43 protein-coding genes (1 of these 43 cut by a window edge) are annotated in these 45,236 nt (G+C 72.2%); 24 read left to right on the forward strand and 19 right to left on the reverse strand.

Annotation, left to right across the window (positions count from 1 at the left end; translation table 11 throughout):
* The 3 genes in view from ABFX51_RS24350 to ABFX51_RS24360 are tightly spaced (at most 23 nt apart) and all read right to left on the reverse strand, a layout consistent with a single transcriptional unit that may run on beyond the window.
* On the reverse strand, positions 1 to 763 hold the 5' portion of the coding sequence (locus ABFX51_RS24350; RefSeq protein WP_346055038.1) for a substrate-binding domain-containing protein. 227 nt of this gene lie to the left of the window's left edge; the window shows 763 of its 990 coding nt (coding positions 1–763); the start codon lies at positions 761 to 763; the stop codon falls past the left edge of the window.
* 23 nt (positions 764 to 786) lie between these two features.
* Positions 787 to 1,806, reverse strand: a complete 1,020-nt coding sequence (locus tag ABFX51_RS24355; RefSeq protein WP_091513161.1) for an ABC transporter permease — start codon at positions 1,804 to 1,806, stop codon at positions 787 to 789.
* Positions 1,803 to 3,365, reverse strand: a complete 1,563-nt coding sequence (locus tag ABFX51_RS24360) for a sugar ABC transporter ATP-binding protein (protein WP_346055039.1) — start codon at positions 3,363 to 3,365, stop codon at positions 1,803 to 1,805. The genes ABFX51_RS24355 and ABFX51_RS24360 overlap by 4 nt, the downstream gene beginning before the upstream one ends.
* A gap of 122 nt (positions 3,366 to 3,487) precedes the next feature.
* Here ABFX51_RS24360 and ABFX51_RS24365 point away from each other — a divergent pair, with 122 nt between their 5' ends.
* Complete coding sequence (locus tag ABFX51_RS24365; RefSeq protein ID WP_346055040.1) at positions 3,488 to 4,072, forward strand: DNA-binding protein; 585 nt, start codon at positions 3,488 to 3,490, stop codon at positions 4,070 to 4,072.
* A gap of 18 nt (positions 4,073 to 4,090) precedes the next feature.
* Positions 4,091 to 4,744, forward strand: coding sequence for an RES family NAD+ phosphorylase (locus ABFX51_RS24370; protein ID WP_346055041.1), 654 nt, complete (start codon positions 4,091 to 4,093; stop codon positions 4,742 to 4,744).
* Here ABFX51_RS24370 and ABFX51_RS24375 read toward each other — a convergent pair.
* The 3 genes from ABFX51_RS24375 to ABFX51_RS24385 are packed head-to-tail and all read right to left on the reverse strand — an operon-like array spanning position 4,726 to position 8,202.
* Complete coding sequence (locus tag ABFX51_RS24375) at positions 4,726 to 5,268, reverse strand: GNAT family N-acetyltransferase (protein ID WP_346055042.1); 543 nt, start codon at positions 5,266 to 5,268, stop codon at positions 4,726 to 4,728. The two genes, ABFX51_RS24370 and ABFX51_RS24375, sit on opposite strands and share 19 nt — an antisense overlap.
* An 11-nt stretch (positions 5,269 to 5,279) precedes the next feature.
* On the reverse strand, positions 5,280 to 7,205 hold the full coding sequence (locus ABFX51_RS24380) for a S9 family peptidase (RefSeq protein WP_091513150.1): 1,926 nt from the start codon (positions 7,203 to 7,205) through the stop codon (positions 5,280 to 5,282).
* 16 nt (positions 7,206 to 7,221) lie between these two features.
* The gene (locus ABFX51_RS24385; protein WP_091513147.1) at positions 7,222 to 8,202 is read right to left on the reverse strand and encodes a TerC family protein; all 981 of its coding nucleotides are present in this window, start codon (positions 8,200 to 8,202) and stop codon (positions 7,222 to 7,224) included.
* 256 nt (positions 8,203 to 8,458) lie between these two features.
* On the opposite strand from ABFX51_RS24385, the gene ABFX51_RS24390 reads away from it, so the two are divergent.
* The 4 genes from ABFX51_RS24390 to ABFX51_RS24405 are packed head-to-tail and all read left to right on the forward strand — an operon-like array spanning position 8,459 to position 13,133.
* Positions 8,459 to 11,284: an alpha/beta fold hydrolase gene (locus tag ABFX51_RS24390; protein WP_346055043.1), complete on the forward strand. Its 2,826-nt coding sequence runs from the start codon at positions 8,459 to 8,461 to the stop codon at positions 11,282 to 11,284.
* Positions 11,284 to 12,210, forward strand: coding sequence for an ABC transporter permease (locus ABFX51_RS24395; RefSeq protein WP_091513142.1), 927 nt, complete (start codon positions 11,284 to 11,286; stop codon positions 12,208 to 12,210). Before ABFX51_RS24390 ends, ABFX51_RS24395 begins: the two co-directional genes overlap by 1 nt.
* Positions 12,211 to 12,223: 13 nt before the next feature.
* Positions 12,224 to 12,694 carry a hypothetical protein gene (locus ABFX51_RS24400; protein WP_346055044.1) on the forward strand — a complete coding sequence of 157 codons (471 nt, stop codon included), beginning with the start codon at positions 12,224 to 12,226 and terminating at the stop codon, positions 12,692 to 12,694.
* A 58-nt stretch (positions 12,695 to 12,752) separates the two neighbouring features.
* Positions 12,753 to 13,133 (forward strand): VOC family protein, encoded by a 381-nt coding sequence (locus ABFX51_RS24405; RefSeq protein WP_091513138.1) that lies wholly within the window; start codon positions 12,753 to 12,755, stop codon positions 13,131 to 13,133.
* Between the two features lie 21 nt (positions 13,134 to 13,154).
* On the opposite strand, the gene ABFX51_RS24410 is transcribed toward ABFX51_RS24405, so the two are convergent.
* Complete coding sequence (locus ABFX51_RS24410; protein WP_346055045.1) at positions 13,155 to 13,748, reverse strand: TIGR03086 family metal-binding protein; 594 nt, start codon at positions 13,746 to 13,748, stop codon at positions 13,155 to 13,157.
* A 51-nt stretch (positions 13,749 to 13,799) separates the two neighbouring features.
* Here ABFX51_RS24410 and ABFX51_RS24415 point away from each other — a divergent pair, with 51 nt between their 5' ends.
* Positions 13,800 to 14,222: a MarR family winged helix-turn-helix transcriptional regulator gene (locus tag ABFX51_RS24415; protein WP_346055046.1), complete on the forward strand. Its 423-nt coding sequence runs from the start codon at positions 13,800 to 13,802 to the stop codon at positions 14,220 to 14,222.
* 613 nt (positions 14,223 to 14,835) lie between these two features.
* Here the strand turns inward: ABFX51_RS24415 and uvrB are convergent.
* The 3 genes from uvrB to ABFX51_RS24430 form a co-directional block, all read right to left on the reverse strand.
* A complete protein-coding gene (gene uvrB, locus ABFX51_RS24420) occupies positions 14,836 to 16,995 on the reverse strand; it encodes an excinuclease ABC subunit UvrB (RefSeq protein ID WP_346055047.1) in 2,160 nt (719 codons plus the stop codon).
* A gap of 56 nt (positions 16,996 to 17,051) precedes the next feature.
* Positions 17,052 to 17,309 (reverse strand): hypothetical protein, encoded by a 258-nt coding sequence (locus tag ABFX51_RS24425; protein WP_346055048.1) that lies wholly within the window; start codon positions 17,307 to 17,309, stop codon positions 17,052 to 17,054.
* Positions 17,310 to 17,440: 131 nt separating this feature from the next.
* Positions 17,441 to 18,703 (reverse strand): PucR family transcriptional regulator, encoded by a 1,263-nt coding sequence (locus ABFX51_RS24430; RefSeq protein ID WP_346055049.1) that lies wholly within the window; start codon positions 18,701 to 18,703, stop codon positions 17,441 to 17,443.
* 60 nt (positions 18,704 to 18,763) lie between these two features.
* On the opposite strand from ABFX51_RS24430, the gene ABFX51_RS24435 reads away from it, so the two are divergent.
* From ABFX51_RS24435 to ABFX51_RS24455, 5 genes are all read left to right on the forward strand, one after another.
* Positions 18,764 to 19,291 carry a ribonuclease FAU-1 family protein gene (locus tag ABFX51_RS24435; RefSeq protein ID WP_346055050.1) on the forward strand — a complete coding sequence of 176 codons (528 nt, stop codon included), beginning with the start codon at positions 18,764 to 18,766 and terminating at the stop codon, positions 19,289 to 19,291.
* A 114-nt stretch (positions 19,292 to 19,405) separates the two neighbouring features.
* Positions 19,406 to 20,314, forward strand: a complete 909-nt coding sequence (locus tag ABFX51_RS24440; RefSeq protein WP_346055051.1) for an ABC transporter ATP-binding protein — start codon at positions 19,406 to 19,408, stop codon at positions 20,312 to 20,314.
* A gap of 4 nt (positions 20,315 to 20,318) precedes the next feature.
* Complete coding sequence (locus ABFX51_RS24445; protein WP_346055052.1) at positions 20,319 to 21,056, forward strand: ABC transporter permease; 738 nt, start codon at positions 20,319 to 20,321, stop codon at positions 21,054 to 21,056.
* Between the two features lie 15 nt (positions 21,057 to 21,071).
* Entirely contained in the window at positions 21,072 to 22,283 is a 1,212-nt protein-coding gene (locus tag ABFX51_RS24450; RefSeq protein WP_346055053.1) for a sensor histidine kinase, read from the forward strand.
* Positions 22,280 to 22,903 (forward strand): response regulator, encoded by a 624-nt coding sequence (locus tag ABFX51_RS24455; protein ID WP_091513120.1) that lies wholly within the window; start codon positions 22,280 to 22,282, stop codon positions 22,901 to 22,903. The genes ABFX51_RS24450 and ABFX51_RS24455 overlap by 4 nt, the downstream gene beginning before the upstream one ends.
* Positions 22,904 to 22,910: 7 nt before the next feature.
* On the opposite strand, the gene coaE is transcribed toward ABFX51_RS24455, so the two are convergent.
* Complete coding sequence (coaE, locus tag ABFX51_RS24460; protein ID WP_091513117.1) at positions 22,911 to 24,098, reverse strand: dephospho-CoA kinase; 1,188 nt, start codon at positions 24,096 to 24,098, stop codon at positions 22,911 to 22,913.
* Between the two features lie 129 nt (positions 24,099 to 24,227).
* Between coaE and ABFX51_RS24465 the strand changes: the two genes are divergently transcribed.
* Entirely contained in the window at positions 24,228 to 24,410 is a 183-nt protein-coding gene (locus ABFX51_RS24465) for a hypothetical protein (protein ID WP_346055054.1), read from the forward strand.
* Between the two features lie 60 nt (positions 24,411 to 24,470).
* Here ABFX51_RS24465 and ABFX51_RS24470 read toward each other — a convergent pair whose 3' ends face one another.
* The 5 genes from ABFX51_RS24470 to ABFX51_RS24490 form a co-directional block, all read right to left on the reverse strand.
* Positions 24,471 to 25,586, reverse strand: a complete 1,116-nt coding sequence (locus tag ABFX51_RS24470; RefSeq protein WP_346055055.1) for a S1 family peptidase — start codon at positions 25,584 to 25,586, stop codon at positions 24,471 to 24,473.
* A gap of 123 nt (positions 25,587 to 25,709) precedes the next feature.
* Positions 25,710 to 26,897, reverse strand: coding sequence for an LCP family protein (locus ABFX51_RS24475; RefSeq protein ID WP_091513110.1), 1,188 nt, complete (start codon positions 26,895 to 26,897; stop codon positions 25,710 to 25,712).
* A gap of 262 nt (positions 26,898 to 27,159) precedes the next feature.
* Complete coding sequence (locus ABFX51_RS24480; RefSeq protein WP_346055056.1) at positions 27,160 to 29,358, reverse strand: ATP-binding protein; 2,199 nt, start codon at positions 29,356 to 29,358, stop codon at positions 27,160 to 27,162.
* 64 nt (positions 29,359 to 29,422) lie between these two features.
* Positions 29,423 to 30,265 carry an SMP-30/gluconolactonase/LRE family protein gene (locus ABFX51_RS24485; protein ID WP_428832499.1) on the reverse strand — a complete coding sequence of 281 codons (843 nt, stop codon included), beginning with the start codon at positions 30,263 to 30,265 and terminating at the stop codon, positions 29,423 to 29,425.
* Positions 30,265 to 30,993: a FadR/GntR family transcriptional regulator gene (locus ABFX51_RS24490; protein WP_245783273.1), complete on the reverse strand. Its 729-nt coding sequence runs from the start codon at positions 30,991 to 30,993 to the stop codon at positions 30,265 to 30,267. Before ABFX51_RS24490 ends, ABFX51_RS24485 begins: the two co-directional genes overlap by 1 nt.
* A 165-nt stretch (positions 30,994 to 31,158) precedes the next feature.
* Here ABFX51_RS24490 and ABFX51_RS24495 point away from each other — a divergent pair, with 165 nt between their 5' ends.
* The 4 genes from ABFX51_RS24495 to ABFX51_RS24510 all read left to right on the forward strand — a co-directional run bounded on the left by ABFX51_RS24495 (position 31,159) and on the right by ABFX51_RS24510 (position 35,236).
* Positions 31,159 to 32,256: a sugar ABC transporter substrate-binding protein gene (locus ABFX51_RS24495; RefSeq protein ID WP_091513105.1), complete on the forward strand. Its 1,098-nt coding sequence runs from the start codon at positions 31,159 to 31,161 to the stop codon at positions 32,254 to 32,256.
* A gap of 15 nt (positions 32,257 to 32,271) precedes the next feature.
* Entirely contained in the window at positions 32,272 to 33,303 is a 1,032-nt protein-coding gene (locus ABFX51_RS24500; RefSeq protein WP_091513103.1) for an ABC transporter permease, read from the forward strand.
* Positions 33,300 to 34,058 carry an ATP-binding cassette domain-containing protein gene (locus ABFX51_RS24505; protein ID WP_346055057.1) on the forward strand — a complete coding sequence of 253 codons (759 nt, stop codon included), beginning with the start codon at positions 33,300 to 33,302 and terminating at the stop codon, positions 34,056 to 34,058. The genes ABFX51_RS24500 and ABFX51_RS24505 overlap by 4 nt, the downstream gene beginning before the upstream one ends.
* A gap of 92 nt (positions 34,059 to 34,150) precedes the next feature.
* Entirely contained in the window at positions 34,151 to 35,236 is a 1,086-nt protein-coding gene (locus ABFX51_RS24510; protein WP_245783272.1) for an aldose epimerase family protein, read from the forward strand.
* Here ABFX51_RS24510 and ABFX51_RS24515 read toward each other — a convergent pair.
* Positions 35,233 to 35,652: an SAM-dependent methyltransferase gene (locus ABFX51_RS24515; protein WP_091513097.1), complete on the reverse strand. Its 420-nt coding sequence runs from the start codon at positions 35,650 to 35,652 to the stop codon at positions 35,233 to 35,235. The genes ABFX51_RS24510 and ABFX51_RS24515 overlap by 4 nt on opposite strands.
* A 65-nt stretch (positions 35,653 to 35,717) precedes the next feature.
* On the opposite strand from ABFX51_RS24515, the gene ABFX51_RS24520 reads away from it, so the two are divergent.
* Together ABFX51_RS24520 and ABFX51_RS24525 are read left to right on the forward strand one after the other, a co-directional pair.
* Positions 35,718 to 36,245 (forward strand): GNAT family N-acetyltransferase, encoded by a 528-nt coding sequence (locus tag ABFX51_RS24520; protein ID WP_346055058.1) that lies wholly within the window; start codon positions 35,718 to 35,720, stop codon positions 36,243 to 36,245.
* A complete protein-coding gene (locus tag ABFX51_RS24525; protein ID WP_346055059.1) occupies positions 36,242 to 36,613 on the forward strand; it encodes a nuclear transport factor 2 family protein in 372 nt (123 codons plus the stop codon). The genes ABFX51_RS24520 and ABFX51_RS24525 overlap by 4 nt, the downstream gene beginning before the upstream one ends.
* A 115-nt stretch (positions 36,614 to 36,728) precedes the next feature.
* On the opposite strand, the gene ABFX51_RS24530 is transcribed toward ABFX51_RS24525, so the two are convergent.
* Both ABFX51_RS24530 and ABFX51_RS24535 read right to left on the reverse strand, forming a co-directional pair.
* Complete coding sequence (locus ABFX51_RS24530) at positions 36,729 to 37,895, reverse strand: DUF6923 family protein (protein WP_346055060.1); 1,167 nt, start codon at positions 37,893 to 37,895, stop codon at positions 36,729 to 36,731.
* 3 nt (positions 37,896 to 37,898) lie between these two features.
* Positions 37,899 to 38,648 (reverse strand): bestrophin-like domain, encoded by a 750-nt coding sequence (locus tag ABFX51_RS24535; protein WP_346055061.1) that lies wholly within the window; start codon positions 38,646 to 38,648, stop codon positions 37,899 to 37,901.
* 625 nt (positions 38,649 to 39,273) lie between these two features.
* Here ABFX51_RS24535 and ABFX51_RS24540 point away from each other — a divergent pair.
* From ABFX51_RS24540 to ABFX51_RS24560, 5 genes are read left to right on the forward strand one after another with little or no spacing between them, the layout of a single operon-like run.
* Positions 39,274 to 40,683 carry a family 2B encapsulin nanocompartment shell protein gene (locus tag ABFX51_RS24540; protein WP_346055062.1) on the forward strand — a complete coding sequence of 470 codons (1,410 nt, stop codon included), beginning with the start codon at positions 39,274 to 39,276 and terminating at the stop codon, positions 40,681 to 40,683.
* A 6-nt stretch (positions 40,684 to 40,689) separates the two neighbouring features.
* Positions 40,690 to 42,084 carry a family 2B encapsulin nanocompartment shell protein gene (locus ABFX51_RS24545; protein ID WP_428832500.1) on the forward strand — a complete coding sequence of 465 codons (1,395 nt, stop codon included), beginning with the start codon at positions 40,690 to 40,692 and terminating at the stop codon, positions 42,082 to 42,084.
* Positions 42,081 to 43,094 carry a polyprenyl synthetase family protein gene (locus ABFX51_RS24550; protein WP_346055064.1) on the forward strand — a complete coding sequence of 338 codons (1,014 nt, stop codon included), beginning with the start codon at positions 42,081 to 42,083 and terminating at the stop codon, positions 43,092 to 43,094. Before ABFX51_RS24545 ends, ABFX51_RS24550 begins: the two co-directional genes overlap by 4 nt.
* A 7-nt stretch (positions 43,095 to 43,101) precedes the next feature.
* Complete coding sequence (gene ispH, locus ABFX51_RS24555; protein ID WP_346055065.1) at positions 43,102 to 44,370, forward strand: 4-hydroxy-3-methylbut-2-enyl diphosphate reductase; 1,269 nt, start codon at positions 43,102 to 43,104, stop codon at positions 44,368 to 44,370.
* 41 nt (positions 44,371 to 44,411) lie between these two features.
* Complete coding sequence (locus tag ABFX51_RS24560; protein WP_346055066.1) at positions 44,412 to 45,032, forward strand: pyridoxamine 5'-phosphate oxidase family protein; 621 nt, start codon at positions 44,412 to 44,414, stop codon at positions 45,030 to 45,032.
* Positions 45,033 to 45,236: the final 204 nt, after the last annotated feature.

The following is a 45,236-nucleotide window of genomic DNA, read 5'->3' on the forward strand; positions in this document are numbered from 1 at the left end:
TGATCGGCAGGTCCGCGCGGCCGGCGTTCTGCGCCGCGATCCGCGCGCCCTCGGCCATCGGGTCGTTCTGCGAGTAGATCGCCTGCACCTCGGGGTGCGCCTTGAGGATCGCGTCGGCCTGCTGCTGCCCCTTGTCGCGCAGCCAGTCGCCGTCCTGCGTGGCGACGATCTGGATGCCGCTGCCCTCGATGCCCTGCGCGAACCCGTCGCCGCGCTCCTTCGCCGGGGTCGAACCGGCGAGCCCGCGGATCTCGGCGATCTTGCCGCCGTTCGGCAGCAGCACCTTCGCGAAGTACTGCCCGGCCTGCCTGCCGATGTCCACGTTGTCCGCGCCGATGAACTCGGTGTACGCGTCGCCGTCGACCTTGCGGTCGAGGACCAGCACCGGGATCCCCTTGTCGTAGGCGCGTTTGACGGGCGCGGTCAGCGGGGTCGCCTCGTTCGGGCTGATGATGAGCAGGTCCACCTGCTGCGTCACGAAGTTGTCGACCTGCTCGACCTGTTTGGAGTTGTCCTGCGCGGCGTCGGCGAAGTTGACCTTGAACTGCGGCACCTGCGCCGCGGCGGCGCGGATGTCGTCGTCCATCCGCTGCCGGTAGGGCTCGGCGACGTTGGCCTGGCTCATGCCGATCGTGTAGCTGCCGGACGGGCCCCCGCACTTCCCCGGGGCGGACGGCCCGCCCGCCCCGGTGTTCTCGTGCGTCGTCCCGCAGGCCGCCAGCACGACGCACGCGCCGAGGACGAGGGCTGACTTCCTTGTCATACCAACCCCTTTTTGTAGTCTGTTCAGGACACCGAGGCGGGCCGCAGCCGCTGCAGGCCCGCCGCGAGGACGATCACCAGCCCGATGACCAGCAGCTGGACGTTGGAGTCCACGTTGTTGAGCGCGAGGATGTTGCGCAGCACCCCGACCAGCAGCGCCCCGGCCACGGTGCCGACGACGGAGCCGCGGCCGCCGGACAGGCTGGTCCCGCCGATCACCACCGCGGCGATGGCGTCCAGTTCGTACATCGCGCCGTCGTTCGGCCCGCCGAAGTTGAGCTGCCCCGCGTGCACGATGCCCGCGAGCGCCGCGAGCAGGCCGCAGATCCCGAACACCACGACCTTCACCCGGCGGACCGGCACCCCGGACAGCCGCGCGGCCTTCTCGTTGCCGCCGATCGCGTAGACGTGCCGGGAGAACGCGCTGACCCGCAGCAGCACCACCGCGAGCGCGGCGACCCCGACGAAGATCAGCGCGGGGATCGGCACCACGCCGTCGAACGTGCGCTCGCCGAGCAGCGAGAACGCCACCGGCGCCTGCCCCGGCGCGTCGCCGTAGGTGATCGTGACGCCCTGCCCGCCCGACCAGATCCGGGCCAGGCCGCGGGCGATCTGCATCCCCGCGAGCGTCACGATGAAGGCCTGGATCTTGAACTGCGAGACCGCGAACCCTTGCAGCAGACCGAAACCGAGCCCGATCGCCAGCACGGCGAGCACCACCGGTACGACGCCGAGGCCGTTGTCGACGAGCAGCACCGCCGAGCCGACGCTGGCCAGGCCGAGCACCGAGCCGACCGACAGGTCGATGCCGCCGATGAGGATCACCAGCGTCATCCCGACCGCGAGGATGCCGATCTCGGAGATCGAGCGCACGACGTTGAACAGGTTGCCGGAGTCCAGGAACAGCAGCTGCCCGTTCTTGCTCGGCGAGTACACGACCGCCGCGAGGAACACCACCACCAGCCCGAACAGGCTCTGGAACCGGAACACCGCCGCCAGCACGTCGTGCCGCCGCGCGGGGACCTCCGTCAGTTCCGCCGTCATCGCCTGCCTCCCACCAGGTCCTCCAGCTGCCCCTGCCCCATCGCGGCGGCGAGCAGGTCCGCCTCGGAGGTGTGCCCGGTGTCCAGCTCCCGCACCGTGCGCCCGCCCTGCAGCACGACGACCCGGTGGCAGACGCCGATCAGCTCCGCGGGCTCGGACGAGGCGAGCAGCACGCCCACCCCGCGCTCCGCGACCTCGCCGAGCAGCCGGTAGATCTCGGCCTTGGCACCGACGTCCACCCCTCGCGTCGGCTCGTCGAGCAGCAGCAGGCGGGGCTCGGTGAGCAGCCCGCGCCCGAGCACCACCTTCTGCTGGTTACCGCCGGACAACGCGCCCGCCGGGGCGCGCAGGGACGCGAGCTTCACCCCCAGTCGTTCCACGGAAGCCCGTGCCACCTGCTGCTCGCGCCTGCGCGGCACCCAGCCCAGCCGCGCGATCCTGTCCACAACGGACAGCACCGTGTTGGCGAGCACCGAGTGCTCCAGCGCGAGCCCGGAGATCCGCCGGTCCTCCGGCACGAACGCCAGCCCGAGCCGGAGCGCGTGCCGCGGGCTGCGCGGCCGGACCTCCTCGCCCGCCAACAGGACCTTCCCCTGCCAGGTCCCCTTGGTGCCGGCGCCGTACAGCGTCTCCAGCAGCTCCGTGCGCCCCGAGCCGAGCAGCCCGGCGAGCCCGACGATCTCCCCCTTCCCGACCCGCAGGTCGACCCCGGCCGGGTCCCTGCGCCCCGGCCGGGGCCGCCGCGTCCGCACCGCCAGACCCTCGACCCGCAGCAGCTCCTCCCCCGCCGCGGCGTTCCCGGTGGTGCGGAACACGAGGTGCACCGGGCGCCCGACCATCGCTTCGGACGCCTGTGCCGCCGTCATCGACCGCGCGTCGAACCCCGCCACCACCCGCCCGTTGCGCAGGACGGTCGCGCGGTCGGCGACGCGGCCGATCTCCTCCATCCGGTGCGAGATGTAGACGATCCCGGCGCCCGCGCGCCGCAGTTCAGCGATCACCTCCAGCAGGCGCTCCACCTCGGGCGCGGACAGCGCGGACGTCGGCTCGTCCATGACGAGGATGCGGGCGTCGAGCGAGAGCGCCTTCGCGATGACGACGAGCTGCTGCTCGCCGGTGCGCAGCTGCTCCACGGGCCGCCGCGGGCCGAAGCCGACGCCCGCCCGCTCCAGCAGCGCGGCGGTGTCGCGCACCATCCGCCGCCGGTCGACGGCGCCGAGCCGGGTGCGGGGCTCGCGGCCGAGGAACACGTTCTCCGCCACGGACAACGCGGGCACGAGGTCGAGTTCCTGGTGGATCATCGCGATGCCGGCGTGCTGCGCGTCGGCGGGTCCGGTGAGGCGGACGGACCTGCCGTCGATCCTGATCTCGCCGTGGTCCGGGGTGAGCTCGCCGGACAGCACCTTCATCAGCGTCGACTTCCCGGCGCCGTTCTCGCCCAGCAGCGCGTGCACCTCGCCGGCGTGGAGGGTGAAGTCGACCCCGCGGACGGCCTGGGTGCCGCCGAAGGACTTGCTGATCCCCGTCAGCTGGGCCAGCGGAGCGCCGTCGTGGTCCACGCGCACCTCCGCCGTCGCCCGGGAAATCGATTACCAGGCAAGCTAGAGTGACACAGGACACATGTCAAGCACATTCCCCGCGACCGCGCACGGAAGCGCACACCTGCGCTAGCCTGAGGGGCGTGACGGTCGCGCTGAAAGCCGTGCTCGCCAGGGCGGGCCTCCGGATCGACGCCGCGGACTTCCTCGCGCTGGTCGAGGACGCGGCCCGCCGCCTGGACGCACCGGACCCGGAACCGTCCCGGTTCTTCACGCCCGCGCAAGGGAAAGCGCTCGCCGAAGCGGGTCTCGACCTCTCGCCCTACCACGAGGACGAGCCCGACCCCCGCGCCCGCGCGGTCGCCGCTCACGCCGTGCTGGCCGAGTCCGCGCTCACCGTGCCCGCGGCGGCCGACCGGCTCGGCGTCGACGCCAGCCGCGTCCGGCACCGCCTCGCCGAGCGCAGGCTCACCGGCTGGAAGGACCAGGGCGGCTGGCGGCTGCCCGCGTGGCAGTTCACCGACGACGGCGTGCTGCCCGGCCTCGACACCGTGCTCGCCGCCCTGCCCGCCGGCCAGCCCGCGCTCGTGGTCGCCGCGTTCATGACCCACCCGCAGGACGACCTGGTGATCGCCGGTGAACCCGTCAGCCCGCGGCAGTGGCTGCTCGCCGGTGGCGATCCCCGTCCCGTGGCGGCGCTCGCCGCCACGCTCGGCACGGCCTTCTGAGGCGGGCCCCCGCACCTGATGGCCCGGCTCCCCCTGCCGCCCGGACGCGGCACGCTCATCGCCGCCCGGCGGAACGAGGACGTCGTCGCCGTGCACCCGGCCACCAGCCTGGTCCGGATCTTCAGCGCGGGCGGCTCGCACCCGCAGCGCTGGAACACCTTCCGCCGCTTCGGCCCGCTGCCCCACGGCCGGTTCGACCCGCAGCCGCCGGGGCACGGCGGCGCTCCCGCCGAGGACCCGGGCAACGGCGTGGCCTACTTCGGGCTCTCCGTGCGCACGAGCGTGGCCGAGGTGTACCAGACGACGTCCATTGTGGACCGCCACACGAACGCGCCCCAGCTGGTCGTCGTGCACCCCGCCCGGACGTTGCGGCTGCTCGACCTGTCCGGGCTGTGGCCGACGCGGGCCGGCGCTTCGCAGGAGATCTCCAGCGGCCCCAAGCAGGTCACGCAGGCGTGGGCGCGGGCGATCCGCGCGGCCTTCGACGACCTCGACGGCCTGTGGTACCGCTCGTCGATGGACGGCGGCGGGCCCTCGGTGTGCCTGTGGGACCCGCCGGCCGCCGGGGCGCTGCCCGCCGAACCGGACGTGCTGCTGCCGCTGGACCACCCGGGCCTGGACATCCCGCTGGCCAGGGTGTGCGAGCAGCTGAACTACGTCCTGCTCTCCTGAAGCGGCCGCGAGTACCGCACCTCCGGCACGGCCTCGCCGCCGACGTCCAGGTCCGCCGACACCTCGTCGCAGCTCCAGCCGCGCGCCTCGTAGAACCGCCGCGCGGGCAGGTTCCCCCGCAGCACCCACAGCACCGCGTGCCGGAACCCGTGCGCGGCCAGGTGCCCGAGCCCCGCCTGGTGCACGGCGAACCCGGCACCCGTGCCACGCCACCGGGGATCGGCGTAGATCGCGCACAGCTCCCCCGTCGGCAGCACCGGGTGCCGGTCGGACTCCTGCCGCGCGGCGCTGACGAACGCGTACGCGCACGGCACGGAGTCCTTGCCCACCGCGACGAACATCGCCGAGGGCTCGGCGTCACCGCGCAGGCGGGCCGCCCACCGCTCCCGCACGGTCTCCTGGCGCATGCCGTCGAGGTAGGCGTCCGGCAGCAGTCCCCGGTAGGCGGCGCGCCAGCCCGCGATGTTGATCTCGGCGATCCGCGCCGCGTCCGCGGGCACGGCGCGCCGCACCGTCCAGTTCACGGTCCGATTCCCTACAGGTACCGCGCCCACCAGTCGAGGATGGCGTCGAACCGCTGGATCCGGTGCCGTGGCTTGCCGGAGCGGCTCAGCTCGTGCCCCTCGCCGGGGAACAGCAGCATCTCCGCCTCCGTGCCGTTGCGCTTGAGCGCGACGTACAGCCGCTGCGCCTGCTCCAGCGGGCAACGCCAGTCGTGCTCGGAGTGCATGACCATGAACGGGATGCGGATGCGGTCGGCGTAGGTCAGCGGGCTGCGGTCGAGCTGCGTCTCCAGGTCGCCGCCGACGTACGCGTCGACGAAGGACCAGCCGATGTCGGAGCTGCCGACCATCGAGTCCCACGCGTTGACCGCGCGCTCGCTCCACGCGGCGCGGAAGCGTTCGCCGTGGTGCGCGGACAGCCACGTGGTCATGAACCCGCCGTAGGAACCGCCCATGACGCCGACGCGCGAGGAGTCGAGGTCCGGCTGCGCCAGCGCGGCGTCCAGCAGGGCCAGCAGGTCGTCGGCGTCCACGGTGCCGAAGGCCTTGACGATCGCGCGGCCGTGGCTCTGCCCGTAACCCGCCGACCCGCGCGGGTTGCCGAGCACGACCGCGTACCCGGCCGACGCGTACACCTGCGCCTCGTCGAACAGGCCCCAGTCGTACGCGGCGAAGGGGCCGCCGTGCACGACGAGCAGCACCGGGTGCGGGCCCTCGCCCTCGGGCCGGACCAGCCAGCCGTGCACGGGGTAGCCGTCGGGCGCGGTCGCGGTCAGTTCCTCCAGCGGCCGGGTCCCCTTCTCCCGCAACGGCTTCGACCAGTCGGTGAGCACCCGCTGCGTGTCCCCGTCGATGAGCACGACGTCACCGGCGCTGTCGGGACGGGCGATGACGGCGGCGATCCGGTTCCCGTCCGCGGTGAACGACCGCACCGCGGCCCGCTCCCCCGCGACGAGGGTGAGCTTGTCCAGCGGCGCTTCCTCCGCGTCCCGCGGCACCGCGCGCAGCTCGACCGCGCCGCGGTTGAGCACCGCCACGAGCACCTGGTCGCCGAACACCGCGGGCGCTCCGGCGCCGCCGAAGCAGTGCACGGTCTCGGCGTCGGTGACCCGGCGCGGGGTGGCGACGCCCTCGGACAGCTTCGCCGACCACAGCCCGGGGTTGCGGGCCTCGGCGAAGGGCCAGGTGAACTCGGCCCCGATGAACCACACCGTGCCGTCTTCGGTGACCGTCAGCTTCTCGACCCCACCGGCGCTGCGCACCACGAGCACCGGCTCGCCCCCGGCCGCGGGCACGGCGTAGAGGTCGGTCTCCTCCGTCTCCGCGTCGCCCCACTCGCGCTGCGCGACGACGAGAATCCTTTCGCCGTCAGGAGTCCACGTCGGCTCGGAGACATCGACCCGCTCGTCGGTCAGCGGCGAAAGTTCCTCGGCGGGTGCGTCGGTGTCGACGACGAACAGCCGCTGGGGCCGGTCCCGCAGGAAGCCGATGTTGTCGATCCGGTAGTCGTACCGCGTGATCCGCCGCGGTGCCTCCTCGGCGGGTTCGAGCTTCTCGCCGTCCTCGGTCGGCACGCCGTAACGGCCGGGCTCGGGCACGCGCGCGGTGAACGCGATCCGGCGCGAATCCGGTGCCCACACCGGCTGTCCCACCCCGAGCGGCAGGTCCGTCAGGCGCCGGGCGTCGCCGCCGTCGACGGGCATGACGTACAGCTGCGGGCTCGCCTTGGCCTCCGCGCGGAGGAAGGCGACCCGGCGCCCGTCGGGGGAGAGGACGGGCGCCGAGTCACGCTCGCCGTGGGTCCACTGGGTGGTTTCGCCGTCGAGGCCGATCCGCCACAGCGCGCCGCGGTAGGTGTTGCCTTCCGCGTGCGGGGCGGAGTCCCCCACGAGCAGCAGGTCCCCGTGGAGGGCCGGCGTGCCCGGGGTGCGGAGCAGTTCGATGTCGGTGGGACGCATACCCGGACAGTACAACTCAGCGTTCGCTTGCCTGCTCCACAGCCGCTTCCCGTGCGGAGTCCCGCCTGCTCTTCAAAAGGCTCGCGACGGTCGTGATCGTCAGGACGACGACGATGACGCCGAGCGACATCCAGTTGTTGATGTCCAGCCAGTCCGGCACCGCGTGGTACTCGTGCAGCGCGTGCAGGATCAGCTTGGCGCCGATGAAGCCGAGGATCACCGCGAGCCCGTAGGACAGGTAGACCAGCTTGTTCACCAGCCCGCCGAGCAGGAAGAACAACTGGCGCAGGCCCATCAGCGCGAACGCGTTGGCGGTGAAGACGAGGAACGCCTCCTGCGTGATGCCGAAGATCGCCGGGATCGAGTCGACCGCGAACAGCAGGTCGGCGCTGCCGATGGCCACGATCACCACGAACATCGGGGTCAGCCACCGCCTGCCGTCCCGCTTGACGGTCATCTTGTGGCCGTGGAATTCGTCGGTTACGGGGTAGACCTTGCGGATCCACCGCACGACGGCGTTCTCGCGGTACTCGTCGTCGTGGTCGTTGCCCCGCACCATGCTGATCGCCGTCCACACCAGGACGGCGCCGAACAGGAAGAACACCCACACGAACTGGTTGATGAGCGCCGCGCCGATCGCGATGAACACGCTGCGCATGGCCAGCGCGAGCAGTATCCCGACGAGCAGCACCCGGTGCTGGTGGATCAGCGGCACCTTGAACGACGCCATGATCACCATGAAGATGAACAGGTTGTCGACCGAGAGCGAGTACTCGGTGAGGTAGCCGGTGAAGAACTCGACGCCGGGGTCGTGCCCGGCGAAGATCCACACGCCGGCCCCGAACAGGACGGCGCACGAGACGTAGAAGACCACCCACTTGGCGGCCTCACGAGTAGTCACCTCGTGGGGTTTGCGGTCGACGATCACGAGGTCGATCGCGATCAGGACGAGCAGGCCGACGATGGTGGCGGCCCACAGCCACAGGGGCACGGACATCTGAGAAACAACCTCCGGTTAGCGCGCACAGCAGCTAGCCGGAGGTCTCTTCCGCCGGTTCCGAAGAACCGGCCGGCGGTACCGGGGGCCCCGAAGGGCCGCCGTGCTGACGACACCGCCGCGAAGGAATACTCCCCTCCACTATCCGGTCCATTCTGTCCGATCTCGGGCCGGCCCGCCAGCTAAGGTCAGCCTTATCACTCTTGACCGGGACCGCCGCCGCTCGTTCTCAGCAAACTTCCCATACGGTTTCGGGGTGCCCCGAATACCGCTGCCACACACCCGCCGCTCCCGGTTGCTGACGCTGGGTGTCGTCGTGGTGCTGCTCGCCGCCGCCGGGCTCGTCTGGGCCGGAGCCGGTGACGACGCCCCTCCCGTCGCGAGCCAGGACGCCGTGCTCGACGTGCCCGCCGCCCCCGGTTCCGCCGAGCTCGTGCACCTCGACACCACGCTGTACCTGCCCGACCGCACCCCGGCGCCGGCCGTCCTGCTGCCGCACGGGTTCGGCGGCGACAAGACGAGCGTGGCCGGGCAGGCGCAGGAGCTGGCGCGCCGCGGGTTCGTGGTGCTGACGTGGTCGGCCCGCGGGTTCGGGCACAGCACGGGCCAGATCGGGCTCAACGACCCGAACCTCGAAGTGGCGGACGCCGCCCGGCTCGTCGACTACCTCGCGAAGCGGCCCGACGTGCGGCAGGACGGCCCGGGCGACCCGCGCGTGAGCGTCCTCGGCGCCTCCTACGGCGGCGCGCTCGCGCTGCTGCTGGCCGGCACCGACAAGCGCGTCGACGCGATCGCACCGGTGATCACGTACAACGACCTCGCGCAGGGGCTCGTGCCGAACGCCGCGAGCGCCACCGCGCCCGCCGCGACCCCGGCCGCCGGGGCCTTCGGCGCGGACGGCGTGTTCAAGCGGTCCTGGGCCGGGATCCTGTTCTCCGCGGGAGCCGGGGGCACGGGCGCGAGAGCCGGAGGCGGTGCGGAGGCACCGGAACCCGGGCAGGAGAGCGAAAACGACAGCGGTGCGCAGGGCGGCGGAGGCGGTGCCGCGCCCGCCGCGGCGCAGCAGCAGCTGCCCTCGTCGGCGGCCGTTTGCGGGCGGTTCACGGCCGAGATCTGCCAGGCCTACACGGAACTCGCCACCACCGGCCGGGTCAGCCCGGCCACCGCCGACCTGCTGCACCGGCTCTCCCCCGCGACCGTGACGTCGAAGATCACCGTGCCGACGCTGCTCGTGCAAGGCGAGAACGACACGCTGTTCGGGCTCGACCAGTCCGACGCGACGGCACGGCAGATCGCCGCGGCGGGCGGGAAGGTGCAGCAGATCTGGTACGCGGGCGGGCACGACGGCGGGCAGCCGGGGCCGCGGCTGCGCGCGAAGATCGCCGACTGGCTGTGGTTCCAGCTCACCGGTGAGGGCAGCGACCCGGTGACCGGGTTCGCCTACGACGTGCAGGGTTCGCTGCGGGCGTCCGGTTCGCCGTCGGTGCGGATCGTGACCGCCGACGGGTACCCCGGCCTCGACGGCGGTGCGCCCCAACGGAACCCGCTCGCGGTGCGGGGTGGCGAGCAGACCGTGGTGAACCCGCCGGGCGGCGTGCCCGCGGCGGTCAGCGGCATCCCCGGCCTCAACGGCCTCGCCGGGTCCTCCCGCGTCTCCGGGCTGTTCGGCATCGATCCGCCGGGGCAGTCCGCCCGGTTCACCACCGCGCCCGTGGACTCCCAGCTGCTCGTCGCCGGGTCGTCGACGGTCCGCCTGCGGATCGCGGGCACCGCGCCCGAGGCCGTGCTGTTCGCGAAGCTGTACGACGTGAGCCCCGACGGCACGCGGACGCTGCCCGCGAACGCGGTCGCGCCGATCCGCGTGCCGCTCGCCGGTGGTGCCGCCGAGGTGACCGTGACGCTCGCGGGGATCGTGCGGCCGATCGAGTCGGGGCACGCGCTGCAGCTCGTCGTCACCACCACCGACCAGGCGTTCGCGACGCCGATCGAGCCCGCGGCGTACCAGATCTCGGTCGAAGGCGGGCTTTCCGTGCCGGTGGTCCCCGGGACGGCGGCGGGCGCGGGCTGGCCGCTGAGCAACCTGCTGGCGATCATCGGCGTCCTGCTCGCCGCGCTGGTGGTCGCGGTCGTCGCGGCACTGCGGCGGCGCCGGGCGCACTCCACGGATCCGGAGCTGGCCGGCGTGCCGCTCGTGATCGAAGGGCTCACCAAGTCCTACCCCGGCGGGCTCACCGCGGTGCGGGACCTGTCGTTCCGGGTGGAGGCCGGGCAGGTCCTCGGGCTGCTCGGGCCGAACGGCGCGGGCAAGACGACGACGCTGCGCATGCTGATGGGCCTCATCACCCCGACCGCGGGGCAGATCAGGGTGTTCGGCCACCAGGTGCGGCCCGGCGCGCCGGTGCTGTCGCGGATCGGGTCCTTCGTGGAGGGTTCGGGGTTCCTGCCGCACCTGTCCGGCGAGCTGAACCTGCGGCTGTACTGGGACGCGACGGGACGGCCCGCCGAGCAGGCGCATTTCGCGGAGGCGCTGGAGATCGCGGGGCTGGGCTCGGCGGTGCACCGCAAGGTGCGCACCTACAGCCAGGGCATGCGGCAGCGGCTCGCGATCGCGCAGGCGATGCTCGGACTGCCGGAGCTGCTCGTGCTCGACGAACCCACCAACGGGCTCGACCCGCCCCAGATCCACCAGATGCGCGAGGTGCTGCAGCGCTACGCCTCGACCGGCCGGACCGTGCTGGTGTCGAGCCACCTGCTGGCCGAGGTCGAGCAGACCTGCACGCACGTCGTGGTCATGCACCGGGGCGCGCTCGTCGCGGCCGGCCCGGTGAGCGACATCGCCGCCGAGGGCGGCGAGGCGACGTTCCGGGTGGACGATCCGCAGGCCGCGGCCGCGGCGCTGCGCTCGGTCGGCGGGGTGTCCGATGTGGACATCGAGGGCGAGCTGGTGCACGCGAACCTGGACGGGCTGCCGCGCGCGGACGCGGTCGCGGCGCTGGTGCGGGCCGGGGTGGCGGTCGAGCAGGCCGGGCCCCGGCGGCGGCTGGAGGACGCGTTCCTGCGTCTCGTGGGTGAGGAGTCGTGATGGCCGACAACGGGGTGCACACCGATCCCGCGGCGCTGGACGAGCTGACCGAACTGGCCTCGCGCGAGCAGGTGCGCAGCGGGCCGGACGGCGCCGTCGCGGGCTACCGGGCGGGGCGGACGCTGCGGCTGGGGGTGGAGCTGCGGCGCCAGCTCCGCCGCCGCCGCACCCAGCTGGTGCTCGGGTTCGTCGTGCTGCTGCCGTTCATCCTGGTGGTGGCGTTCCAGATCGGGCAGTCCAGCCCGAACCGGCGCTCGGGCGGGTTCGTCGACCTCGCGACGGCCAGCGCGCCGAACTTCGTGGTGCTGGCGTTGTTCGTGGCGGGCAGCTTCCTGCTGCCGACGATCGTCGCCTTGTTCTTCGGGGACACGATCGCGAGCGAGGCCTCGTGGTCGAGCCTGAAGTACCTGCTGGCGATTCCCGTGCCACGGCACCGGGTCCTGCGGCAGAAGGCGGTCGCGTCGGGGCTGCTGTCGGTGCTGGCGCTGGTGCTGCTGCCGCTGGTGTCGCTGGCGGTGGGGCTGATCTGGTACGGCGCGGGGGACGCGATCAGCCCGACCGGGGACGCGATCCCGTTCGGGCGGAGCCTGCTGGTGATCGTGGTCGCGACGGTGTACATCGTGATCCAGCTGGCGTGGGTGGCCGGGTTGTCGCTGCTGCTGAGCGTGTCGACGGACGCGCCGCTGGGCGCGGTCGGCGGTGCGGTGCTGGCGGCGATCCTGTCGCAGATCCTGGACCAGATCACGGCGTTGGGCAGTCTGCGCAACTACCTGCCGACGCACTACTCCTACGCGTGGCTGGACCTGATCGCGACGGACATCGACTGGGGCACCATCGCGGCGGGGGTGCTGTCGGCGGTGGTCTACGGGACGGTGCTGACCCTGCTGGCCGCGCGGAGGTTCGCGACGAAGGACATCACGAGCTGAGATACTGCGCGGCATGAACGCTGTCACGGTGACGCGGCCGCCCGCCGCGGTGGTGCGGTTGCTGAACCCGGCGGTGCTGGCGGCGTTGCGCACGCCGCTGGGCGGGCCGCTCGGGCGGTCGGTGCTGGTGCTGCGGTTCACCGGCCGCCGGACCGGGCGGCGCTACCGGGTGCCGGTCACGGCGCACCGGTGGGACGACGGGCTGATGGTGCTCACGAGTGCGCCGTGGCGGGTGAACTTCCGCGGCGGGCGGGACGTCGACGTGACGTTCGAGGGGCGGACGACGCCGATGCGCGGGGTGCTCGTGGAGTACGCGCGCACGGTGGCCGAGACGTACGCGAAGCGGATCGAGGAGCTGGGGCCGGAACAGGCCCAGCGGCGGCTGGGGCTGAAGTTCGCGGCGGGCCGGGCGCCCACGGTCGACGAACTGGTGGCGGCCGTGGAGCGGGAACACCTTTCGGTGCTGTGGCTGAAGCCGCGATGACGGGGCGCCCGGTCGCGTAAACTCGACCGATCCCTTCCCCGCAGGCGAGGAGGTGTCCATGCCTCGGCCGGTCCACTTCGAGATCCACGCGAGCGACCCGGAACGCGCGATCACGTTCTACAAGACGGTGTTCGACTGGTCCTTCGAGCGGTGGGGCAGCAACCGGTACTGGCTCATCAGCACCGGCGACGGTCCCGGGATCGACGGCGGGCTCGTCCCCCGGCAAGGCCCCGCCCCGGTCGACGACGCGCCGCTGAACGCCTACCCGAACACGATGGAGGTGCCGGAGCTGGACCTCGCCCTGCGGCGGGTGCGGCAGGCCGGCGGCGGGGTCGTGGTGCCGAAGACCGCGCTGCCGGGCATCGGGTGGCTGGCGTACTGCAAGGACACCGAGGGGAACCTGTTCGGGCTGCTGGAGAACGATCCCAGCGCGGAGTAAGCGCTTTCCCGGTTTTCGGTGTCACCAGGCGGGGTCGCGGCCGAGTGTCGCGACGATCCGGTCGAGCAAGGCGCCGTCCCGTGCCGCGCTTTGCCGTGCCGCGACGCCGGGCTGCACCGCGACGCCGGGCTGGAAGGCGGCGCCTGGGCGGCGCCGCTCCTCACCGTCGGGCACCTGGCGCGCCACCTCCCACGCGGGCGCGAGCACCGTGTCGTCGAGGGGCACGTCGGTGCCGATGGCGCGGGCGAGGTCCCAGGCGTGGACCACGTAGTCGATGAAGTGGAAGGCCATGGCCTGCTCGGCGGGGAACGGCTGTTCGCGGATTTCGGGCAGCAGCAAGGCCGAACCCGCTTCCCGGAACGCGATGAGCACGTCCGCGCCGGCGGCGAGGTAGTCGGCGACCGGATCCGGCGCGGGGGCGGGCAGCCGCCAGTCGGCTCGTTCGCCGCGGGCGGCGGCCGCGAAGCCGCGGTGCTGGACGGCCATGTGGGTGAGCAGGTTCGCGACCGTCCATTCGGTACACGGCGTGGGGCGGGAGAGGTCGGCGTCGGTCACCCGGGTCGCGACGGCCACGCTGGCGAGTACTGCCGCGCGGTCAAGTTCTTTGATGTGCATGAGTAGACGATATGCAGCTGCTTATCATCTGTGCAAGCTATATTTTCTCCCGTGACGGACCGACCTGATCTCGCGGCGATGCTCGTGCCGCTGGGGCGGAGCCTGATGCGCGCGGAGGAGCCGGTGCTGCGGGCGCACGGCCTGACGATGTGGGCGTACTCCGTGCTGCTCGCGCTGCGGGAACAGGGCGCGCGGACGCAGGCCGCACTGGCGGCCCGCATCGGTGCCGACAAGACCCGCCTGATCCCCGTCCTCGACGACCTGCAGGACCGCGGTCTCATCGAACGCCGCCCCGATCCGGCCGACCGCCGCGTCCGGCTGCTGTCGATCACTGTCGAGGGGCGGCGCCTCGCGGAGCGGGCGCAGGCGGAGATCCAGCGGAACGAGGAGCAGGTGCTGGGCAAGCTGCCGCCCTCGGAGCGGGCCGTGTTCCTGCGGGCGCTACGCACGTTGGCGGATGCGGTGCGGGAGTAGGGGTCGCTCCGGGGTGGGACGGTGGGGGCGGCGGTCGGGGGCACGGGCAGGGGGCGCCGGGGGCAGCGGGGCCCTGCGGACGGTGGCGGCACCGACGGTCGGGGCACGCGCGGCGGGACGGCACTGTGGCGCGCCAGGCACCGGCAGCGAGGGCACCCCGGGGCGTGGACACCGAGGATGGCGGGCGCCGGTCACGACTTAGCGGCACTGGCCCGCCACGGGCAGGGCACGGCATTCCGCCGGGACATCGGCGGCAGGAGGCCTTGCAGTAGGCGCCAACCAGCGGGTCACGGCATGGCACGGCCACCCGCGCCGGAAGCCGCCGGACCCGCCAGGGCGGTGCGCGGCCCTGCGAGATCCGCCGAAAGCCGCCGGACCGCGCGACGCCTGCTGGGCCCGCGAGACCCGACCGCCTGGCGAGCCTGCCTGACGGCGCCCGGCCCCGCGAAGCCCCGAAGCCCGCTGGCCCCACCAGATCCGCCGAAAGCCGCCGGACCGCGTGGCGAGGCCTGCCAGGCCCGCGAGCCCCAACCGCCCAGCGAGGCCCGCCAGACCGCGCCCCGCCCCGCGAGATCCACCGGAAGCCCGCCGGGCCCGCGACGCCCACCGCGGCCTACTTGATGCCTGCCGCGTCCATGCCGCGCAGTTCCTTCTTCAGGTCCGCGATCTCGTCCCGGAGGCGGGCCGCCAGTTCGAACTGGAGGTCTCGCGCCGCCTGCATCATCTGGTCCGTCATGGACTGGATCAGGTCCGCCAGCTCCGCCCTCGGCATGGCCGACACGTCCCTGTCCACGAGGACTCCCGACGAGCGGCCGCCCCCACCCTGGACGGGCTTCTTCCCGCGCGACGCGTTCCGGCCCGAGCCTCCGACCTCGATGTCCTTCTCCGAGTCCTCGGCCTCGCTGTACACCCTGTCCAGGATGTCGGCGATCTTCTTCCGCAGCGGCTGCGGGTCGATGCCGCGCTCCTCGTTGTACGCGATCTGCTTGGCACGCCTGCGGTTCGTCTCGTCGATGGCGTACTGCATCGAGTCCGTGATCTTGTCGGCGTACATGTGGACCTCGCCCGACACGTTGCGGGCCGCGCGGCCGATCGTCTGGATCAGGGACGTGCCGCTGCGCAGGAAGCCCTCCTTGTCGGCGTCCAGGATCGACACCAGCGAGACCTCCGGCAGGTCCAGCCCCTCACGCAGCAGGTTGATGCCCACCAGCACGTCGAAATCACCGGAACGCAACTGCCGCAGCAACTCCACGCGCCGCAGGGTGTCCACTTCGGAATGCAGGTACCGCACCCTGATCCCGAGCTCCAGCAGGTAGTCGGTCAGGTCCTCGGCCATCTTCTTCGTCAGCGTCGTGACCAGCACCCGCTCGTCCCGCTCGGCACGGACCCGGATCTCGTGCACCAGGTCGTCGATCTGCCCCTCGGTCGGCTTGACGACGATCTGCGGGTCCACCAGCCCCGTCGGGCGGATGACCTGCTCCACGAACTCGCCACCGGTCTGCCCCATCTCGTACGGCCCCGGCGTCGCCGACAGGTACACCGTCTGCCCGATGCGGTCGGTGAACTCCTCCCACGTCAGCGGCCGGTTGTCCAGCGCGCTCGGCAGCCGGAAACCGTGCTCCACCAGCGTGCGCTTGCGCGACGCGTCACCCTCGTACATGCCGCCGATCTGCGGCACCGTCACGTGGGACTCGTCGATGACCAGCAGGAAGTCGTCCGGGAAGTAGTCGATCAGGGTGGCCGGGGCCGATCCCGCCGGCCGGTCGTCGATGTGGCGCGAGTAGTTCTCGATGCCCGAACAGAACCCGACCTGCCGCATCATCTCGATGTCGTAGGTCGTGCGCATGCGCAGCCGCTGCGCCTCCAGCAGCTTGCCCTGCTTCTCGAGCTTCGCCAGCTGCTCCTCCAGCTCGGCCTCGATGCCGCGGATCGCCCTCTCCATGCGCTCCGGGCCCGCGACGTAGTGCGTCGCCGGGAAGATGCGCACCTCGTCGACCTCGCGCACGATCTCGCCGGTCAGCGGGTGCAGGTAGTACAGCTTGTCGACCTCGTCGCCGAAGAACTCGACCCGGATGGCCAGCTCCTCGTACGCCGGGATGATCTCCACCGTGTCCCCGCGCACCCGGAACGTGCCGCGCGAGAACGCCAGGTCGTTGCGGGTGTACTGCACGTCGACCAGCGCCCGCAGGAACGTGTCGCGCTCGACCTCGGCGCCCACCGCCAGCTTCGTGGACCGGTCGAGGTAGGACTGCGGCGTGCCGAGGCCGTAGATGCACGACACCGACGCGACCACGATGACGTCCCGCCGGGAGAGCAGGTTCATCGTCGCCGAGTGGCGGAGGCGCTCCACGTCGTCGTTGATCGACGAGTCCTTCTCGATGTACGTGTCCGTCTGCGGGACGTACGCCTCGGGCTGGTAGTAGTCGTAGTAGCTGACGAAGTACTCGACCGCGTTGTGCGGGAACAGCTCGCGCAGCTCGTTGGCCAGCTGGGCGGCCAGCGTCTTGTTCGGCGCCATCACCAGGGTGGGCCGCTGCACGCGCTCGATCAGCCACGCCGTGGTGGCCGACTTGCCGGTGCCGGTGGCCCCGAGCAGGACGACGTCCTTCTCCCCCGCCTTGAGCCTGCGCTCCAGCTCGTCGATGGCCGCCGGCTGGTCACCGGCGGGCTGGTAGTCGCTGACGACCTCGAACCGCCCACCGGTCCGGGGGATGTCGGAAACCGGGCGGAACTCGGACTGCGCGAGCACGGGGTGTTCGGTTGCGAAAGCCACGAGACCAGGGTAGGCGCACCCACCGACAATTTGCGGCGGTCCCGCTCCGGCGCAGGTCAGCGCAGCTGGAGGCTGGTGCGGCGGGCCTGCCGGGCCAGGCACGCCTCGCACGGCATCCCGGCGATGCCGTCGAGCACCTCGGCCTGCGCGGGCAGGATCGTGGCGCCGCACAGCGCCACCAGCTCGGTCGGGATGGGGCCGGTGGCGGGCAGCGGCACGATGTGGCTCACGCGACGGCACTCGCCCACCACGCCGCGGCGCAGGCGGATGACCGCCAGCAGCTCGGCCGGTTCGGCGTGGACGAGGTTTCCCATGGGGGAATCTTAAACCGGAATAATCGCGATCGCTTCGTGCCAACGGCCCAACGATCACCCGGACAGCTGGTGCCTTGAACCGAAAACAAGACCGGCGCCCGCCCGCTGTTCACCCTTTCGTGCGACGGATTTCAGGGTGCGGCCAGCACGGCGGGCCCCAGCCGCTGGCACACCTTGAGCGCCAGCTCGACGTCCAGCCGGTTGTCGGTGATGGGGCGGCCGAGCGTCTCCTCCGCCTTGCGCACGCGGTACTGGACCGAGTTCTTGTGCATGGTCAGCCGCGCCGCCGCGGCGGTGTAGCTGCCGCCCGTCGCGAGGAACACCAGCAGCGTCTCGCGGAGGCGTTCGTGCTGCTCGTCGTCGGTCGCGAGGGGGCCGAGGATGTCGGCGACCCAGCTCCTGGTCGCCGCGAGGTCGGAGGTCATCAGCACGATCGTGCCGACGTCGCGGAAGGTCAGCGCGCGCTCGCACTGCTCCCCCGCCGTCACGGCGAGCGCGTGCACGCGCTCGGCCTGCCGGTGGCTGCGCCGGAACCCGTCGATGCCCTCGCCGGGGTCGCCCAGCACGAGCCGGACCGTGGACTCCGCCGAGTCCAGCACGCGCCGCACGTGTTCCTCTTCGGGCAGCACGGCCTTCTCCAACGGGAACCACACCCACGCGCAGCGCTCGTCGGCGGGCACGAGCAGCGGCTGTCCCGACGTGGGCAGGCCGCCGGCAACCGCCGCGGTGACCGATTCCAGCGCGCCCAGCGCGTTGCCCTGCGCCGGTTCCACCGCGTGCCAGACGATCATCGCCAGGTGCGTGCCCCGCAGCCGGTACCCGAGCGAGGTCTCCACGCCGGCCGCCTCGGCGCCGCCGCCGCCCTTGAGCAGCTCGCGCACGCGCGCGGCCCGCACGGCGCTGCGGTTGAGCAGCCAGCGGTCGCGCTCCTCCTGGTAGGCGGACACGACCTGCTGCGTGACGCGGTCGATGAAGGCGAACGCGCCGGTGAGCGCGCGCTGCATCATCGCGCCCAGCAGGTCGGGATCGCGGATCTGGTCGCGGCCCTCGGCGAGCGCGTGGTTGAGGATCGCGGTCTGGCCCAGGTAGTAGGCGCGGATGAGGTCGATGACGGGCGTGCCGCGCTGGGCGAGGCGCCGCGCGTACTCCATGGCCGCGGCCGGTGCTTCGACGCGCGTGGGGTCGATCCCGTGCTGGAAGATCCGCATGGCGGTGTCGAGGTTCTGGAACAGGCTCGCCGCGAGCAGGCTGACGACGCTCTCGTCGTCGTTCACCAGGTTCGGCAGTTCCGTCGCGTACAGCTGCACCATCTCGCCGGTGAGCTCGCCGACCCGTTCGCCCAGCCCCGCCGCGATGCGCGCGACGGCTTCGGTCACGACAGCTTCGTCCAGCACGCGATCACCCTACCGGCGTGACACTCGTCGACGGCCCGTAAACCCGTAAAAATGGGCCGCATGGCAGACCACGCGGGCTCCGTGCACCCGCCGAAGATCGAGACCTTCGACGTCGACGCGCGTACGAACACCGACCCGAAGGGCACGGTGCGCGCGGTCGAGGAGTACCGCGTGGAGCCGTTCGGCCTCTACGTCGCGCGCCCCACGCCCGGCCGCGCGCAGTTCTCCTACCTCGAATCGTGGCTGCTGCCGGAGCTCGGGCTGCGGCTGACGGACTTCTGGTTCACCCCGGGGCACGAGCGCGACCAGGACTTCTACCTCGACGTCGTCACGGTGGACCGGGACGGCGCGACCTGGCGCTCCACCGACTGGTACCTGGACATCGTGCTGCGCGAGGGGCGCGGGCTGGAGGTGCTCGACACCGACGAGCTGCTCGCCGCGGCCGCCGCCGGGCTGCTCAGCCCCGCCGACGCGCGGCGGGCGCTGGAGATCACCTACCGGACCGTGGCCGGGCTGGCCGCGCACGGCTACAAGCTGCACGACTGGCTCGCGACGCTGGACATCCGGCTGGCCTGGCGCAGGCACTGACCCCCGCGTAGTCAACCGATCGGTTGACCGCGGGAGGACCGCGAGACCGATTCGCCGCCCCCGTCCGCCCGAAATGCTGGGAGGCACCAGCTTTCGAGTAAGGGGGCGCAGGCGATGACAGTGGTGGTCGAGGTGGCACACCTGACCAAGCGGTACTCCGAGCGCGTCGCGGTCGACGACGTGTCGTTCTCCGTCGAGCGGGGGGAGATCTTCGGCATACTCGGACCCAACGGCGCCGGGAAGACGACGACGGTCGAGTGTGTGGAGGGGCTGCGCTCGCCGGACGGCGGCACGATCTCGGTGCTCGGGCTCGACCCGGCCCGCGACACCGCCGAACTGCGCCAGCGGCTGGGCGTGCAGTTGCAGGAAAGCGAGCTCCCCGACCGAATCCGCGTCGGGGAGGTCCTGCACCTGTACGCCTCGTTCTACCGGTCCCCGGCGGACCCGGACGCGCTGCTGGACGAGCTCGGGCTCGCCGAGCACCGCGGCAGGGCGTACCGGAAGCTCTCGGGGGGCCAGAAGCAGCGGGTGGCGATCGCGCTCGCACTCGTCGGCAACCCCGAGGTCGCGGTGCTCGACGAGCTGAGCACCGGGCTGGACCCGCAGGCGCGGCGCGACACGTGGGACCTCATCGAGCGGGTCCGCGATCGCGGCGTGACGATCGTGCTGGTCACGCACTTCATGGCGGAGGCGGAACGGCTCTGCGACCGCATCGCCGTGTTCGACGCCGGACGCGTGGTCGCCGTGGACACCCCGGCCGGGCTGGTGCGGCAGGTGGGGGCCGAACAACGCATCCGGTTCCGGCCGTCGGCGCCGGTCGACGACGCGGTGTTCACCGCGCTGCCCGAGGTGCGCCGCGTGGAGCGCCACGGCGGACGGCTCGTGGTGACCGGCACCGGAGACGTGCTGCGCGCGGTGACGGTCGTACTGGCCCGCACGGGGGTCGTCGCGGACGAGCTGCGGGTCGAACAGGCGGATCTCGACGACGCGTTCGTCGCGTTGACCGGGCGAAAAGGGCGGTGAAGTGGTGCTGACGAAGCTGACCGCGGTGGAGGCGAGGCTCTTCCTGCGTGACCCGGCCGCGCCGTTCGCGGTGCTGGCGATCCCGGTGGGCCTGCTCGTGGTGTTCGGGCTGCTGGCGGACGGCGGCCGGCCGAGCGAGGACTTCGGCGGGCAGCCCGCGCTGTCCGCGTTCGTCGCGCCGCTGGCGGTGACGGTCCTGCTCGCGATGCTCGCCGTCCTGCTGTTCCCGACGACCATCGCCACCTACCGCGAGAAGGGGGTGCTCCGGCGGTTGTCGGCGAGCCCGGTGCCGCCCGGCCGCCTGCTGACGGCGCAGTTGCTGGTCAACCTGGCCGCCGCGCTCGTCGCGGGTGTGCTCGCACTGGGGGTCGGGGTGCTCGGGCTGGGGTTGTCCCTGCCCGAGCACCCCGGCGGGTTCGTCCTGTCGGTCGCGCTGGGCGCGCTCGCGTTGTTCTCCGTGGGCATGCTGATCGCGGCGCTGGCTCCGTCGGGCAAGGCGGCCAACACGATCGGCCTCGTCACGTTCTTCCCGATGCTCGCGCTGGGCGGGGTGTGGGTGCCGAAGGAGCAGCTGCCGTCGTTCCTGCAGCACGTGGCCGACGTGCTGCCCGTGGGCGCGACGCTCAACGCGGTGCGCGGGACGTGGACGGGGACCGGTGCCAGTGCGCTGCAGCTCCTCGCGCTCGCCGCGTGCGCGGTGCTGTGCGGCGGGGTCGCGGCGCGGTGGTTCCGGTGGGAGTGAACGGATAATGGACCGGTGAGCAGCTTCTGGTCGTCCTCGCTGGAGCCGCCGTCCGGCACGTACTCGCTGTGGCGGCCCTACACCCGGTGGCTGGCTCCGGTGCTGCTGCTGGTGTCGGTGGTGGTCAGCGCGGTGCAGGGCATCGACCCCGGCACGCTCGGGGTGGCCGGGCTCGCACTGGTCTGGCTCCTGCTGACCCACGGGCTGCCGCCCGAGCGGTTCCGCGAAAACAGCTGGCTGCGCGCGATCTCGTTCGCCGGTGCGCTGTCCGCCGCGGCCGTGCTGATGGCGAGGGACCTGCTGTTCCTGGTGTTCATGATCAGCTGCTTCTTCCTGGCGCTGCGGCTCAGGCCGGTGCCGCTGGCCGTGCTGGGCACCGCGGCGACATCACTGCTGATCAACACGCTCGGTTCGGGCGGTCCGGTGGAAGCGTTGCGGGAGCACGGGTTCCTGTTCGTCACGGTGGTGCTGGTGCAGACCGGCGCGATCATCGGCGGCGCGATCGGCGCGGCCAGGATGGCCGCGACGGTCGAGGCCCGGCGCCAGGTGGTCGCGGCGCTGGAGGCGGCGCAGGAGGAGAACGCGGGACTGCACCGCCAGCTGTTCGCCCAGGCGCGGGAGGCGGGGATCCTCGACGAGCGCCAGCGGTTGAGCCGGGAGATCCACGACACGCTCGCCCAGGGGCTGATGGGGATCATCACCCAGCTCGAAGCGGCGGAGGACGCGCCCGACCGGGAACGGCGGGTGCGCACCGCGCTGGCGCTGGCGAGGGAGAACCTCGCCGAGGCGCGGCGTTCCGTGGACGCGCTGCGCCCGGAGGCGCTGACCCGCGACCGGCTGGACGACGCGCTGCGCGGCGTGGCCGGCCGCTGGGCGGAGCGGACCGGGGTGCCCGTCGAGCTCACCACCACCGGTGACGTGCGGCCGCTGCACCCCGAGGTCGAGGCGACCCTGCTCAGGATCACCCAGGAGGCGCTGGCGAACGTGGCGAAGCACGCCGGGGCCGGCCGGGTCGGCGTGACGTTGTCCTACATGGAGGACCAGGTGACGCTCGACGTCCGCGACGACGGGAAGGGGTTCGACCCGGACTCGGCGCACGGCGGTTTCGGGCTGCCCGGGATGCGCCAGCGGGCCGCGCGGCTGCTCGGTTCGTTCGCGGTCGAGTCCGAGCCGGGTGGCGGTACGGCCGTCTCGGCGAGCCTGCCCGCCGTGGTGGCGGCGTCGTGACCATCACGCTCGTGATCGCCGACGACCACCCCGTGGTGCGTGACGGGCTGCGCGGGATCTTCGAGGGCGCCGAGGGGTTCGAGGTGCTCGGCGAGGCGGCGGACGGCGCGGAGGCCGTCGTGCTCGCGGACCGGCTGCGGCCCGACGTCGTGCTGATGGACCTCCGCATGCCGGGCACGGACGGCGTCACGGCGATCAGGCGGCTCGCGGAGCGCGGCAACCCGGCCCGCGTGCTCGTGCTGACGACGTACGACGCGGATTCCGACGTGCTGCCCGCGATCGAGGCGGGCGCCACCGGTTACCTGCTGAAGGACTCGCCGCGCGAGGCGCTCTTCCAGGGCGTGCGTGCCGCTGCCCGTGGTGAGGCGGTGCTCTCGCCCGCCGTCGCGAGCCGCCTGATGGGTCAGCTGAGGGCGCCGGCGCGGGAGGAGCTGAGCCGGCGCGAGCTCGACGTGCTCCGGCTGATCGCGGACGGCTGCACGAACAAGCAGGCCGCCGCGCGGCTGTTCATCAGCGAAGCCACCGTCAAGACGCACCTGCTGCACGTGTACGCGAAGCTCGGGGTGAAGGACCGGGCGGCGGCCGTCGCCACCGCCTTCCAGCGGGGGCTGTTCCGCTGACCCGCGTTCAGGGGGTCCAGCCGGTGCGTTCCGCCCACGCCTCCGCCCGGCGGAAGGCCGCGTTGACCCACTCCTGCTTCTCGTAGGCGTAGCCCTCCACCGTGCCGTCCGCCGCGTGGGAGTCGGCCAGGCGGCGCTTCACCTCCGCGTAGGCGGCCCGCTCGTCCGGGTGCTGCCGCAGCCACTCCGGGAACAGCAGGGCGAGCCGCCACGCGGGGGTCTCCTGGGACCGGACGTGCAGGTTCACCGCGCGCCCCGGGTCGCCGCCGAAGTGGAACCGCTTGTGCCACCGCTGCGCGGAACCGTCCTGCGGGTCGTCCCACCACTCGCCTCCCGCGCGCGGGAAACCCGCGTCCGACAAGGCGTCCGCGACCGCGTCCGCGTCGTCCAAAGTGGACACCGTGAGCTGGAGGTCGACGATGTCCTTGGCGGGCAGGCCGGGCACGGACGTCGAGCCGATGTGGTCGGCCCGCAGCGCTCGCTCCCCCGCGGCGGCCCGGACGCGCGCGAGGAGCCTGGCGGCCTGCGCCGGCCACCGCTCGTCGTAGTCGGCCAGCTTCGGCGACATCGGCGGGCGCGGGCGGCGCAGGCGCACGTTCGCCTCGTACGGCACCAGCCGGTCCGCCCACAGCCGGTCCACCTCGGCGAGCACGACGTCGGGGGTCTCGCTGTTGTCCAGCCACACGTCGGCCGCGGCCCGGCGGGCGGCCTCGTCGGCCTGGGCGGCGATGCGGGCGCGGGCGTCGGCCTCCGCCATGCCGCGCACCTCCACCAGCCGCCGCACGCGGACCTCCACCGGCGCGTCCACGACCAGCACCAGGTGGTAGCCGGCGCCGAGGTTGCCCTCGACGAGCAGCGGGACGTCGTGCACGACGACCGCGTCCGGCGCCGCGGCCGCCATCAGCTCGGCGGTCCTCACCCCGATGAGCGGGTGCATGATCCCGTTGAGCCGCAGGCGGGAGTCCTCGTCGGCGAAGGCCTTCGCCGCGAGCGCGGGCCGGTCGAGCGCGCCGTCGGCGGTGAGGATGTCCGTGCCGAACGCCTCGGTCAGCGCGGCCAGGCCCGGCGTGCCGGGCTCGACGACCTCCCTCGCCAGCCGGTCGGCGTCGATGAGCACCGCCCCGTGCTCGGCGAGCCGGGCGGCCACCGTCGACTTCCCCGCTCCGATACCCCCGGTGAGCCCCACGCGCAGCATGCGGGCATTCAACCAGGTGAGGTTTTGACGTGATCGAACCGATACGGGTGACACGCCGAGCGGGTTCAGCCGCTTCCGGGCGTCCATTGCGTACGGTGCGCGGCGGAAGGTCGCCCACACGGAGGAACGATGCGAGCGAAGCACGTCGGGAGGCACCGGCTCGGTACACCGGGACTGGTGCACTGCGTCGAGCATCGTTCGATCGCGCTCGCGCTGGAGGAGTACCGGCGCACCTGGCTGACCGCCCTGCTCGTCCCCGCGAAGCACAGCCTCGCCGCGCGCGAACGCGCGTGGATCCCGGCGACCACCTGAGCCGTCACACACGGGAAGAGGCGGGGCACCGGCTGTGCCCCGCCTCTTTTCGTTCCGCGCTCAGCCGGTGACGAGGGTCAGGCCGTAGGCCGACAGGATCTCGTTCACGGGCTGGAAGTACGTCGTGCCACCGCGGGTGCAGTCACCCGAGCCGCCCGACGTGACGCCCTGCGCCTGGCTGCCGCTGACCCACGAGCCACCCGAGTCACCGGGCTCGGCGCACGCGTTGGTCTTCGTCAGCCCGGACACCGTGCCCTCGGCGTAGTTCACGGTCTGGTTGGTCGCCTGGATCGTGCCGCAGTGCCAGCCGGAGGTGGAGCCGGAGCGGCACACCGAGGCGCCGACCGCGGCCGCGGTGTGGCCGGTGACCGTGACGTCGCCGTGCCCGTAGCCGTTCACCCGCGCGGTGGGGGTCCAGCTGGAGTTGGTGCGCACGTAGGAGTAGTCGTTGCCGGGGAAGGACGAGCCCTGGAACGTGCCCATCGCGGAGCCGTCGGGGCCGGTCACCGAGTCGCCCGCGCTGCCGCAGTGGCCCGCCGAGACGAACCCGCCGCGGACGGAGAAGCCGACGGAGCAGCGGGCCGCGTTGTTGATGTAGTAGGCGTTGCCGCCGACGACGCTGCCCGCGTACAGCCGCGGGGTCTCGGTCACGGAGTCGACGCGCACGGGGCCGGTCGCCTTCGCCTGGTCGAGGAACCGCTGCACCGCCGGGTCGGCCGTGCCCAACTTCACCGTCACGACCAGCGAGTTCGCCTGCTCGTCGACGTACCAGCCGGTGACGTCCTTCGGCGCGGCGAGACCGTCGAGCGCGGACTTCGCCGCGTCCAGCGCGGCCTGCGTGTGCGCGACCGGGACCGCCTCGGCGCCGGTGGCGCGCACCGCGGCGGTCTTGGCCGCGTCGGTCACGCCGACCACGAGCTTGCCCGCCGCCGCGTCGTACCAGGACCCGCCGAACGCCTCACCCGCCGCGGCCCGCGCGGCCGGTGCGACGTCCATCGCCGTCGCCTCCTGCGCCAGCCGGGCCCGCACCTGCTCCGTGGTCAGCCCGAGGTCCCGCTGCATCGCGTCGGACACGGGCTGGACGGCGCTCGCCGACGGTGCGAGGCACACGGCCAGCGCGGCCCCGGCGGCCAGCGCCGCCGCGCCCGCGGATTTCACCAGGCTCGTTCGCTTCATCAACTTCGCCCTCTTCGTTCGGCTACAGGGACCGGGTCGCGACTCCGCCCCCGCAGTCTCACCCGATCGTGTGGTCCGACGAAACCCGGCGAAAGTAGGTTGGGAATTTTCTTCCCGGAACGATCAATTGACGCAGCCCGTGAGATCGGTGCTGTTCGCGCTGGGCACAAGGGACGTCTCGGTGGTCGGCGGCGTGCTGCTGTCCGCCGCCTGTGCGGCCACGCTCGACGGCTCCGACGACGTGGACGCCGAGGTCCCGCCGCTGTCGCCGAGCAGCGTGGCGATGAACGAGCGCACCTGCCCCGGGTCGACCTTCACCGCGTCGCCGTCCGACGTCCGCATGCTCAGCGACTGCACGGGGATGGTGGCGAAGGTCAGCCCGTCCGAGCTGAGCGAGCGCATCTGCTGCGCGAACGTGAGGATGTCCCAGCCCTGGTCGATGAGCACGGCCTGCTGCACCGCCTCGATGAGGCTCTCCAGCTTGACCGGGTTGGCGAGCGTGCCCGCGGCCAGCACGACCTTCGCCGCGCTCGCGAGGAACGCCTGCTGCCGGGCGATGCGGTCGAGGTCGCCGTTGACGAGCCCGTGCCGCTGCCGGACGAAGGCCAGCGCCTGCGCGCCGGACAGCGTCTGCCGCCCCGCGGGGAAGTCCGCGCCGGAGTAGCTGTCGTGCACCGGTTCCTTCAGGCACACCGGCACCCCGCCCACGGCCAGGCTGAGCGTGTAGAAGCCGACGAGGTTCACCGCGGCGTAGTGGTTGATGGTCAGGCCGGTGAAGTTCTCGACGGTCTGGATCGCGGTGCGGGCACCGGCCTGGTCGGCCAGCCGCTCGCGCGCCGCGCCGGTCACGCCCTGCCGGGTCAGCTCCTCGTACCTCGCGTGCTTGCCGTAGCTGTACGCGGCGTTGATCTTGTGCTTGCCGTAGCCGCCCGCGAGCTGGACGTAGGAGTCGCGCGGGATGGAGATCGCGGTGGCCTCGCCGCCGCCCTCCGGGATGTGCACGACGATCATCGTGTCCGTGGTGTCGCCGCCGTCGCTGCCGTCACCGGCGTGCAGCTGGTCGAGCACGTCCTGCGGCAGCGGGTTGCCCTGGGCGTCGGTGCGCGAGTCGATGCCGACGAGCAGGATGTTCTGCTCCGGCACCGGGACGTTGGGGCTGCTGCTGGGCAGCTGGGCGGCGGGTTCGATGACGTCCGCGGTGGCCAGCCCGCTCGCGAGCCTGCCCAGCTGCGTCCAGGCGTAACCGGTGGTGCCGAGGACGAGGACCGACACGAGCCCGACGGCTGTGTACGCGACGGGCTTCCAGCGCACGCCGACCCCTCCCCCTGCTCACCTGATCCGGTGAGTTCCATTCTCCAGGTTGTTTCTGACAGTTTCCTGTGAATTCGACGGTCCACTCGCGTGAACATCCTGTCACCGAATGGAGTGGGAGCGCGGCGACGTGCTGTCACGGGCAGGCTGGGCACGCCGCCGCGCCCGCCGGCGGACCGAGGGGGAGGACGGTCGGCGCCGGCTGTTTCTCGAGGTGGCCGCTCCAGGATGCGCCGCCGGTCCGCCAGGCGAACCGGGAGTTCTACGGAGCGGGGTACGTACTTCCGTCACCGGCCGCGAGCCAGGCGGCGATCTGCGCGCGCGACGAGAAGCCGAGCTTGGCGAGGATGTGCTCCACGTGCGTCTCGGCCGTGCGCTGGGCGATCACCAGGCGCGCGGCGATGTCCCGGTTGCTCAGCCCGTCCGCGACCAGCCCGGCGATCTCGCGCTCCCGGCGGGTGAGCCCGCCGGGGCGCGGGCCGGCGGGCACCGGCTCCTTGCGTTCCCGCAGCGCCAGCGCGATCGCTTCCCCGGTCCCGGCCCGGGCGGCCGCGTCGAACGCCGAGGTGAAGGCCTTGGCCCCGAGCGAGCGCCTGAGCCGCTCGGCGCACCGCTCGTCGAGTTCCGCGAGCAACCGTTCGCCGGTTTCGCGGCGCAGCGCGTGCGCGGCGCCGAGCAGACCGGCGGCCCGCTCGGGCAGGTTGTCTGCCTCCGCGCACCAGGCGAGCGCGCTCACCGCGAGCGCGAGCAGTGCACGATCGGGCAGCCGCAGCGAGATCGCTTGCCGCAGCAGCGTTTCGGCCCTGCGGTCCCCGCCCCGGCGCCACTCGGTGATCGCGACCGCCCACAGCGCGTACCCACGCGACCAGTCCGCCTGCCGCGCCTCGCACAGCGCGAACGCGTGGTCGGCCGTCGTCCCGGACCGGCCGTCGAGGAGGTCCACGACCGCCAGCAGGACCAGCGTCGTGCAGACCTGCGCCTCGTCGCCGAGCCCGCGGTACGCCGCGAGTGCGCGCCCCAGCCGCGCGCGGGCACTCGCGAGGTCGCCGCTCCACAACCGCGCCAAGCCACTGCACTGCGCGTACCCGGCGTGCAGCCGCCGGTCGCCGTGCTCGGCGAGCAGGGCCCGCAGCTCCCCGAGCAACGGGCGCGCCGCCTCCGCGGCGCCCTCCCACAGGGCCAGGAAGGCGGCCGCCTCCAGAGCCCGGGCACGGAGTGGTCCAGACGCGTGGTCCAGCGACGCAGCGAGCAGGCGGCGGCCCTCGCCCGGTGCCGCGACCGCCCAGAAGTCCCGCAACGCGGTCACGATCGGCAGCGCCCGCACGTCGGCTGCCACGGCGCTCAGGTTCTGCTGCTCACGGCACAGCCGCTCCAGCCAATCCCGCTGGGCGGGACCGAACGATTGGCCGAACTCACGGGCAAGTCCGGCGTAGTGGGCCAGGCGGCGGTCGAGGACGGCGTCCTCCTGCCCGGACCCGGCGAGCCGGATGCGCCCGTACTCGCGGAAGGTACCGAGCATCTCGTACCACGCGCTGCGGCCGTACGTGCCCGTGCGGCGGCTCAGGACCGACTTGTCCACCAGCGCCGCGACGAGGTCGAGCACCTCCCCCGCGTCGAACGCGCACACCGCCTCGGCCGCCTCCAGGTCGAACCCGCCGGGCAACACCGACGTCGCCGCCCACACCTCCTGTTCCCGCGGCGTGCACAGCTCGAAGCTCCACGCGACGGCGGCTTCGAGCGTCTGCGTGCGGGGCGGATCGGTGCGCTTTCCCGTGGTGAGCAAGCGAAACCGGTCGTCGAGGCGGTGCAGGAGCTGCTCCGGCGACAGCACCCGCAGCCGTGCCGCGGCCAGCTCGAGCGCGAGCGGGATGCCGTCGAGGCGGCGGCAGATCCGGCGCACCGCCTCGCGGTCGCCGTCGCCGAGGCGGCAGCCGGGCACCGCGGCGGCGCGCTCGGTGAACAACGCGACGGCGTCGCCGTCGGGCGGCAGCGGCGGCACCACGAGCACCTGTTCCCCGTCCGCCCGCAGGATCTGCCTGCTGGTGACCAGGATCCGCAGTTCCGGGGCGGCGGACAGCAGTTTCGCGGCGAGCACCGCGCAGGCGTGCACGACCTGCTCGCAGTTGTCGAGCACGAGCAGCAGCCGCTTGTCCCGCAGGTGCTCGGACAGGCCGGCCTCCCGCGCGGCCGGCCCGAGCTCCGCCGTGATCGCCACCGGCAGCAGCGACGGCTCGGTGACGTCGGCGAGCCGCACGAACCAGACGCCGTCGGGAAATGCACGCCGCAGCACGGTGGCCGCGCGCAGCGCCAGCCTCGTCTTGCCGACGCCGCCCGCCCCGGTGAGCGTGACCAGCCGGGCGGCGCTGAGCAGCCTCCTGGTCGCGGCCAGCTCCTCCCGCCTGCCGACGAAACTGGTCAGCTCCGCCGGCAGGTTGCCCCGGGTTCTCGGCGCCTCGGCCACATCCGCGAGTGTAGGCCGGTTCCGATCCGGACGATGCTCACGAAGTGTTGTGGTACAAGGAAAATCAGTCGCGCCGGTACGGCAGCACCGGCAGCCCGCGCACGCCGGGCCGGTACCGGAACAGCGCACCGGCCTCGGGCTGCCCGTCGACGCCCTGCTGCGAGGTCGTGATGTAGAGCTCGTCGAGGTCCGCGCCGCCGAACGTGCAGGCGGTGACCTGGCTGGCCGGCAGCTCGACGTGGTCCTCCAGCGTCCCGTCGGGCCGGTAGCACCGCACGGCGCTGCCGCCCCACAGCGCGATCCACAGGCGGCCATCGGCGTCGACGGTCATCCCGTCCGGCGCACCCGCTTCGGCCGGGATCTCCAGCAGCGTCCGCCGTCCGGTCAGCTCGCCGTCGTAGTCGAAGGCGTCGACCCGGTGCGTGGGCGTGTCGATGTAGTACGCCGTGCCACCGTCGGGGCTCCAGGCGAGACCGTTGGAGATCGTGACGCCCGTGAGCACGGTTTCCGTGGAACCGTCCCGGTTCAGCCGGTACAGGCTGCCGCGCCCGGCCTCCTCGCGGTAGGACATCGATCCACAGTAGAACCGGCCGTCGGGGTCGCAGCCGCCCTCGTTCATCCGGATGTCGTTGTCCTGCCACAGTTCCGGCAGTGGTTGGACCTCCGTGAGCGACGCGTCGGCGAGGGCGAAACCCCGCTCGACCGCCAGCACGACGCCGCCGTCCGCACGGGGCCGCAGCGCCGCGGCGACGGTGCCGACGTGGTGTCGCCGCACCTGGCCCGCGTCGAGCTCCAGCACGTCCCCCGCCAGCATGTCCACCCAGCGCAGCCCGGGCCACGACGCGTGCCACACCGGCCCTTCCCCGTGCGCCGCAACGGGATCGGTCACCTGCTCCACAGTGGACACTACTGCTCCTCCCCCATCCGCCGGACGGCGTCGGTCGTCGTCTCGATCAGTTTGCGCATCGCGCGCGCGGCGGCGACGGGCCGCCGCCCGCGCACCGCCGTGAGCACCGCCTGGTGCAGCGGCAGGGTCGCGGCGACCCCGCCCGGTGCGTGCGAGCTGGCCTCCAGCCCGTGGTAGAGCCCGGTCTCCAGCAGCCTGCCCAGCTGCTCGATGAGCTGGTTGCCGCTCGCCCGCAGCAGCGTCAGGTGGAACACGAGGTCCGCCTCGACGAACGCGTCGTCCCGCTCGGGCAGCCGAGGGGCGTGCGCCGCCATCCGCTCGTACGCGTCGGTCAGCACCGCCACCTGCTCGGCCGTCGCGCGCTCGGCGGCCAGCTGCGCGGCGCCGGGCTCGACCATCAGCCGCAGTTCGAGCAGGTCGGTGAGAAAGTCCGACTTGGCCAGTTCACCATGCCAGTTGATCACCTCGCGGTCCATCAGGTTCCACTGCTCGCGGGGCAGGACGCGGGTGCCCAGCCGCGGCCGCGCCTCGACCAATCCCTTGGCCGCCAACGCTTTCACCGCTTCGCGGACGCCACCGCGGCTGACGTTGAGCTGCGCGGCGAGCTCGGCCTCGTTGGGCAGCCTGCTGCCCGCGGGCAGCTCACCGGAGACGATCCGGTGACCGAGCCACTCGACGACCCTGCCGTGGATGGTCCGGTGCCTGCCGAGTGGCCCCTCCTTGGTCATGCGCACGGAGTAATCCTCAAATCATATATCCACAAAGTCAAACGGCCGGTCTTGCCCGGGTGACTCCCCCTCCCCGATCGAGCCTTGACTGATTGGCTGAATCATCGAATGATTCAGGCACGCTGCAGAACCCGGGTTCCCCGCCGAAGTGGATGGGTGGTTGACATGAGCGATGCGCAGGCCGCGACCTCTCGGAGGGCCGCACTGAAATTCCTGGGGGCAGGTGGTGGCGCGGTCGCCGCGAGCGCACTGCTGACGGCGTGCAACGGGGTGCAGGGCAACTCCGGCTCCGGCGGGGCCGGCGCGTTCCCCAGCACCCCGGCGTGGCGGTTCACCTTCATCAACCACGTCACGACCAACTCCTTCTTCGTCCCGACCAAGAACGGCATGGCCGACGCGGCGAAGCTGCTGGGCCTGCCCGAACCGCAGTGGACCGGCTCCGCCGAGGGCAACGTGTCCGAGATGGCCAACGCGTTCTCGACCGCCGTCAACGGCAACGTCGACGGCATCGCGATCGCGCTGACGGACAACAACGCGTTCGTCGAGCCGACCAAACGGGCGCTCGCGAAGGGCATCCCGGTGATCGCCTACAACGCGACAGCACCCGGTAACTACCCGCTCACGTACGTGGGCCAGGACCTCTACCTGTCCGGGTTCCAGATGGGACAGCGGATCGCCAAGGACGTCACGTCGGGCACGATCCTCGTCGGCATCTCCCAGCCCGGCGGCAACAACGTGCAGCCCCGCCTCGACGGCATCACCGACGCGCTCAAGCAGGCCGCGCCGGGCGTGCAGGTGCTGTCGATCAACACCGGCGCCGAGCAGGCCAACGAGCTGAACGCGATCACCGCCGCCTACGACGGGCACACCGACGCCAAGGGCATCTACGCCGTGGACGCCGGCAGCACCGCCTCCATCGCGCAGCTGATCGCGAACCGGGGCCTGCAGGGCAAGATCCACGCCGGCGGGTACGACACGCTCGCCGACACGCTCAAGGGCGTCGACTCGGGCGCGCTGGACTTCACCATCGACCAGTCCGCCTACCTGCAGGGCTTCCTGCCGGTGCTGTACATGTACCTGTTCCGGCTGTCCGGCACGCTCGTGGCGCCGCCGGTCACCGACACCGGCCTGACGTTCGTGACCAAGGAGAACGTCGGCCCCTACCTGTCGGCGAACAGCAAGTTCGAGGGCGGCCCGAAGACCGACCTCGTGCCGATGCCCGCGTCGATCCCGCTGCCCGCGGCGACGACGCTGACCCGATAGCGGAGGACCGCGAGCATGACCGACGCGCTCACCGGCAAACGCCCCGGCCGCACGGAGCCGGGCACGAGCCCGCCGGACGGCGGGTTCCTGCTGAGCCTGATCCGGATCAAGGAACTGAGCATCCTGCTCGTGACGATCGCGGCGGCGATCTACTTCAGCCTCACGAGCGGGCCCGGTTTCGCGACCTCGGACAACTACCACACGATCGCGCAGTACGTGGCGCCGTGGGCGATCGTCGCGGCGGGCGAGGTGCTGGTGCTGATCTGCGGCCAGATCGACCTGTCCGCCGGGTTCGTGTTCACGCTGTCACCGTTCGTGCTGATGTTGTTCTACAACAACGGTTTCCCGCTGCTGCTCGCGGTCATCGGGGCCGTCGTCGTGAGCGCGGCGATCGGCATGGTCAACGGGCTCGTGCACACCCTGTTCGGGCTGTCGTCGTTCATCACCACGCTCGGCATGGCGTTCCTGCTGTGGGGGCTGTCGCTGATCATCTCGGGTGGTTCGCCGGTGAGCGCGCCGACGGACAGCTGGGTGGTGTCGGTGTTCGGCGGCTGGGGCTGGTCGGAGTTCCTGTGGGCGCTGGTGGTCGTCGCCGTGATGCAGGTGGTGCTGTCCACCACCCGCTTCGGCATCGCCACGCAGGCCACCGGCGGCAACCCGGTCGGCGCCGCCGAGTCGGGCATCCGCACCAACCGCGTGAAGGTGATCTGCTTCGCGATCACCGGCGGCCTGGCCGGGCTGGCCGGCATCCTGCAGGGCACGCGGGTCGGCTCCTACGACCCGACGAACGGCGGCTTCAACACGATGTTCTACGCGGTGGCGGCGGCCGTCATCGGCGGCACCGCGTTGCTCGGCGGCTCCGGCACGGTGCTCGGCGCGTTCCTCGGCGCGCTGCTGCTGGGCCTGGTCTACGACGGGTTCAACCTCACCGGTATCAGCGCGAACGCGTTCTACGTGGTGCTCGGTGCCGCCATCCTCATCGCCGCACTGCTCAACGTCTACGTCACGGTGCTGCGGAAACGGCTCGGGTCACGGAGGAACTCATGAGCGACGAGGTGATGCGTGCCGAGCACATCAGCAAGGGCTTCGGCCCCGTCCGGGCGCTGACCGACATCAACCTGTCCGTGCGGCGCGGGGAGATCCTCGGGCTGATCGGCGACAACGGCGCGGGCAAGTCCACCCTCATCAAGATCCTCACCGGGTTCCACCAGCCCGACGGCGGCCGGCTGCTGTTCGAGGGGCAGCCGGTGCAGCTGAAGTCGGTGACGCACGCGCGGTCGATGGGCATCGAGACGGTGTTCCAGGACCTCGCGATGGTCAACGACCTGCCCGTCTACCTCAACCTCCACCTGAACAAGGAGCTGGTGCACAAACCACTGCCGTTCCTCAAGCGCAAGGAGATGAAGCGCCGGGCCCGCGAGGCGCTCGACGCGATCGGCATCAACATCCCGTCGGTCACCGCCGAGGTGGGCCGGCTGTCGGGCGGCCAGCGGCAGGCGATCGCCGTGGCGCGCTCGGTGTACTCGAACAACGCGAAACTACTGCTGCTCGACGAACCACTCGCCGCGATGGGGGCCAAGGAGGGCGGGCTGATCCTGCGCCTACTGGCCCAGCTCAAGCAGCGCGGCGACATCGCGATCATCCTCATCGCACACAACTACAGCCAGGTGGTCGACGTGTGCGACCGCGTGAACCTGTTGCAGCACGGTGAAATCACGTTCGACAAGGCGTCCGGTGAGACCTCCGTCGCGGAGCTGCTCGAGCTGGTGCACGCCGAATACCGGGTGAACACAGCGACCTGACCGACTGGGAGGACAAGATGGGAACCGGATTTTCCCGGCGCAGCGCGCTCGCCGTCGGTGCGGCGGGCCTGGCCACAGTAGGCTTGCCGACCGTGAGTGCGACTGCCGCGGCCAAGCCGCCTTCGGTGAGCAAGGAGTACTTCGGCCGGGCGAACGGTGTGGCGGTCTACCGCTACACCCTCGACAGCGGCCACGGGCTGCGCGTGCGGATCCTCTCCTACGGCGGCATCATCCAGACGCTGGAGGCACCGGACCGCCGCGGCCGCACGGCCAACGTGGTGCTCGGCTTCCCGACGCTGGCGGACTACGTGGCGAAGAACAGCCCGCCCGAGGGCGGCGGCGTGTACTTCGGGGCGCTGATCGGGCGGTACGGCAACCGGATCGCGAAGGGCACGTTCACCCTGGACGGGAAGACGTACCACGTGCCGGTCAACAACAACGGCAACAGCCTGCACGGCGGGCTCGAGGGGTTCGACAACAAGGTCTGGGACGTCGCGACGATCCCGGGCGGGCTGCGGCTGAGCCTGACCAGCCCCGACGGCGACGAGGGCTACCCCGGCACCCTGCGCGTCGTGGTGACGTACACAGTGGACAGCCGCAACCGGCTGACCATCGGGTACGAGGCCACCACGGACAAGCCGACGGTGGTGAACCTGACCAACCACACGTACTGGAACCTGGCGGGCGAGTCGTCGGGGGACATCTACGACCAGCGGCTGCAGATCGCGGCGAGCCGGTACCTGCCAACGGACAGCACGCAGATCCCGACCGGGCAGCTGGCACCGGTGCAGGGCACGCCGTTCGACTTCCGCAGGCCGACGGCGATCGGCGAACGCGTCGCCGAGGACGACCCGCAGCTGCTGATCGGCCAGGGCTACGACCACAACTGGGTGCTCGACCAGTCCGGTTCGCTGGCGGTGGCGGCGCGGGCGAGCGACCCGGGCAGCGGGCGGACGCTCACGGTCCTGACGACCGAGCCGGGGCTGCAGTTCTACTCGGGCAACTTCCTGGACGGCACGCTCGTCGGCACCGGCGGGAAGACCTACCGGCAGAGCTACGGGTTCGCCCTGGAGACACAGCACTTCCCCGACTCGCCGAACCACCCGTCGTTCCCCAGCACCGTGTTGCGGCCGGGCCAGACCTACCGCTCGACGACGGTTTTCGCTTTGGACGCCTAGGAAGTGGCGAGCGGCGTGGCCCACTCGGGCTGGACGACGGGCTCCTGCGGCGCGGACTCCGCGAAGTAGGGCTTGACGTCCAGCACCGGGCTGCCGTCGACGGCGTCGAGGCCGCGGACCTTGAGCGTGAGGTCCCCGACGCCGAGCAGGCGGCAGCGGGTCACGCCGATGCCGTTGGGCCGGTTGCGGCCGCGCTGCGCGAACACGCCGACACCCGGCTGGTCCGGGTTGCCGCGGTGCCCGGTCTGTTCGAGGGCGTAGACGATCTCCACGTGGGAGAACTCCTCGATCCCCCGCAACGACGCCGGGCCGAACCGGGCGCCGTCGAGTTCGACCAGCGAGGTGACCGAGTCCCAGTCGTCGTCGGTGGGCTCGGTCCGGGGGGACCGCACACGGCCGATCGGGTGCAGGATCATGCGCCCAGTCTGCCTGACGGCGAATTCGTTCGCGCCGGGGCCGTCTCTCGCCTACGTTCGATCAGGTGAAGATCAGGCCGGTGCGCGCAGCGGAGCACCCCCGGGTGAGGGAGGTGCACGAGCGCGCGTTCGGGGATCCGCGGATCCCGGTGCTCGTCGACACCCTCCACGCCGCGCCCGCGCCGCTGCCGCCGTTGTCCTTCGTGGCAACGGTGGACGACCGGGTCGTCGGGCACGTGATGTTGTCGGCAAGCAGGCTGGACGCGCCGCGGCGGCTCGTGGACGTGTACGTGTTGTCGCCGCTGGGAGTGCTGCCGGAGTGGCAACGGCAGGGCATCGGCACCCGGCTGGTCGCGCACGCACTGGACGCGGCGGGTGACGTCCCGCTGGTGTTCCTCGAAGGTTCTCCCGGCTACTACGGGAAACGCGGCTTCGTGCCCGCCACACCGCTCGGCTTCCGCGCCCCGTCGCTGCGGATCCCGGAGCCGGCGTTCCAGGTCGCGGTGCGACCGTCGTACGAACCGTGGATGACGGGGACGCTCGTGTACTCGGCGCCGTTCTGGGATCTCGATTGCGTAGGGTTACGGGCATGACACCGGATTTCGTCGAAGAGTGGGTCAAGGCGTGGAACGCGCACGACCTCGAAGCCCTGCTGGCGCACTTCACCGAGGACGTGGTGTTCACCTCCCCCATCGCGGCGCAGCTGCTGTCCGGCTCGGACGGCGTGATCCGGGGCAAGGCGGCGCTGCGCGAGTACTGGGCCGAAGGACTGCGCCGGATCCCGGACCTCCGCTTCGAGGTCGTCGGCGCGTACTTCGGGGTCGGCACGCTGGTGATCAACTACCGCAACCAGCGCGGCGGCCTGGTGAGCGAGGTCCTGCGCTTCGACGGGGACCTGGTCGCCGAGGGCCACGGCACGTACCTGGACACGGGCGCGAACCCGGCCGGCGTCAGCGGCTGAGGCCGGAGAGGTCGGTCTCGACCGGGCCGTCGAGGGTGCGCAGCGTGGTGGACGAGCGTTCCGTTCAGGACTTCGGGCTGCCTTCGGTTCTCGCCCTCCCGGCGCACGTTCCGCGTCAGCGCGCGATGCGCCGCGCCACGATGCTGCCGCCCAGGATGAGGATCAGCGCGGTCAGCGCCCAGTCGCGTTTGACCTTCGTCGCGGCGAGGGGGTCGGGGGCCGCGTCCGGGGTCTTCTTCGGCGGCGGGGGCGGATGACGCGGGGGCGGGGGCGCCGGCCGGACGATCGGCACCGGTGACGGCGCCGGGGTCACCGAAGGCGCCGGAGGCGGCGGGGGGTGTGACACGACCACCGCCGGCCGCGGCGGGACCGGGTGCGGGGGTGGCGTGACCACCGGCGGAGGTGGGGGCTTCACCACGGGTGGCGGAGGCGGCGTGACCACCGGCGGCGGTGGTGGCGGAGGCGGCGTCACCACAGGCGGAGGCGGCGGAGGCGGAGCGGGAGGCGCCGGCAGCGCCGCCAGGCAACCCGCCGCATCACTGCCCTCCAGCGCCGTGCCCGTTGCCAGCAGGGTCACCGACGTCACGGTCCGCCCCGACAGCACGACCCGGTACTCCCGGCTCCGGCCCAGCACGTTGTTCGCCGTCACGTAGAGGCTGCCGTCGGACGCACGCACGACCGAGCCGTACGCGCTCGCCCGTGGCAGTCGCGTGCCCGGCAGCTCCTGGATCACGCCGCTGCCCGGGTCGATGCTCACCACGGCGCCCTCGGCCGCGACCCCGTACAGATCGCCGTCCGGCCCCGCCACGAAGTCGTCCACGTCCGCCGCCAGCGTGGCCGGCGACAGCACCACCCGTGACCGTGCCGACAACTTCCCCGGCTTGATGTCCACAAGCGACAGTACGGCCCCGCGCTTCACGTACCACACGTCCCCGGAGATCGTGCCCGCCGTCGCGCCGTCGAGCGCCAACCCCGCCGGCTCCCCCAGGTCCGACGTCCGCCCCCGGCGGTCGACCGTCACCACGCGGCCGTCCCGCGTCACGCCGAACGCGAGGTCCCGGGACCGCAGGTAGCCGAGCGCGTTGAGCCGGTAGGGAACCGGGCCCAGCCGCGTCGTCGCCACCGCCGGGTACTCGGTCCTGTCTACAGTGGATGGTCCGCCGAAGTCACGCACCCGCAGCGCGACGCAGCTCGCGCCCGCCGCCGCCACGCCGGGCGCGGCACTCGTCATCGCCAGCAGCGCGGTCACCGCGACGGCGTGGGAAATCCGCCTGGCCGACATGGGTCAGCGCAGCCGGGCGATCGCCTGGGCGAACGCGTCCGGGCCCACCTTCGCCCCACCCGCGAAGGGGTTCTGCATCTGGTAGATGGCGTACAACAGCAGCGTCGTGGTCGCGGCGAGCGTGGACACGATGATCACGTGCGTGAGCAGTTTCGTGCCGCCGAAGAGGTTGGGCAGCAACACGAAGATCACGCTGCCGACCGCGAGCACGAACCACAGCACGAGACCCACGTCGTTGTCCCGCACCGCGTTGAGCCGGGCCTGCCGCTGCTCGTAGACGTCCGTCAGGTCGCTCGCCGCGTCGGTCTTCTCGTTGACGAGCCAGTCGTCGTCCGGCAGCTCGGTGTTGTCGAGCGACTTCCGCATCCGCTTGACCAGCGACCAGCCCTCCGGCCCCGGTTCGAGCCCCTGCTGCAGGCGCGGCCACTCCTGCGCCACCACCGTCTGGGCGTACTGGCGCGCCAGCGCGGGCACCTCCGAGTGCGCCGGCTCCGGCAGGGACTCCGCCCGCCAGGCGGCCGACACCAGTGCCTGCGTCTCCTGGTAGGAACCGTCACGCACGGTGCCGGCGGCGTCGAACAGCGAGATCAGCACGAACGCGACCACGACCGCGTGCAGGCCGCCGACGATCGTGAACGCCTGCCCGGCGGCGTCGTTGTTGTCCGGCCGCCCCTCGTCCAGCCCGTAGCGGCGGACGAGGTAGGCGATGGCCGCCCCGGCCACCCACAGCAGACCGGTCACGTAGACGTTCATGCGGGTTTTCCGTTCGCGCCGGGGACGATTTTCACCGGCCTCACGCTAATTCTCCGCAGAACCACCGACAAGGCCGGTCAATTCCTTTCATTCGGCAGCGCGGCCGCACTTCGGATAAACCCCCGCACGGAGCAGGAGAAACGTCTCGAACACGTTTTTCCCGATGGTCAGCGACCCGGCCGATGACCCGCACCGGCGGCCCGGCTGGGCCGACCGGGTCACCCCGGTCACCAGCCGTGACGACACCGCTGCTGACCTGCGGCGCCGCCGAAAACCCCCGGTAGATCAACAAAAACCGGCTCGCACTGGGCGGATCAGGCGAACGGTGACGCCGCCGCGGAGGCACCCGGCCCCTCGTCCGGCCCAGCCGGAAACCCGCTGCCCCACCTCCGCTCACCTGGTCGGCCGCGGCCCGCCACCTCCTTCCGGTGAGGCTTTTTCCCGGACCGTCACCCACGGTTCTTGACGAGCCAATTGTCCGGCGGGCACACTGTCGAGTGACTGTACGGTCCGGATACCCGGTGCTAACGTCGTTCTCGCCCGCCGAATTGGGCCTTTTCCGATATCCGGACGCTGCCGCGGAAATCGCGGGACGGCGTATGAGCATCGATAGGTGGTATTTCTCGTGACCGTTACCGAATCGGCCGAGGCACGCGCCGAGGACAACGAACGGCGGCAGAGCCTGAGCACCGCGGCGGCGCGGCAGCTCGCGACCACGACGAAGTCCGTCCCGCAGATGCAGTCCATCACCTCGCGGTGGCTGCTGCGCGTGCTGCCGTGGGTCCAGGCCGACGGCGGCACGTACCGGGTCAACCGCCGGCTCACCTACACCGTCGGCGACGGCCGGGTCACGTTCGTCAGCACCGGCACCGACGTCAGCGTGATCCCGGCGGAGCTGGCCGAGCTGCCGCTGCTGCGGGGGTTCGACGACGAGACCGTGCTCCGGGCGCTGGCCGACCGGTTCGTGCAGCAGACCTACGAAGCCGGCGACGTGATCGTCGAGTTCGGCTCCCCCTCCGACCAGGCCTTCCTCATCGCCCACGGCAAGGTGTGCAAGATCGGGCCGGGGCAGTACGGGAACGAGACCACGCTCGGCGTGCTCGCGAACGGCGACCACTTCGGCGACAAGACGCTCGCCGATCCCGAGGACATCTGGGAGTACACGGTCAAGGCCCTCACGTCGTGCACCGTCCTGATGCTGCCGCAGCAGGCCTTCGACGAGGTCTACGAGTCCTCCGAGGCGCTGCAGCGGCAGGTGGCGGACTTCCGCGCCGGCCGTCTCGCGCCGCAGAACGACTACGGTGAGGCCGCGATCGACCTCGCCGCGGGGCACGAGGGCGAGCCGGACCTGCCCGGCACCTTCGTGGACTACGAGCTTTCGCCGCGCGAGTACGAGCTGAGCGTCGCGCAGACCGTGCTGCGCGTCCACTCGCGCGTCGCCGACCTCTACAACAAGCCGATGAACCAGGTCGAGCAGCAGCTGCGGCTGACCATCGAGGCGCTGCGCGAGCGGCAGGAGCACGAGCTGATCAACAACCTGGACTTCGGGCTGCTCAACAACGCCGCGGTCGAGCAGCGCATCCACACCCGCTCCGGCCCGCCGACGCCGGACGACCTCGACGACCTGCTGGCGACGGTGTGGAAGGAACCGACGGTGTTCCTCGCCCACCCGCGCACGATCGCCGCGTTCGGCAGGGAGTGCTCGGCCCGCGGCGTCTATCCCTCCAATGTGGACTTCTTCGGGCAGCAGGTGCCCGCCTGGCGCGGGGTGCCGATCCTGCCGTGCAACAAGATCGGCGTGTCCGACACGAGGACCAGCTCGATCCTGCTGCTGCGGGCCGGGGAGAAGAACCAGGGCGTGGTCGGCCTGCACCAGACCGGCCTGCCGGACGAGTTCGAGCCGGGGCTTTCGGTGCGGTTCATGGGCATCAACGACAAGGCGATCATCTCCTACCTCGTCACGGCGTACTACTCCGCGGCGGTACTGGTGCCCGATGCCCTGGGCATCCTGGAGAACGTCGAGATCGGCCGCTAGGACGGGTTGGTCCCGGTGACGACGACAGTGGAGGCGCGGGCCAGGCTGAGCCTGAGCACGACCGCGGCACGACGGCTGGCGACGACGACGAAGTCCGAACCGCAGATGCGGGCGATCAGCTCGCGGTGGCTGCTGCGCATGCTGCCGTGGGTGTCCACCGACGCGGGCACGTACCGGGTGAACCGGCGGCTCAGCCACCTCACCGGCGAGGGGCGGGTGGCGTGCCACGGCACGGCGGACGACGTCCGGATCGTGCCCGAGAGCCTCACCGAGCTGCCGCTCCTGCGGGGGTTCGCCGATCCCGTGGTGCTGGCGGCGGTGGCCCGGCTGTTCGAGCAGCGCACCTACCGGCCCGGTGAGCTGCTCGCCGAGGCGGGACAGCCCGTCGACGCCGGGTTCGTCGTCGCCTCGGGGAAGGTGGCCGCGGTCGGGTCCGGCCGGTACGGCGATCCCGTGTCGCTCGGGGTGCTCGCCGACGGCCAGTACCTCGGGCGGCAGCTGCTCGCCGCGTCCCCGGGCACGTGGCCGCATTCCGCGAAAGCGCTTACCCCGGTTACCGCGCTGGTGTTGCGCCACGAGGATTTCCTGCGGTTGCTGGAAACCTCGGAACCGCTCCGGTCGCATGTGGACAATTTGCGGCAGGCTGCGTCGCGCCCGCAGAACAAGCTGGGCGAGGCAGACATCGCCATCGCGTCCGGCCACAGCGGCGAGCCCGTGCTGCCCGGCACCTTTGTGGACTACGAGCTTTCGCCGCGCGAGTACGAGCTGAGCGTCGCGCAGACCGTGGTGCGGGTGCACACCCGCGTGGCCGACCTGTTCAACAAGCCGATGAACCAGGTCGAACAGCAGCTGCGGCTCACCGTGGAAGCCCTGCGGGAGCGCCAGGAACAGCAGCTGATCACCAACCCGGACTTCGGGTTGCTGCACAACGTCGACTTCCGGCAGCGGGTGCAGACGAACAGCGGCCCGCCCACCCCCGACGACCTCGACGAGCTGTTGTCGCGGCGCCGGAAGACCGCGTTCTTCCTCGCCCACCCGCGTGCCATCGCGGCGTTCGGCCGGGAGTGCAGCAAACGCGGGATCACGCCGCGGCAGACGGAAGTGGAAGGGCACCGCGTGACGGAGTGGCGCGGGGTGCCGCTCCTGCCCAGCGACAAGATCCCCGTGTCGGCGGCGAACACGACGTCGATACTCGCGATGCGGACCGGGGAGAAGAGCCAGGGGGTGATCGGGCTGCACCAGCCCGGGCTGCCCGACGAGCTCGAACCCGGCCTCAACGCGCGGTTCATGGGCGTGGACGACAAAGCGATTCTGTCCTATTTGGTCAGTGTGTACTACTCGGTGGCGGTACTGGTGCCCGACGCGCTGGGCCTGCTGGAGAACGTGGAGCTGGGAAGATGACGACCGAACTGACGGCCCAACCGACGGAAACCCGGTCCGCACGGGAGATCCTCGGCTGGGCGAGAGAGCTGGTCGAACCGGAGCTGCGCGCGGCGGCCGCCGGGCTGCCGCCGTCGATGCGGGCACCCGTGTGGCACCACTTCGGCTGGGACGACGACGGCGGCAGCGGCAAGGCGGTGCGGCCCGCGCTCGTCCTGCTCGCCGCGCAGGCCGTGGGCGGCACGGTGCGGCCCGCCCTGCCCGCCGCGGTCGCCGTCGAGCTGGTGCACAACTTCTCCCTGGTGCACGACGACGTGATGGACTCCGACGAGACCCGGCGGCACCGCCCCACCGTCTGGAAGGTGTTCGGCAGCGATCAGGCGATCCTCGCCGGGGACGCGCTGCTCGCGCTCTCCGCCCAGCTGCTGTCGGGTTACCCGGACCAGTTGCGCGTGCTCATGAACGCGGTGCTCGACCTCGTCGAGGGCCAGAGCGCGGACCTGGAGTTCGAGCGGCGCGAGTTCGTCGGTGCCGAGGAGTGCCGTCAGATGGCCGCGGGCAAGACGGGGGCGCTGCTGGGCTGCGCGTGCGCGCTCGGCGCACTGGCGGGCGGCGGCACCCCGGACCAGATCCGGCAGCTCGGCCGCTTCGGCGAGGAGGCCGGGCTGGCGTTCCAGTTCGCCGACGACCTGCTCGGCATCTGGGGCGAACCGGCCGTGACGGGCAAGCCGGTGTTCTCGGATCTGCGCAACCGCAAGAAATCCCTGCCCGTCGTGGCCGCGCTGGCGTCGGGCACGCCCGAGGGCCGTGCACTGGCGGAGCTGTACCGGTCGCCGGACGCGCTGTCCCCCGAAGAGCTCGCGCACGCGGCGGACCTCGTCGAGCGCGCGGGTGGTCGCGCGTGGAGCGAAGCCCAGTCCGAGATCCTGCTCGGCCGCGCGCTGGCCCACCTCCGCGCCGCCACCCCCCGAGACCGCCCCCACGCCGAGCTGGCCGCGCTGGCCCAGCTCCTCGCCCGCCGCGATTCCTAGGAGAGCCATGTCCTTCACCGCAGCCCAGAGCATCCTCGCCGCGAACGATCCCGGCCGGTCGGCGCCGGGGAGCGTGCTGGTCGCCGACGACCTCCTGTGGCCCAGCAGGCCCGCCGTGCCGTGCCCCGCGGCGGTGCTGCTGGAGGGCGAGCTGCGCCGGCGCGGGGTGCGGGCGGCGCGCGGGCACCTGCACGCGGGTACCGCCGACCGGGGTGCGGTGGCGCTGCGGACGGTGTTCCCGGTGGCGGGCGGGGAGGCGGGGCTCGGCCTGGCCCTGCCGAACCCGCCGTCGCCGGAGCTGACCGCGGCGGTCTGCGCGGCGGGTGCCGCGTGGCTCGCGGCGGCGGGGCGGGCGCGGAAGGTCCTGCTCGCCTCGCCGCGTTCCTTCTGCGCGGGGGTGGAACGCGCGATCGAGGTCGTCGAACGGCTGCTCGACCAGCGCGGCGGGCCGGTCTACGTGCGCAAGCAGATCGTCCACAATCGACATGTCGTCGCCGGTTTGGAGGCGCGGGGCGCGGTTTTCGTCGACGAGCTGTCGCAGGTACCGAGGGAGGCGACGGTGGTGTTCTCCGCGCACGGTGTCTCCCCCGCCGTGCGGGCCGAGGCGAAACGCCGGCGGCTGGCGGTGGTCGACGCGACGTGCCCGCTGGTGACGAAGGTGCACGCGGAGGCGCAGCGGTTCGCGGCGCGCGGCGACACGGTGCTGTTGATCGGGCACGCCGGGCACGAGGAGGTGGAGGGCACGCTGGGCGAAGCGCCGGCGCGGACGGTGCTCGTGCAGTCGGTCGAGGACGCGCGGCGCGTGCGGGTGCCCGACCCGTCCCGCGTGTCGTACCTGACGCAGACCACGTTGAGCGTGGAGGAGACGGCGGAGGTGGTCGCGGTGTTGCGGGACCGGTTCCCGAAGCTGCGCGGCCCGGCGACCGACGACATCTGCTACGCCACCACCAACCGCCAGGACGCGCTCCGCTCGGTCGCGGCGGACGCGGACGTGCTGCTCGTGGTGGGTTCGGCGAACTCGTCGAACTCGGTGCGGCTCGTGGAGCTGGCCCGGCGGCAGGGCACGCCGGCGCACCTGATCGACGACGCCCACGACATCCGGCCGTCCTGGCTCGCGGAGGCGAACGTCATCGGCCTGACGGCGGGGGCTTCCGCGCCGCCCCGGCTGGTGGAGGAGGTGCTCGCCGCACTGGGCGGGCTCGGCCCGATCACCGTCGAGGAACGGGAAACCACGCACGAAACCACGCATTTCACGCTGCCGTTGGCGGTGCGTTAATCAGTGCCGCGGTCGACCATGGTGCCGCTAGGGTCGGCGCCATGGACGTGGAAGAGCTGACCTCGGAGGCAGAACTGCGCGAGCTGCTCGGCGAGCCGGCGGCCGCCGCGCTGCGGAAGGAGCGCCCGGCGTTGCACGAGTTCGACCGGCAGTGGCTGGCGAGTTCGCCGTTCTGCCTCATCGCCACCTCGGGCCCCGACGGCTCGTGCGACGTCTCCCCGAAGGGCGATCCGCCCGGGTTCACGCTCGTGCTCGACGACACCACGATCGCCATCCCGGAACGGCCGGGCAACAAACGGGCGGACGGGTTCCGCAACATCCTCGCGAACCCGCACGTCGGGCTCATCTACTTCGTGCCGGGCCGCGGCGACACGCTCCGGATCAACGGGCGGGCCCGGCTGGTCCGCAAGGCGCCGTTCTTCGACGACATGGTCGTGAAGGGGCACCGGCCGGTGCTGGCGCTGGTGGTGGAGATCGAGGAGATCTTCCACCACTGCGCGAAGGCCTTCATGCGATCCAAGCTGTGGCGGCCGGAGACGTGGCAGCCGGAGTCGGTGCCGCCGCGGCCCGTGATCGCCCGGACGCTCGAGCGCCCGGAGGACTCGCTGGAGGAGCTGGAGCGCTACTACGGCCCGGAGTACGCCGCGAAGCTCTACGGCTGAGGGGTTTGCCGGGGCGGCGGGGCGCTGGGGCCGGGGCGGGGGCTGGGGTGCCTGCCGCCGGGGCCTGGCGCCTGGACCTGAGCCGGGGTGCCGGGGCTGGGGCCGCCCCTCGCCGGGGCCGGGGTGCCTCCGGCCGCCGGGGCCGAGGGTGCCTGCCGCCGGGGCGGGGGCTGGGGTGCCTGCCGCCGGGGCGGGGGCTGGGGT

Source organism: Amycolatopsis dongchuanensis (assembly GCF_039542405.1).
In the GTDB taxonomy this organism is placed as follows: domain Bacteria; phylum Actinomycetota; class Actinomycetes; order Mycobacteriales; family Pseudonocardiaceae; genus Amycolatopsis_E; species Amycolatopsis_E sacchari.

Bases quoted from the DNA above. Each gene is read 5' to 3' on its own strand.
- ABFX51_RS24355 (WP_091513161.1), bottom strand. From the start codon at position 1,806: ATGACGGCGGAACTGACGGAGGTCCCCGCGCGGCGGCACGACGTGCTG.
- ABFX51_RS24370 (WP_346055041.1), top strand. From the start codon at position 4,091: ATGGCCCGGCTCCCCCTGCCGCCCGGACGCGGCACGCTCATCGCCGCC.
- ABFX51_RS24380 (WP_091513150.1), bottom strand. From the start codon at position 7,205: ATGCGTCCCACCGACATCGAACTGCTCCGCACCCCGGGCACGCCGGCC.
- ABFX51_RS24385 (WP_091513147.1), bottom strand. From the start codon at position 8,202: ATGTCCGTGCCCCTGTGGCTGTGGGCCGCCACCATCGTCGGCCTGCTC.
- ABFX51_RS24395 (WP_091513142.1), top strand. From the start codon at position 11,284: ATGGCCGACAACGGGGTGCACACCGATCCCGCGGCGCTGGACGAGCTG.
- ABFX51_RS24400 (WP_346055044.1), top strand. From the start codon at position 12,224: ATGAACGCTGTCACGGTGACGCGGCCGCCCGCCGCGGTGGTGCGGTTG.
- ABFX51_RS24405 (WP_091513138.1), top strand. From the start codon at position 12,753: ATGCCTCGGCCGGTCCACTTCGAGATCCACGCGAGCGACCCGGAACGC.
- ABFX51_RS24410 (WP_346055045.1), bottom strand. From the start codon at position 13,748: ATGCACATCAAAGAACTTGACCGCGCGGCAGTACTCGCCAGCGTGGCC.
- ABFX51_RS24425 (WP_346055048.1), bottom strand. From the start codon at position 17,309: ATGGGAAACCTCGTCCACGCCGAACCGGCCGAGCTGCTGGCGGTCATC.
- ABFX51_RS24435 (WP_346055050.1), top strand. From the start codon at position 18,764: ATGGCAGACCACGCGGGCTCCGTGCACCCGCCGAAGATCGAGACCTTC.
- ABFX51_RS24440 (WP_346055051.1), top strand. From the start codon at position 19,406: ATGACAGTGGTGGTCGAGGTGGCACACCTGACCAAGCGGTACTCCGAG.
- coaE (WP_091513117.1), bottom strand. From the start codon at position 24,098: ATGCTGCGCGTGGGGCTCACCGGGGGTATCGGAGCGGGGAAGTCGACG.
- ABFX51_RS24465 (WP_346055054.1), top strand. From the start codon at position 24,228: ATGCGAGCGAAGCACGTCGGGAGGCACCGGCTCGGTACACCGGGACTG.
- ABFX51_RS24470 (WP_346055055.1), bottom strand. From the start codon at position 25,586: ATGAAGCGAACGAGCCTGGTGAAATCCGCGGGCGCGGCGGCGCTGGCC.
- ABFX51_RS24490 (WP_245783273.1), bottom strand. From the start codon at position 30,993: ATGACCAAGGAGGGGCCACTCGGCAGGCACCGGACCATCCACGGCAGG.
- ABFX51_RS24495 (WP_091513105.1), top strand. From the start codon at position 31,159: ATGAGCGATGCGCAGGCCGCGACCTCTCGGAGGGCCGCACTGAAATTC.
- ABFX51_RS24500 (WP_091513103.1), top strand. From the start codon at position 32,272: ATGACCGACGCGCTCACCGGCAAACGCCCCGGCCGCACGGAGCCGGGC.
- ABFX51_RS24505 (WP_346055057.1), top strand. From the start codon at position 33,300: ATGAGCGACGAGGTGATGCGTGCCGAGCACATCAGCAAGGGCTTCGGC.
- ABFX51_RS24515 (WP_091513097.1), bottom strand. From the start codon at position 35,652: ATGATCCTGCACCCGATCGGCCGTGTGCGGTCCCCCCGGACCGAGCCC.
- ABFX51_RS24525 (WP_346055059.1), top strand. From the start codon at position 36,242: ATGACACCGGATTTCGTCGAAGAGTGGGTCAAGGCGTGGAACGCGCAC.
- ABFX51_RS24530 (WP_346055060.1), bottom strand. From the start codon at position 37,895: ATGTCGGCCAGGCGGATTTCCCACGCCGTCGCGGTGACCGCGCTGCTG.
- ABFX51_RS24535 (WP_346055061.1), bottom strand. From the start codon at position 38,648: ATGAACGTCTACGTGACCGGTCTGCTGTGGGTGGCCGGGGCGGCCATC.
- ABFX51_RS24550 (WP_346055064.1), top strand. From the start codon at position 42,081: ATGACGACCGAACTGACGGCCCAACCGACGGAAACCCGGTCCGCACGG.
- ispH (WP_346055065.1), top strand. From the start codon at position 43,102: ATGTCCTTCACCGCAGCCCAGAGCATCCTCGCCGCGAACGATCCCGGC.
- ABFX51_RS24560 (WP_346055066.1), top strand. From the start codon at position 44,412: ATGGACGTGGAAGAGCTGACCTCGGAGGCAGAACTGCGCGAGCTGCTC.